At 47.0% G+C, this 57,671-nt stretch carries 51 protein-coding genes and 2 tRNA genes (1 of these 53 running past the window's edge); 11 read left to right on the forward strand and 42 right to left on the reverse strand.

Translation table 11 applies throughout. The features are described 5' to 3' along the window. Positions 1-177 precede the first annotated feature (177 nt). Positions 178-789 carry an FAD-binding domain-containing protein gene (locus tag Q7V32_RS20025; RefSeq protein ID WP_304898739.1) on the forward strand — a complete coding sequence of 204 codons (612 nt, stop codon included), beginning with the start codon at positions 178-180 and terminating at the stop codon, positions 787-789. Between the two features lie 306 nt (positions 790-1,095). Here the strand turns inward: Q7V32_RS20025 and Q7V32_RS20030 are convergent, their stop codons facing one another. The 17 genes from Q7V32_RS20030 to uvrB all read right to left on the reverse strand — a co-directional run bounded on the left by Q7V32_RS20030 (position 1,096) and on the right by uvrB (position 20,806). After that, on the reverse strand, positions 1,096-3,441 hold the full coding sequence (locus tag Q7V32_RS20030) for a xanthine dehydrogenase family protein molybdopterin-binding subunit (protein WP_304898740.1): 2,346 nt from the start codon (positions 3,439-3,441) through the stop codon (positions 1,096-1,098). Further along, positions 3,438-3,905, reverse strand: coding sequence for a (2Fe-2S)-binding protein (locus Q7V32_RS20035; protein WP_304898741.1), 468 nt, complete (start codon positions 3,903-3,905; stop codon positions 3,438-3,440). Before Q7V32_RS20035 ends, Q7V32_RS20030 begins: the two co-directional genes overlap by 4 nt. A 162-nt stretch (positions 3,906-4,067) precedes the next feature. Beyond that, the gene (locus tag Q7V32_RS20040; protein ID WP_304898742.1) at positions 4,068-4,868 is read right to left on the reverse strand and encodes an XdhC family protein; all 801 of its coding nucleotides are present in this window, start codon (positions 4,866-4,868) and stop codon (positions 4,068-4,070) included. Beyond that, entirely contained in the window at positions 4,865-5,458 is a 594-nt protein-coding gene (locus tag Q7V32_RS20045) for a nucleotidyltransferase family protein (protein WP_304898743.1), read from the reverse strand. The genes Q7V32_RS20040 and Q7V32_RS20045 overlap by 4 nt, the downstream gene beginning before the upstream one ends. 499 nt (positions 5,459-5,957) lie before the next feature. After that, positions 5,958-6,599, reverse strand: a complete 642-nt coding sequence (locus tag Q7V32_RS20050) for a response regulator transcription factor (protein WP_304898744.1) — start codon at positions 6,597-6,599, stop codon at positions 5,958-5,960. Beyond that, positions 6,596-10,462, reverse strand: coding sequence for a PAS domain S-box protein (locus Q7V32_RS20055; protein WP_304898745.1), 3,867 nt, complete (start codon positions 10,460-10,462; stop codon positions 6,596-6,598). Before Q7V32_RS20055 ends, Q7V32_RS20050 begins: the two co-directional genes overlap by 4 nt. A gap of 527 nt (positions 10,463-10,989) precedes the next feature. Then, positions 10,990-11,066: transfer RNA gene (locus Q7V32_RS20060), tRNA-Pro, on the reverse strand. Between the two features lie 106 nt (positions 11,067-11,172). After that, positions 11,173-11,526 (reverse strand): MerR family transcriptional regulator, encoded by a 354-nt coding sequence (locus tag Q7V32_RS20065; protein ID WP_159653741.1) that lies wholly within the window; start codon positions 11,524-11,526, stop codon positions 11,173-11,175. Then, positions 11,510-11,806, reverse strand: coding sequence for an integration host factor subunit alpha (ihfA, locus tag Q7V32_RS20070; protein ID WP_159653743.1), 297 nt, complete (start codon positions 11,804-11,806; stop codon positions 11,510-11,512). The genes Q7V32_RS20065 and ihfA overlap by 17 nt, the downstream gene beginning before the upstream one ends. A 4-nt stretch (positions 11,807-11,810) precedes the next feature. After that, on the reverse strand, positions 11,811-14,186 hold the full coding sequence (pheT, locus tag Q7V32_RS20075; protein ID WP_304898746.1) for a phenylalanine--tRNA ligase subunit beta: 2,376 nt from the start codon (positions 14,184-14,186) through the stop codon (positions 11,811-11,813). Positions 14,187-14,199: 13 nt separating this feature from the next. Beyond that, positions 14,200-15,219, reverse strand: a complete 1,020-nt coding sequence (gene pheS, locus Q7V32_RS20080) for a phenylalanine--tRNA ligase subunit alpha (protein ID WP_304898747.1) — start codon at positions 15,217-15,219, stop codon at positions 14,200-14,202. 133 nt (positions 15,220-15,352) lie between these two features. Further along, a complete protein-coding gene (gene rplT / locus Q7V32_RS20085) occupies positions 15,353-15,715 on the reverse strand; it encodes a 50S ribosomal protein L20 (protein ID WP_159653749.1) in 363 nt (120 codons plus the stop codon). Between the two features lie 18 nt (positions 15,716-15,733). Next, the gene (rpmI, locus tag Q7V32_RS20090; RefSeq protein ID WP_159653751.1) at positions 15,734-15,931 is read right to left on the reverse strand and encodes a 50S ribosomal protein L35; all 198 of its coding nucleotides are present in this window, start codon (positions 15,929-15,931) and stop codon (positions 15,734-15,736) included. A 170-nt stretch (positions 15,932-16,101) separates the two neighbouring features. After that, positions 16,102-16,626 (reverse strand): translation initiation factor IF-3, encoded by a 525-nt coding sequence (gene infC, locus Q7V32_RS20095; RefSeq protein WP_159653796.1) that lies wholly within the window; start codon positions 16,624-16,626, stop codon positions 16,102-16,104. 22 nt (positions 16,627-16,648) lie between these two features. Beyond that, positions 16,649-18,556 (reverse strand): threonine--tRNA ligase, encoded by a 1,908-nt coding sequence (thrS, locus tag Q7V32_RS20100; RefSeq protein WP_304898748.1) that lies wholly within the window; start codon positions 18,554-18,556, stop codon positions 16,649-16,651. Positions 18,557-18,617: 61 nt separating this feature from the next. Next, a tRNA-Val gene (locus Q7V32_RS20105) sits at positions 18,618-18,694 on the reverse strand. Between the two features lie 111 nt (positions 18,695-18,805). Then, complete coding sequence (gene uvrB / locus Q7V32_RS20110; protein WP_304898749.1) at positions 18,806-20,806, reverse strand: excinuclease ABC subunit UvrB; 2,001 nt, start codon at positions 20,804-20,806, stop codon at positions 18,806-18,808. Between the two features lie 255 nt (positions 20,807-21,061). Between uvrB and Q7V32_RS20115 the strand changes: the two genes are divergently transcribed. The 3 genes from Q7V32_RS20115 (at position 21,062) to zapE (ending at position 23,951) form a co-directional block, all read left to right on the forward strand. Further along, a complete protein-coding gene (locus tag Q7V32_RS20115) occupies positions 21,062-22,243 on the forward strand; it encodes a pyridoxal phosphate-dependent aminotransferase (protein ID WP_304898750.1) in 1,182 nt (393 codons plus the stop codon). Between the two features lie 152 nt (positions 22,244-22,395). Further along, positions 22,396-22,773, forward strand: coding sequence for a YajD family HNH nuclease (locus Q7V32_RS20120; RefSeq protein WP_159652880.1), 378 nt, complete (start codon positions 22,396-22,398; stop codon positions 22,771-22,773). A gap of 29 nt (positions 22,774-22,802) precedes the next feature. Continuing rightward, the gene (gene zapE, locus Q7V32_RS20125; RefSeq protein ID WP_304898751.1) at positions 22,803-23,951 is read left to right on the forward strand and encodes a cell division protein ZapE; all 1,149 of its coding nucleotides are present in this window, start codon (positions 22,803-22,805) and stop codon (positions 23,949-23,951) included. An 81-nt stretch (positions 23,952-24,032) separates the two neighbouring features. Here the strand turns inward: zapE and fbaA are convergent, their stop codons facing one another. The 7 genes from fbaA to hxlA all read right to left on the reverse strand — a co-directional run bounded on the left by fbaA (position 24,033) and on the right by hxlA (position 31,986). Continuing rightward, positions 24,033-25,112 carry a class II fructose-bisphosphate aldolase gene (gene fbaA / locus Q7V32_RS20130; protein WP_304898752.1) on the reverse strand — a complete coding sequence of 360 codons (1,080 nt, stop codon included), beginning with the start codon at positions 25,110-25,112 and terminating at the stop codon, positions 24,033-24,035. Positions 25,113-25,234: 122 nt separating this feature from the next. Then, positions 25,235-26,221, reverse strand: coding sequence for a transaldolase (locus Q7V32_RS20135; RefSeq protein ID WP_304898753.1), 987 nt, complete (start codon positions 26,219-26,221; stop codon positions 25,235-25,237). Between the two features lie 192 nt (positions 26,222-26,413). Further along, positions 26,414-27,856, reverse strand: a complete 1,443-nt coding sequence (locus Q7V32_RS20140) for a hypothetical protein (RefSeq protein WP_304898754.1) — start codon at positions 27,854-27,856, stop codon at positions 26,414-26,416. A 3-nt stretch (positions 27,857-27,859) separates the two neighbouring features. Continuing rightward, positions 27,860-28,549 carry a hypothetical protein gene (locus tag Q7V32_RS20145; RefSeq protein WP_304898755.1) on the reverse strand — a complete coding sequence of 230 codons (690 nt, stop codon included), beginning with the start codon at positions 28,547-28,549 and terminating at the stop codon, positions 27,860-27,862. 125 nt (positions 28,550-28,674) lie between these two features. Beyond that, positions 28,675-30,669, reverse strand: coding sequence for a transketolase (gene tkt / locus Q7V32_RS20150; RefSeq protein ID WP_304898756.1), 1,995 nt, complete (start codon positions 30,667-30,669; stop codon positions 28,675-28,677). A gap of 132 nt (positions 30,670-30,801) precedes the next feature. Next, positions 30,802-31,335 carry a 6-phospho-3-hexuloisomerase gene (gene hxlB, locus Q7V32_RS20155; protein WP_159652868.1) on the reverse strand — a complete coding sequence of 178 codons (534 nt, stop codon included), beginning with the start codon at positions 31,333-31,335 and terminating at the stop codon, positions 30,802-30,804. 9 nt (positions 31,336-31,344) lie between these two features. Continuing rightward, positions 31,345-31,986, reverse strand: coding sequence for a 3-hexulose-6-phosphate synthase (gene hxlA / locus Q7V32_RS20160; protein ID WP_159652866.1), 642 nt, complete (start codon positions 31,984-31,986; stop codon positions 31,345-31,347). Positions 31,987-32,418: 432 nt separating this feature from the next. Here hxlA and Q7V32_RS20165 point away from each other — a divergent pair, with 432 nt between their 5' ends. Both Q7V32_RS20165 and dhaK read left to right on the forward strand, forming a co-directional pair. Continuing rightward, positions 32,419-33,267, forward strand: a complete 849-nt coding sequence (locus tag Q7V32_RS20165) for an HAD-IIA family hydrolase (RefSeq protein WP_304898757.1) — start codon at positions 32,419-32,421, stop codon at positions 33,265-33,267. A gap of 73 nt (positions 33,268-33,340) precedes the next feature. Next, the gene (gene dhaK / locus Q7V32_RS20170; protein ID WP_304898758.1) at positions 33,341-34,330 is read left to right on the forward strand and encodes a dihydroxyacetone kinase subunit DhaK; all 990 of its coding nucleotides are present in this window, start codon (positions 33,341-33,343) and stop codon (positions 34,328-34,330) included. A 32-nt stretch (positions 34,331-34,362) separates the two neighbouring features. Here the strand turns inward: dhaK and dhaL are convergent, their stop codons facing one another. Then, complete coding sequence (gene dhaL, locus Q7V32_RS20175) at positions 34,363-34,995, reverse strand: dihydroxyacetone kinase subunit DhaL (protein WP_304898759.1); 633 nt, start codon at positions 34,993-34,995, stop codon at positions 34,363-34,365. A 353-nt stretch (positions 34,996-35,348) separates the two neighbouring features. Between dhaL and Q7V32_RS20180 the strand changes: the two genes are divergently transcribed. Then, a complete protein-coding gene (locus Q7V32_RS20180) occupies positions 35,349-36,248 on the forward strand; it encodes a carbohydrate kinase family protein (protein WP_304898760.1) in 900 nt (299 codons plus the stop codon). 7 nt (positions 36,249-36,255) lie between these two features. Here Q7V32_RS20180 and Q7V32_RS20185 read toward each other — a convergent pair whose 3' ends face one another. Continuing rightward, positions 36,256-36,819: a thioredoxin family protein gene (locus Q7V32_RS20185; RefSeq protein WP_304898761.1), complete on the reverse strand. Its 564-nt coding sequence runs from the start codon at positions 36,817-36,819 to the stop codon at positions 36,256-36,258. Positions 36,820-36,920: 101 nt separating this feature from the next. Beyond that, positions 36,921-38,390, reverse strand: coding sequence for a cobyric acid synthase (locus Q7V32_RS20190; RefSeq protein WP_304898762.1), 1,470 nt, complete (start codon positions 38,388-38,390; stop codon positions 36,921-36,923). A 249-nt stretch (positions 38,391-38,639) separates the two neighbouring features. Between Q7V32_RS20190 and cbiB the strand changes: the two genes are divergently transcribed. Continuing rightward, a complete protein-coding gene (cbiB, locus tag Q7V32_RS20195) occupies positions 38,640-39,554 on the forward strand; it encodes an adenosylcobinamide-phosphate synthase CbiB (protein ID WP_304898763.1) in 915 nt (304 codons plus the stop codon). After that, positions 39,535-40,542, forward strand: a complete 1,008-nt coding sequence (cobD, locus tag Q7V32_RS20200) for a threonine-phosphate decarboxylase CobD (RefSeq protein ID WP_304898764.1) — start codon at positions 39,535-39,537, stop codon at positions 40,540-40,542. Before cbiB ends, cobD begins: the two co-directional genes overlap by 20 nt. Here cobD and bluB read toward each other — a convergent pair. The 11 genes from bluB to Q7V32_RS20255 all read right to left on the reverse strand — a co-directional run bounded on the left by bluB (position 40,498) and on the right by Q7V32_RS20255 (position 49,920). Further along, positions 40,498-41,148: a 5,6-dimethylbenzimidazole synthase gene (gene bluB / locus Q7V32_RS20205; RefSeq protein ID WP_304898765.1), complete on the reverse strand. Its 651-nt coding sequence runs from the start codon at positions 41,146-41,148 to the stop codon at positions 40,498-40,500. The genes cobD and bluB overlap by 45 nt on opposite strands. Beyond that, positions 41,141-41,866 carry an adenosylcobinamide-GDP ribazoletransferase gene (locus tag Q7V32_RS20210; protein WP_304898766.1) on the reverse strand — a complete coding sequence of 242 codons (726 nt, stop codon included), beginning with the start codon at positions 41,864-41,866 and terminating at the stop codon, positions 41,141-41,143. Before Q7V32_RS20210 ends, bluB begins: the two co-directional genes overlap by 8 nt. A gap of 197 nt (positions 41,867-42,063) precedes the next feature. After that, positions 42,064-42,474, reverse strand: coding sequence for a TM2 domain-containing protein (locus Q7V32_RS20215; RefSeq protein WP_304898767.1), 411 nt, complete (start codon positions 42,472-42,474; stop codon positions 42,064-42,066). Between the two features lie 77 nt (positions 42,475-42,551). Then, entirely contained in the window at positions 42,552-43,592 is a 1,041-nt protein-coding gene (gene cobT / locus Q7V32_RS20220; protein ID WP_304898768.1) for a nicotinate-nucleotide--dimethylbenzimidazole phosphoribosyltransferase, read from the reverse strand. Beyond that, the gene (gene cobU, locus Q7V32_RS20225; RefSeq protein ID WP_304898769.1) at positions 43,580-44,110 is read right to left on the reverse strand and encodes a bifunctional adenosylcobinamide kinase/adenosylcobinamide-phosphate guanylyltransferase; all 531 of its coding nucleotides are present in this window, start codon (positions 44,108-44,110) and stop codon (positions 43,580-43,582) included. Before cobU ends, cobT begins: the two co-directional genes overlap by 13 nt. Before the next feature lie 2 nt (positions 44,111-44,112). Beyond that, on the reverse strand, positions 44,113-44,556 hold the full coding sequence (locus Q7V32_RS20230; RefSeq protein ID WP_304898770.1) for a universal stress protein: 444 nt from the start codon (positions 44,554-44,556) through the stop codon (positions 44,113-44,115). Positions 44,557-44,564: 8 nt separating this feature from the next. Further along, entirely contained in the window at positions 44,565-45,080 is a 516-nt protein-coding gene (locus Q7V32_RS20235) for a hypothetical protein (protein WP_304898771.1), read from the reverse strand. Further along, the gene (locus tag Q7V32_RS20240; RefSeq protein WP_304898772.1) at positions 45,065-46,969 is read right to left on the reverse strand and encodes an ATP-binding cassette domain-containing protein; all 1,905 of its coding nucleotides are present in this window, start codon (positions 46,967-46,969) and stop codon (positions 45,065-45,067) included. The genes Q7V32_RS20235 and Q7V32_RS20240 overlap by 16 nt, the downstream gene beginning before the upstream one ends. 46 nt (positions 46,970-47,015) lie before the next feature. Continuing rightward, positions 47,016-47,537, reverse strand: a complete 522-nt coding sequence (locus Q7V32_RS20245) for a YcxB family protein (protein ID WP_304898773.1) — start codon at positions 47,535-47,537, stop codon at positions 47,016-47,018. 171 nt (positions 47,538-47,708) lie between these two features. Further along, on the reverse strand, positions 47,709-49,016 hold the full coding sequence (locus tag Q7V32_RS20250) for an NAD(P)/FAD-dependent oxidoreductase (protein ID WP_304898774.1): 1,308 nt from the start codon (positions 49,014-49,016) through the stop codon (positions 47,709-47,711). A gap of 13 nt (positions 49,017-49,029) precedes the next feature. Then, positions 49,030-49,920: an SPFH domain-containing protein gene (locus Q7V32_RS20255; protein ID WP_304898775.1), complete on the reverse strand. Its 891-nt coding sequence runs from the start codon at positions 49,918-49,920 to the stop codon at positions 49,030-49,032. Between the two features lie 81 nt (positions 49,921-50,001). Here Q7V32_RS20255 and Q7V32_RS20260 point away from each other — a divergent pair, with 81 nt between their 5' ends. After that, entirely contained in the window at positions 50,002-50,343 is a 342-nt protein-coding gene (locus Q7V32_RS20260) for a DUF2782 domain-containing protein (RefSeq protein ID WP_159652820.1), read from the forward strand. 145 nt (positions 50,344-50,488) lie between these two features. Here Q7V32_RS20260 and Q7V32_RS20265 read toward each other — a convergent pair whose 3' ends face one another. The 4 genes from Q7V32_RS20265 to Q7V32_RS20280 form a co-directional block, all read right to left on the reverse strand. Then, positions 50,489-51,343, reverse strand: a complete 855-nt coding sequence (locus Q7V32_RS20265; protein ID WP_304898776.1) for an HDOD domain-containing protein — start codon at positions 51,341-51,343, stop codon at positions 50,489-50,491. Between the two features lie 242 nt (positions 51,344-51,585). Next, the gene (rapA, locus tag Q7V32_RS20270) at positions 51,586-54,354 is read right to left on the reverse strand and encodes an RNA polymerase-associated protein RapA (RefSeq protein WP_304898777.1); all 2,769 of its coding nucleotides are present in this window, start codon (positions 54,352-54,354) and stop codon (positions 51,586-51,588) included. A gap of 187 nt (positions 54,355-54,541) precedes the next feature. Further along, positions 54,542-55,423, reverse strand: coding sequence for a fructosamine kinase family protein (locus Q7V32_RS20275; protein ID WP_304898778.1), 882 nt, complete (start codon positions 55,421-55,423; stop codon positions 54,542-54,544). Positions 55,424-55,460: 37 nt separating this feature from the next. Beyond that, positions 55,461-56,546 carry a TRAP transporter substrate-binding protein gene (locus Q7V32_RS20280; protein WP_304898779.1) on the reverse strand — a complete coding sequence of 362 codons (1,086 nt, stop codon included), beginning with the start codon at positions 56,544-56,546 and terminating at the stop codon, positions 55,461-55,463. Between the two features lie 695 nt (positions 56,547-57,241). On the opposite strand from Q7V32_RS20280, the gene Q7V32_RS20285 reads away from it, so the two are divergent. Then, a protein-coding gene (locus Q7V32_RS20285) for an AMP-binding protein (RefSeq protein WP_304898780.1) crosses the window boundary here: on the forward strand, positions 57,242-57,671 show its beginning. 1,730 nt of this gene lie beyond the right edge of the window; 430 of the gene's 2,160 nt are visible here — the first part of the coding sequence; its start codon is at positions 57,242-57,244; the stop codon falls past the right edge of the window.

Below are 57,671 nucleotides of genomic sequence, written 5' to 3' on the forward strand. Positions count from 1 at the left end.
CTGGTTCGGCTAAGGGTATCAATGCTTTTGATTGGCCATCACCCAATGGGTGAGTCATGATCTCTTGCATAAGCGCCTCATTCTCAATTGATATCAATTACTTGAGATAGTTTAGCAAGTTTTAACTGCTCTTTTTAGGATAAAGCATTACAGATAGCGGACGACAAAAATATTCCCTTGAATTCGTTAGAAGGCTTCATCAGGCAAATTATGGGTTGGCGCGAGTTTATCCGTATTGTTTATGAACGGGAGGGCGTCAATCAACGGACCAAAAATTTCTGGGGCTTTGAAAGAAAGATACCAGAAAGTTTTTGGCTAGCTACGACGGGGATTTTCCCGGTCGACAATGTGATAAAAAAACTCCTGCAAACGGGCTACAGTCATCATATCGAGCGGTTGATGGTCATCGGCAACTTTATGCTGCTTTGTGAATTTCACCCTGATGACGTCTATCGCTGGTTTATGGAAATGTACGTGGATGCCTATGATTGGGTGATGGTACCTAATGTTTATGGCATGAGCCAATTTGCAGATGGCGGTCTGATGACCACCAAACCCTATATCAGCGGCAGTCATTACCTGCTGAAAATGAGCGATTATCAAAAAGGCGCATGGACTGAAATTTGGGATGGCTTATTCTGGCGCTTCATGCATATGCACAGGGATTTCTTTTTGAAAAACCCACGGCTGGGTATGCTGGTTAAAACGTTTGATAAAATGCCGGAAGAGAAAAGAAAGAAACATCTCGAGGTTGCTGAAAACTATCTAAACCAACTGGATGAACGATAAATGAATCCGCGAAAGTATAAACTGCTCTTTTTGGATAACGCGACACAACACCTCATTAATATTCAACACCTGCGAAAACCTCGTTGACATTTACCGGGAAGAACAGGATTTTGTCGGCACATCGTCAGTAATTCCCAGTTTGAGCTTTTTAGCGTTAATTAGGAGCAAGGTAAGTCTGGCGAGACAGGCCGTGAACCCATCCATGGGGGCTTGACGATAGCGATACTGCTATCGACATCCTAGCTAAACTCACCTTACCCACTTCTTTGGTGTCAAATTGGGAATTGCTGACACATTGTCGCCCGGTCAGTCTTTACGCAATTGATCGCGGATAGGCAACTGGCGAATGCGTTGACCGGTTGCGGCAAAAATGGCATTGCACAATGCCGGAGCAATTGGCGGCAAACCTGGCTCGCCTACTCCTCCTAACGGCGTGTCATACTCGGCAGCCGGAAGAAGATGTACCCGAATTTCGCGCGGCGCATCATCCATCCGGGTCAGCTGGTAGGCATGAAAATTATCCTGCAGCACCGCGCCTTCCCTGAAACTGATTTCGCCCAGCGTGGCCAAGCTGACGCCCATAATACAGGCCCCCTCAATTTGCGATCGGATACGTTCAGGATTAACCTGCGGTCCGCAATCCACGGCCACATCAATGCGGGGTATGCTCAATTTACCATCCTCGCTGACGGCAACCTCAACCACAACCGCAACATAGGTGACGAAACTATAATGAGCAGCAAGACCTAATCCCCGGCCTTTGGAAAGCTTGCCTCCCCAATTGGCTGCATCGGTAACAGTTTCTATCACGCGGCGCAGACGGCCGGTGTCGACCGGATACAACACCGGCGATTCGCCTTGATTCCAGGTGTCGCCAAGGGTACGCGGATCAATCCGCCGCGGCGGACCGATCAGGTCGAGCAGATAATCCTTGGGATCGCACCCTGCTGCCGCAGCCAGCTCGGCGACGAAAGACTGGATAGCAAAAGCATGGGGAATATTGGATACTGAGCGAAACCAGCCAATCCGGGTATGTGCTTCGGCTTCCGGATTTTCTATGCGCAGATTGGCAATGGCAAAAGGCACATTGATAACCCCCATGCTCAGCTCCATCGGCATTTGGTGCTTGCTGTCGGGACCGAAAGTCGATGAAATAGTCGGTGCTACCGTTCGATGCAACCAGGCTACCGTATTGCCCTGACGGTCCAGTCCTGCTTCCAGGTGTTCAACCGAAACCGTATGGAAATAAGAATGCTGCAGATCGTCCTCGCGGGTCCAAGTCAGCTTGACCGGTTTGCCATCCATTACCTGCGATAACAGTGCTGCCTCGATGACATAATCCGGTTTGGATTTGCGTCCGAAACCTCCGCCTAACAAAGTAACGTGTACAGTAACATCATCTTCCGATAGCTTAAGCCATTTGGCCACGCGCTCCCTGGACACCTGAGGAGCCTGTGTGCAGGCCCATATTTCGCATTTTCCATCAACGATTTGAGCGGTTGCCGCGGGAGGTTCCATCGGAGCCTGGGCGAGATGCGGGGCGTAATATTCGGCTTCCACACGCTTGACAGCACTTTGCAAAGCAGCATCGACATCGCCCTCGCTGCGAACCACTTTACCCGGTTTACGCGCAGCGGCTTCGAGTTCCGCCTTGTACACCAGAGAATCGTAGCTTCCATGAGGCCCCTTTTCCCATTCAATCTTCAGCGCATTGCGTCCCTGGATGGCCGCCCAGGTATTACCGGCAATTACCGCGATGCCGCCTAAGGGATTGTATTCAGCTGGCGGAGGACTGCTTTTAAGCTCGATCACCTTGACCACTCCCGGCACCTTAAGAGCTTCGTTGGCATCGTAACTTAAAAGCTTGCCGCCAAATACGGGAGGGCGTGCGATTACAGCATAAAACATGTCTTTGAGACGGGTATCGATGCCGTACTGCGCCCGGCCGGTAACCATATCCTGCCCGTCATAAATGCCGACCTGACCCTTGCCGATATAGCGAAAGTCCTCCTGTTTTTTCAGATGCAGGGTTTCCCGATCCGGTACCGGCAAGTTTGCCGCTGCTGCGGCCAGTTGCCCATAATCGAGGACTCTGCCGGAGGCTGGGTGAAAAATTTGATGCTGCTTGGCAATGACTTCCTGAACCGGCACTTGCCAATGAGCTGCCGCAGCCGCCTCCAGCATGGAACGGGCTGCCGCGCCGACCCGGCGCATGGGCATAAAGAAATGACGCATGCTGCGGGAGCCATCAGTATCCTGATTACCGTAAAGCACTTCGTCGCCGGGCGCTTGCTTGACATGAACACGCTGCCAGTCAGCTTCCATCTCGTCGGCAACCACCATTGGGAGACTGGTACGTATACCCTGTCCCATTTCCGACCGGTGGCAAATAATGGTAACCGTACCGTCGGTTGCTATTGCAACAAACACCAGCGGATTATCTACCCAGCCATGCGGCATGGCGTCCGCGCCGTATTTCTGCGGGTCCGGAGAGACGGCAGTTTCGTCTGCTCTTGTCAGCATAGGGAATCCGGCAGCTAAGACCAATCCGGTGAGAGCCAGATCCTTGAGAAAGGCACGTCGGCTGATATTGGCAATCAGCAGGCTGCCGTCGTCAGCGTTTAATTCAGCACTATCCAATGGCTTTTTCATACGGTGACCTCCGATATCCCTGCGGCCTGTTTGATCGCTGCGCGTATACGGCAATAAGTCCCGCATCTGCAAATATTGCCGCTCATTGCTTTATCGATATCCGCATCGGTGGGTTTAGGCGTTTGTTTGAGCAAGGCCGTAGCTGCCATTATCTGGCCGGACTGGCAATAACCGCATTGCGGAACACCCAGCGACATCCAGGCATCCTGCACCTTTTTTCCGATCTCATCCTGACCGATGGCCTCTATCGTCACAATCTTCTTGCCTACTGCGGCCGAGATAGGCGTCACGCACGAGAGCGTAGGCACGCCATCAAGATGCACTTTACACGCGCCGCATGAAGCGATGCCGCAGCCGAATTTGGTTCCGGTTAATCCCACGAAGTCGCGTAAGGCCCAAAGCAGGGGTGTGTCTGCAGGCAAATCGATCTTAATGGGTTTATCGTTGATAGTAAGCGTGGTCATCGGGTGTTTCTCCCTCCAATAGTTGGAGTAAAAGGCAGCTGCGCCTCATGGTTTAATTGTGGCACGAGTATCATTCGACATCTTACCCGGGCACTATATGACAGTAAAGGCATCCGGTTTATGGTTAGCGGGTTGAACCAAAATCAGCGCTCGCTGGGTGCATTATTCTGTAACGCCAGGCAACCCCTTGTTCAAAGGCTCGCCTTGGCCTCCCCGCCTGACCATGACTATTTCACTGACGATGGACAACGCGATTTCTTCCGGCAGCTTTGCTCCCAGGTCCAAACCGGCCGGCGCTCGCACTCTGGCAAGACTGGGCCCTGTGAAGCCTTCTTTCTCTAATCGCGTCAGTACCAGGCCCGCCCGTTTGCGACTGGAAACCAGCGCGATATAAAGGGCCTCTGATTCTAATGCGCGGGTTAGGGAATCATAATCTCCTTTGTGATGAGTGGCTATCACAACGAAATCCCCGGAATTTGGCTGCAATTGCTGGTAGCGGCTATCGTCGCTGATGACACGGAGAGCTGAAGGAAAGTTTTCCGTGGAAGCCTGCGAATCATTGACGATGACATCGAAACCCAACCGGCTGGCGAAGTCACAAAGATTTTCCACAATGCGTCCATGCCCCATTAGCCAAAGCACAGGATTTGGCAATACCGGCTCGACGTATACCCGCATACTCCCCCCGCACGGCATTCCCGCGCCGAAAATTTCGTCATTCAGATCGATATCAATCACGCAAGATTCTCCGGTTTCAAAACATTCAAGCGCAGCCTGGGAAACCATCGCCTGAGCACAACCACCGCCGACCCAGCCTGCGATAACCTTTCCCGAACGATCAATCAAGGCCTTGGCAGCGGGTTTTGCCGAGGATGAACCCAGTATTTCCACTACCGTCGCTAAAGCATAAGGACGGCGCTCTCTGCGAAGTTGGATCTGCAGATCAAGAATATCCGGGATCATAATCGATTTTTATAGTTGGTCATGAGATTCAAATCCTCCGGTTTATCAATATCCTGAAGCACTCCCGGATCATCACAGTCAACAATGCGGATTTGCTCATGATAAGCCTGAATGACTGATTTTGCCCCCGCATCGCCGCTCAAAGCCAGCAGAACCGGGTATAACACCTGTGAAAAGCCAACCGGGTGACCGCGTTTGCCTTGCCAGCCTGGCGCGGCGATTATCGCTCCCATTCTAAGCGTATCCGCTACCTTACGAATGGTTGACGGCGCTATCCAGGGCATGTCTGCCAAGGCAATCAACCAGCCAGCCGCATCCGGACTCGCCCGGATACCGAATACAAGACTTGCACTCATGCCTTGTCCGGCCTCTGCGCATATCCGGACCTCAGCACCTTCGGCCTGCAACTGAGCAGCCAGTGCCTCGCCTCCAGGACGCACAACGGCCAGGACACAATCAGTTCCAGCTAATAAATTGCGGCAGGCACGCACCGCAATCAGGTCGCCATCAGGCAAACGTTGGGTCAGTTTGTCTGAGCCAAAGCGCTGGCTGGCACCAGCGGCCAGCAAAATTCCGGTAATCGATCCCATTAGTCTAAATGCAAGGGAGAGCGCTTTGGCTCTCCCATTTATGGATTATTAGGGTCATATCTAGCGTCAGATGAATGGAAATGGATCAAGATAGGTGAATAGTACCTTGAAAGTAACTACTCGCCCGCTGTCAATTGAGGGTGTAGGCACTTGATTTCAAAGGACGTGTGAATACCTCCCTGTAGCTCTCTGCAACATCCCTGTTGCAGAAGCCTTTTCAATCAAGAGCCTACACCCAATAAAATGCAAGGGGTGAGCAGAGCCCTTTGAAATAATATACCGATCATTGAATATTCCAGCGGCGGCAAACTCATTCGCTCCTGAAAACGAATATCAACTGTTATTACCTGCCAAATCGCTTGGACCTTATCACCGGCTTTCTTGATTAGCAAGCCTCAAGCTTACCTGCAATCCCGATTTCGGCAAACCCTGTCTTTAAAACAGCTTTGACGGCTTACTGCGAACCGTGAAAAACAGCCTGCTGATCAGAAACCCTCCGCTATTTTGTCGCAGGCGGCAGATCAGAACTACGCGAAAGCTTGCAGGCTTCATACAAACGGGCTAATTCCAGGAGACTGGATGTACCGGTTTTTCTCATCATTCTCGACCTGTGCACCTCAACTGTCCGATGACTGATGCCCAACTGATAGGCAATTTCTTTATTGGAAAGGCCCGATACGACCAGTGACATGACCTCCAATTCTCGCGAAGTGAGCTTGTTCAACCGCTTAAAGAGCGTTTCCTCAACCATTGCCTGCGCGTGCCGCTGGGATTCCTGAAGCAGAACTTCATGAATCTTTTCGATCAGCAGCTTGCTGGCTACGGGCTTGGTCAGAAAATCTACCGCTCCGGCTTTGATGACCCGGACTGAGGTGGGGATGTCGCCATACCCGGTCAGAAATATAATAGGCAATGTACTATTTCGACGAATGAGTTCGGCCTGCAATTCGTCGCCGGTCATATCCGGCATATTGAGGTCCAGCACCAGACAACCCGGCTTTTCCGGACAAAAAGTTTGAAGAAAGTGTTCGGCACTCTCAAATGTCTGATACGAAAAACCAGCCGTTTCCATGACATGTCCGAGGCTGTCACGAACCGCATAATCGTCATCGACAATATAAACACAGGGGTGAATACTCATATTACGCAGGGCAAAGTAAAGTGGATACTGAGACCGTTACCGGCATTTTGTTCCGCCCACATTTTTCCACCGTGAGCTTCAATCAAAGATCGGCTTATCGCGAGCCCCACGCCTAAACCCGCAGGTTTTGTACTATGGAAAGGCTGGAAGATTTTTCTAAGCGCTGCAGCATCCGGAACACCTGTTCCGTTGTCACACACGGTTATCAGTATCATGGCCGGATCGGCATCGTAAACCTGCGTTGTTACATTGATTTCCCCGGTGTTTAGATCCTGTTCCTCTATGGATTCCAATGCATTACGCATCAGATTAATCAATACTTTTTGTATTTGGAGTGCATTGGCATTAACCAACGGCAAACCCTGGGCCAGATTCAGCTCAATGTTAAAATCACCCAACAGCCCGTCAGCTTTCATCAAATCGATTGCCTCATGAATCGAGGCATTGATATCCATCGGCGCACTAACGGTTTCGCCTTTTTGTAACAGGGCCAATAATTGCCTTATCACTTTACCGGCGCGCAGCGCTTGCTGCGAACAATTTTCCATTAACTGAGCCAGTTTTTGCGGGTTCGGTTCCCCGGTTAGTAGTATGTGTAGCGCCACATCAGCGTAAGACGAAATTGCGGTCAGAGGCTGGTTCAATTCGTGTGCAATCGCTGCGGCGGTTTGGACCGCAACATGCTGGCGAAACGCTTGCTCCATTTTATTACGCCGCTCGCTGAGTTCCCTTTGCTTTATGTAGTCGGTAATGTCCAAATTGATACCGAGCATACGATAAGGGTGATTGTTTTGATCGTACAACAATACGCCGCGCGAATGAATCCAACGATAGGAGTTATCCCTGTGCCGTAGGCGAAACTCCAGTTCATAGTTTGACTGAAGACCCGACATGCACTTATCTATTATCCCCAGGACAAAAGTCCGGTCTTCCAAATGCAAACGATGCACCCATTCCTCTCGCCGGTCGAGTAATTCGCTGCCCTCAAAACCGAGCTGCCGTTTTGATTCGGGCGATAAAAATAACTTGTGTGTCATCAAATCCCAGTCCCAATACCCCGCCTTTACCTGATCGACGACCAGCGCGAGTCGAGCTTCGGAATTGCGTAGTTCCTGTTCGGCTTGACGGCGTGCGGTGATATCCTCGAAAGAAATCATAATTCCCCCGATCTCACCGGCCGGATTGGTCCAAGGATAAACCGCCCATCGCAACCAATGCTGGCTGCCGTCAGCCTGTATCCATAAATCATCATCGTTTCGCAAACACTCACCGGCCAGTGCTCGCTGGTGAGCGTCTTTCCATTCAGGGGGTAAATCCAAGTTTACCGCGTAGTGGTTAAGCCCAGTCAACTCATCATAACCTCTGCCGAATTCCTCTATCCACCGATGACTGGTGACCAAATAGTTCATGTCACGATCCAACATGGCAATGCTGAGCGGCGCCTGCTCGACAAACAGCCTAAGCTGCAATTGGCTTTTTATTAAAGACTCTTCGGTCTTTTTAATTGCCGTAATATCCAGAAATGCACCCACGGCACCTCGCGGCTCGCCTTTTTCGTTAAACAGCGGCGATGCATTGCTGAGAACCTTCAGCCATTGGCCACCAGGAAGAATGACATCCATAACCATATTGGTGACTAATTCGCCATGGCCGGCTCGTTGCATGGGTAGCTCATCAATGGCCAGCTCGCGTCCATTTTGCATGACACAAACGCCCGCCATCGAAGCACTATGCTTAGACAGATCAGCGCCTTCCGGCAAGCCGAACATCTGTTCATTCGCCCGATTCCCCCTGATATGGTAACCCTTCACATCATTGGTGATAGCCAATCCGATTGGCGCAGTATTGAAAATAACCTGCATTTCCTCTATTCGATTCAACAACTTTTGGTTCAATGTGGCGATTTTATTCTCGGCCAGCTTTCTATCGGTAATGTCGACAATATGCACAACAATACCTTTAACTCTTCCGCTTGAATCTTTATTGGGAATATAGGTGGCATGCACCCAGCGCGGTTTGCCGATTCCATAAGGAATTTGCTGATCAAAATTCACCGTCTCCCCTGCTCGCGCCCGTTCCAGATAAGGTTGAACGATTTGCCAGGCCTCTTTGCCGATAATATCCTGAGCTTTTTTACCGGCGATTTGATCGGCAGAGATATTGAACCAGTGTTCATAGGTCGCATTGACGCGTAAATACCGGAAATCGGTATTGATATAGGATATGAGCGCCGGTGTTGCATCCATGATCAGACGTAATTCGTTTTCCCGTTCGAATAATGCAGCTTCAGCCAATTTACGTTCGCTAACGTCCTGAACATAACCATGCCAGAGAATACTGCCATCCAGCTCGCGTAACGGCAGCGAATAACCTTCAAGCCATACTGCACCCTTGGCGGGATGGTTGTATCGCCAGATATCTCGCCAGGGTTGCAGAGTACGAGCAGATTCAGCAATAGTGGCTTGGATATGCCCGATATCATCGGGATGAATACGCGCAAAAACCGGACTAAAATCTTCAGCTAACGCTTCAGGACTGAATCCGTAGAGGGATTGGCTAGAGGGATTGGCATAAGGCATGCAGGCCGAACCATCGGGACGTAAGCGGAATGAGCAAATCAGCCCGGGTACCGATGCGGCAACTTTGGTTAATTGATCCTGTAATCTTATCCGCTCTTTCAAAGCAAATTCGGCTCGCATGACCTCCGTCACATCACGCAGAATAGCGGTAAACGTCGGCTCTCCTTCTTCATCACACCGAGACACAGAGGCTTCGATAGAAAAAACCTCGCCATTGACGCGCAAACCGTTAATAGCTAAACGGCCTCCGCCATTAGAATACAGCGGCCCCATTGTACTAAAGCCGGATGAATGTGAACCATAAGAACGTGACCACTTTGGAATAAACTGATCGATAGAAAGGCCAATCGCGTCCTCGGCTTTACAGCCGAACATTTTTTCCGCTGCTGCATTAAATAGAGAAATGCGTTGATGGTTATCGATTGTGACAATCGCATCCATTGCCGATTCGAAAATGCCTGAATAACGCCGCTGACTTTCCAGCAATGCCCTTTCGTTTCGCTTAAGTTCAGTAATATCCTGCGTGGTGCCGAATCCACCCAGCAGGCTGCCCTTGTTATCAAACTCCAGCACGGCCTTTTCACGCACCCATTTCACTTGGCCGTCAACAACCAAGCGATGCTCAATATCGTAAGGCTCCCCCTTTAATCCTGCTTGCCACATTCTGTCGACGTATTCACGATCATCGGGATGCACGATAGCTAGAAAATTTTCATAGGTCATCGAAGTACCCTTGGGAATTCCAAAGATACGGTAATTTTCGTTGGACCAGATCAATTCATTACGCAACACATTTAAACGCCAGCTGCCAATCTGGCCGACAGTTTGAGCATGATCCAAATCTTGCTGACTTGTCCACAACGCTTTGGCTATCCTTCTATGACAGTAGGTTGTGGCAATCATAACCGCCGAGACAAAACCAAAGCCTGCGTTCAAAATCAAAATGTCGTAGGATTCGGTTCCCGCTGGCAACAAAATAAGCGCATTGACGGAAATTAAAGACAAAGCCGCCACGAGAATACCCGGATATAGACCGAGCCAGAAAGAGATCTGAATGATTCCAAAAAAAAATAACAGAAATGCGGCACGTTCGCCAATTACCGGAATATAAATTGTCGCCATCGTAGTGGCGGTAACAGCCAGCAAAGCCAAGCCGTATCGCACCCAAAAAGGTTGGGAGCTTAGATTGAATAAAATGGAATAGCTCTCGAATGGCATAAAGGCTTTACGATAAGGCATCAAAGTTTCAGTATTGAATAGTAAGGTATGGCTCGATACAGTCACTAATTACCTCTAACAAACAGGTTTTGGTCCGGGAAATACTGTACGGTTTAATCAGAGGCAGGAGATCAATTTATTGCACACGGTCTACGTTGGCAACAAAAATAGACCACTGCTTTTACTGAAGTTCAAACAAACGAGAGGGACGAATTGCCTGTTTAATGCCTGCCCAGTTTGTTTGCCTATAAATCGCGGAAAGTAATATTAAACTTCGTAAAGACTAAACCAAGACGATTACAAAATAAATACGTATGAGCACTTAGTGCCTTTTGTTGACAAGGGCAGTCAGTCTACGAAATGTATAAAATCATGACTGAGGTTGAGCTACGCTGTTGCTCGTTTGACGATTAAATTTGTCATTTTTCTTGTTGGCAGAGTTAGCCCAATAATCGAAGTGACAAACGTTAAATATCAACGGAAACGGCGATAGAGATGTGTCAGAAGTGATTCAGGATTAATCCGTTCAAAATGATTCTTAAACGGTTCTTGTGGCTTTTAGATGATTGGCTTTTTTAAGCCTTTGATTAAATTGGTCGGGACGAAAGGATTTGAACCTTCGACCCCTTGCACCCCATGCAAGTGCGCTACCAGGCTGCGCTACGCCCCGACTGTTTTAAAGGAGGTGAATCATACTGTATTTTGAACGGCTTGTGAACTGAAAACCGGCTTATTATTCGATTAATACATCAGTCCACAGCTTTGATGGGATCGCTTTATTTAAGCAATTCCAATATATCTTCTAATTCGCCAATCATTTGGTGAATCAGTTGTTTGGAACGGGTTGTATCTTCTTTGACATTGTCACTGGACAAATGCGCACGGGCTCCGCCTATGGTGTAGCCCTGTTCATAGAGTAAACCCCGAATCTGGCGAATCATCAACACATCGTGCCGCTGGTAATAGCGCCGGTTGCCTCTTCTTTTAACCGGTGCCAGCTCGGTAAATTCTTGTTCCCAATAACGCAGTACATGAGGCTTTACCCCACATAGTTCACTCACTTCACCGATAGTGAAGTACCGTTTTGCCGGTATCGGCGGCAATTCGTTATTATTACTCGGTTCCAGCATACGCTTCTACCCGTGCCTTGAGTTTCTGTCCTGATCTGAACGTCACAACACGACGGGCAGTAATGGGAATTTCTTCTCCCGTTTTGGGATTTCTTCCCGGCCGACTACTTTTATCTCTTAATTCGAATTTACCGAATCCGGAAATTTTGACTTGTTCTCCGTTTTCAAGAGAGCCTTTGATTTCTTCAAAAAAAAGTTCAACTATTTCTTTTGCTTCACGTTTGTTTAAACCCAACTCTTCAAACAATCTTTCTGCAAAATCAGCTTTCGTTAATGCCATAGAATCAATCCCTCAACCTTGCACTTATCTCAGTAGTCAGTTTTTTTAACACCCGGCTAACTATAGCATCAATTTCCGGTTCTGTTAGCGTTTGTGAAAAATCCTGCAAAATCAAACCTAAAGCGACACTTTTATAACCTGGCTCTATCCCCTGACCCTGATAAATATCAAACACAAAAATGTCCTGTATTGCCGCTTCCGAGCAATCTTTAATATGCGTGACAATGTCGGCAACTGCACAGCTTTCATTAACCAGTAAAGCCAGGTCTCTCCGTACCGATGGAAACTTGGATAAAGGGCTAAAGGCCGGAATCTTTTTCTTCAAGAGCAATGTTTGATCGAGCTCAAACAGAAAGACTTGTGCGCCTATCCCCCACTCTTCTTCCAACTTGGGATGCAACATACCCAACCAGCCGATATGTTCCCCATCGGCAGACTGAATTTCAGCGGTCTGACCTGGATGTAAAGCCGGGTGATTACTTTTTACAAAGCTCACTTCGTTTCCGGTTAACGCGAACAAAGCTTCAACATCGGCTTTCACGTCAAAAAAATCAACTTTACGGCGTTTCTCACTCCATTGTTCAGAATAAGCCTCGCCCAGAACCAGACCTGCCAGCATTTTCTGCTGAATCAGTTCGTCTTGTTTTTGTAAAAAACGTAAACCGCTTTCAAAAATTCTGATCCGGCCTTGTTGACGATTGATATTATACAAAGCCGCCTGTATGAGTCCACACCATAACGAACTGCGCATGACTGCCAGCTCTGACGACAAGGGGTTTTGCAATCTGACGACAGTTTCACCGGGGGTAATCGCCTGTTGCAGCTGTTCATCAACAAAGCTATAGGTGATGACTTCTTGATAATCTCTTGCGACCAAAGCGTCCTTGACAGTGTCAAGCTCAACCACTGTTTCAGGTGCTTTGCTTAATTCCGATCGCATCAGCAGGCTGGTCTGTGGCAAGCGATTGTAGCCATAGACTCGCGCCAACTCTTCTATCAAGTCGGCTTCTATCGTAATATCAAACCGAAAACCGGGCGGTGTAACCTGCCAGCCATCAGAGACCGATTCGACCATCATGCCCAGACCGGTAAAGATCTTGATTATTTCGGCATCATCCAGCGCTACCGCTAGAATGCTATCCAGCTTTTGTCTGCGTAACTTGACCGGTTGACGTTCCGGTAAATGCGCTGTTGAAACCCGCTCTGTAATAGGGCCTGCCGAACCACCCGCTATTTCCAGAATCAATTGGGTTGCTCTTTCAATTGCACGTTCTTGCAGAAAGGGGTCGACACCTCGTTCAAAACGGTGGGACGAATCGGTATGCAAACCGTATTTACGCGCCTTACCCATCATCTTGTCAGGCGTAAAAAAGGCACATTCCAGAAACACATCTTGAGTTTCATCGTTAACTGCCGAACTGCTGCCGCCCATGATGCCGGCCAGCGCCAAAGCGCACTGCTCGTCGGCAATGACCAAAGCATCTGTGTCCAATTGAACAGACTGGTTGTTCAGCAATTCCAGCGTTTCATCTTTATGGGCCCAACGAACTTGAATGCCGCCGGATAATTTAGCCAGATCGAAGGCATGCAAGGGTTGACCCATTTCCAATAACACATAATTTGTGACATCGACTAAAGGCCCCAGGCTGCGCAAGCCTGAACGACGCAAACGTTCCTGCATCCATAAGGGCGTGTCGGCTTTTGCGTCAACCGCTTTGATTAAGCGTCCCAAATAACGCGGGCAGGCTTCTTCTACATCAACAGATACAGGCAATTCATCCGAATGAGTGATTGGCGCTTTAACAACCGGCAACGCTGACAAATCCATCTGATTCAGTACCGAAACCTCCCTGGCGATACCTTCTACACTCAGGCAATCGGCTCTATTAGGCGTCAAGTCGACTTCTATCAAGTTGTCGTTGAGCGTCAGATAATCTCTTATATCAACACCGACCGGGGCTCCGGCTGCCAGCTCCATTAAGCCGCTGGCCTCTTCAGCAAGTCCGAGCTCTTTCTCGGAACATAACATGCCAAACGATTCAACACCGCGCAGCTTTGATTTTTTTATTTTAAAGTCGCCCGGCAAGACAGCGCCCACCAATGCGGCAGGAATTTTTAACCCAACCCGAACGTTGGCAGCACCGCATACGATTTGCAGCGGTTCTTGTTCACCGGTTTTAACTGTGCACACTCTTAAACGGTCTGCGTCGGGGTGCTGTTCCATAGCAACGACTTCTCCGACCACTACACCGCTAAAGACAGCGGCCGCCGGTTCAACCGAATCCACTTCAAGACCGGCCATTGTTAACTGTGCAACTAATTCATCCGTGCTTATCGCCGGATTTACCCGCTCTCTCAACCACGCTTCGCTTAATTTCATGTCTGATCACTCCCTATTTGAATTGCTGCAAAAATTTAAGATCGTTTTCAAAAAACAGCCTTAAATCATTGATTCCATAACGCAGCATTGTCAGTCTCTCAACACCCATTCCGAAAGCAAAACCGGAAAAAACCTCGGCATCAATACCGACTGACTTAAATACTTCAGGGTGAATCATGCCGCAACCCATGACTTCCAGCCAACCCGTATGCCCGCAGACCCGGCAACCTTTTCCGTCGCACATGACACACTCGATATCGACTTCCGCAGAGGGTTCGGTAAAGGGAAAATAGGAGGGCCTGAAACGGACTTGAATATCCTTCTCAAAGAATGCGCGTAAAAATTCATAGACCACACCTTTCAGATCGGCAAAACTCACTTGAGTATCGACCAGAAAGCCTTCAACCTGATGAAACATGGGAGTGTGGGTAATATCGGAATCGCAACGATAAACACGGCCTGGCGCAATCACTTTTAACGGCGGCTTTTCGGCTTCCATGGCGCGGATTTGTACGGGAGACGTATGCGTTCTGAGTACGGTGTGCGCATCAAAATAAAAAGTATCGTGCATCGCACGCGCAGGATGATGATCCGGAATATTCAACGCGCCGAAATTATGATAATCGTCCTCAATTTCCGGTCCTTCGACAACTTTGAATCCCACGCTGGAAAAGATCCTGGATATCCGCCTGAGTGTCACGGTTACTGGATGCAAGCCTCCCACATGATGACCCCTGCCCGGCAATGTCACATCAATGCTTTCACTCGCCAATCGCTGCTCTAAAGCGGCATTTTGAAGCTCAAATTTCCTTGACTCCAGACTGTCCTGGAATTTATTTTTAGCATCATTAATCACTTGACCGGCTTCTCGACGCTGGACAGGATCAAGCCTGCCGAGTTCTTTCATCTGTGCAGTAAAAAGTCCCTTTTTACCCAGATAATGAACACGGACCTGATCTAAGGAATTTAAGTCTTGGGCATTTGCAAGCTCGTTTAGTGCTTGCGCCAGAATATCTTGGAGAGTAGCCGACACTGCTCAGCTCGCTTTAGTAAGGGTTGGGATGGGATTTATAAAATCGATTAAAGGCTACAGAAGCAGCCTGGGCTTTGCCCTCTCCAATTCGGAAAGGGCAAATATATCGTAAGGCGACTGCCTTTACGATACCTTAAGGCTTACTGCAATTGGCTTGCGCAATTTTTGCCAATTCAGCAAATGCATCCATGTCACGCACGGCAATATCAGCCAGAACTTTACGGTCAACAGCGACGTTCGCTTTGTTCAGGCCATTGATAAAGCGGCTGTATGACATTCCGCACAAGCGGGCAGCAGCATTGATACGCACAATCCATAAAGCTCTGAACTGACGTTTTTTCTGTTTGCGGTCACGATACGCATATTGACCGGCTTTAATCACCGCTTGTTTGGCAACCCGATATACACGGCTTCTTGCACCGTAATAGCCTTTCGCCAGCTTTAATATTTTTTTATGTCTTGCTCTGGCGGTTACGCCACGTTTAACTCTTGCCACAACGCTTCTCCAATTCTATTAACTATACGGCATCATACGTGCTGCCATGCGCACGTCAGACGGATGCAGAGAAGCTGCCTTGCGCAACTGTCTTTTTCTTTTAGTGGATTTTTTGGTCAAAATATGACGGCGATGTGACTGCTTACACTTAAAACCGCCGCCGCCTGTACGTTTAAAACGCTTGGCTGCTCCACGGTTAGTTTTTATTTTTGGCATTTGTTTTCTCCAATTATCAAAAAAAACGTCCCTGACATACTCAATTCAGCAAGGCAAAATGCATGGCCCTGAAGAATAACATTGCATCCGAAGATGCATTTTATTACCCCATCCCGGGTAACAAAAAAGGGTTATCCCATCTAAAAGCAATCGCTTTCAAGGAAACCCTGTTATTTTTTCTTTTTTGGTCCCATGACCATAACCATCTGGCGGCCTTCCAATTTAGGAAATTGCTCGACCAGTGCGATTTCTTCCAAATCCTTTTCAATTCGTTTCAGCAAATCCATACCGATTTCTTTATGTGCCATTTCACGACCACGAAATCTCAGGGTAATTTTTGTTTTGTTACCCTCTTCGAGAAACTTGACCAAGCTTCGCATTTTAACTTGGTAGTCGCCTTCTTCAGTACCTGGTCTGAATTTTATTTCTTTAACCTGGATCTGTTTTTGCTTTTTCTTGGCAGCTTGTTGTTTTTTATTGAGTTCAAACTGGAATTTGCCGTAATCCATGACTTTACAGACAGGAGGATCGGCATTGGGCGATATTTCAACGAGATCAAGATCTTTACTGTAAGCGAGCTGCTTGGCTTCCTCAATATTGATTATTCCAAGGGCCTCCCCTTCTGGACCTATGACTCTCACTCTTCTAGTAGTGATCGCATCATTCAGCCGTGTTTCATCTTTTTTAGCAGAAATACCCTAACCCTCCAAAACAATATTATTTTTTGTCTTCAACCGTTTGATTCAGCCGCATGATGAATTGATCGATTGTATGACTACCCAAATCCTCACCTTTTTGCGTCCGCACAGTGATTGAACTGTTTTCAAGCTCTTTGTCGCCGATAATCAGCAAAAAAGGAACTCGCTGCATTGAATGCTCGCGAATTTTAAATCCAATTTTTTCATTTCTCAAGTCAATTCTGATTCTAACACCGTGTTTTTCAAGGGTTCTCATCAGTTGAGTTGCATATTCAGTATGTCTGTCGGCAATCGTTAACACCACTACCTGCACTGGCGCCAGCCAAACCGGAAACGTACCCGCGTGCTGTTCGATCAAAATACCAATGAAGCGTTCCAATGATCCCAGTATAGCCCGATGAAGCATCACAGGGGTTTGCTTAGAACCATCTTCGGCGATATAACTGGCCCCTAATCGTCCGGGCATCGAGAAGTCGACCTGAATAGTACCACACTGCCAGACACGACCTATGCAATCTTTTAGCGAAAATTCAATTTTAGGACCATAAAAGGCACCTTCTCCAGGCTGCAATTCCCAATTCAACCCTTTATTGTTTAGCGCTATTTCAAGTGCAAGTTCCGCTTTGTCCCATACAGCATCATCGCCGACCCGATTTTCCGGCCGGGTTGACAGTTTGATCAGCACATCCTCAAAGCCGAAATCCTTATAAACCTCAAAAAGCAGATCGATAAAAGTGGATACTTCCTGCTGTATCTGGTCTTCCGTACAAAATATATGCGCGTCATCCTGCACAAAACTTCTGACTCGCATCAGTCCGTGCAATGTACCGGATGGCTCATTACGATGACAAGAGCCGAATTCCGCCATTCTAATCGGCAGATCACGGTAGCTTTTCATGCCCTGATTAAAAATCTGCACATGGCAGGGACAATTCATCGGCTTGATAGCGTAATCGCGACGCTCGGAATGGGTGGTAAAAATCATGTCACCAAACTTATCCCAGTGCCCAGACTTTTCCCATAACGACCGGTCGACAACCTGGGGTGTTTTGACTTCCCCATAGCCATTGACGTTTAATTTGTTGCGAATGTATTGTTCAACCTGCTGATAAATAGCCCAGCCTTTTTCATGCCAAAACACCATTCCCGGCGCTTCTTCCTGTGAATGAAAAAGGTCTAACGTTTTGGCAAGTTTACGGTGATCCCGCTTCTCTGCCTCTTCCAGGCGATGCAAATAATCTTTCAATGATTTGGCATCACCCCATGCAGTGCCGTAAATCCTCTGCAACATTTCATTATCAGAATTGCCGCGCCAGTAGGCTCCGGCAATCTTCATCAGCTTGAACGCTTTTATCTTGCCTGTACTGGGAACATGAGGTCCGCGGCATAAATCGGTGAATTCACCTTGTGCATACAACGACAAATCTTCATTTGCAGGTATGGAGGCAATAATCTCGGCTTTATAAGCTTCGCCCAAATTTTTAAAAAAATGGACGGCTTCGTCTCTGGAAACGAGAGTTCTATTCACCGGCAAGTCTGCAGCCGCTATTTGCTGCATTCTTTCTTCTATCGCGGTGAGATCGTCAGGGGTGAAGGGCCGATGATAGGCAAAATCATAATAAAAGCCGTTTTCTATGACAGGCCCTATAGTCACTTGCGCGTCAGGATAGAGCTGTTTAACCGCCTGAGCCATTAAATGAGCGGTCGAATGCCTTATGACTTCGATGCCTTCTGCGTCTTTTGAGGTAATAATCTGTAAAGCTGCGTCTGTTTCCAACAGCGTCGAAGCATCAACCAAGTTACCGTTTACTTTTGCCGCAAGCGTTGCATTAGCCAAGCCCGATCCAATCGATTGAGCTACTTCGAGCACAGTCACTGGCTGTTCGAAAATTCGCTGAGATCCATCTGGGAGACTAATGACCGGCATGATAAATCAACTGTTCTGGAATCAATAACAAAAAAGCACCGATAAACGGTGCTTTGGAATTTGGTAGGCGCGATTGGACTCGAACCAACGACCCCCACCATGTCAAGGTGGTGCTCTAACCAACTGAGCTACGCGCCTGAAGTCTGTTTGTTCAGTCCGCACATTATAGTCAGCTGTTTTTTTTTTGCAACGAATAAATTGCTCTGTAAATCTCAGCCCTATATTCGTTTGTCTAAAATACCTCCAAAGCTATAACACTTCTTCCTGCAGCAACCGGATTTTATCCCTGATTTTGGCCGCTTCTTCAAACTCAAGGTTACGGGCATGCAGATACATTTGTTCCTCAAGCTGCTTTAACTTTTTGGCCTTTTGCTTGGTTGTCAGGGCTTTATACTCGCCAACCACCTCGGCAACCTTTGTTTTAGGTATCGCTTGAAAGCCTGCACCAGGAATTGAAACTTCAAGGATATCCGTGATGGACTTGAATATGGTTGCCGGCTTGATGCCCCGTTCTAAATTGAACAAGCGTTGTTTTTCTCTCCTGCGTTCGGTTTCCTCTATGGCTTGCTGCATGGAGCGCGTGATCTTGTCGCCGTATAATATTGCCTTACCATTGACATTTCTTGCGGCCCGGCCGATTGTCTGAACAAGCGAAACCACTGATCGCAAAAAACCCTCTTTATCGGCATCCAGAATGGCAACTAGAGAAACCTCCGGAATATCAAGTCCTTCTCTCAATAAATTGATACCTACCAGCACATCAAATTCACCGAGCCTTAAATCACGGATAATCTCGACCCGCTCTACCGTATCAATATCCGAGTGCAAGTAACGCACCTTAATATCATGATCTGCCAGATAATCGGTTAAATCTTCCGACATCCGCTTGGTCAGCGTAGTTACCAGCACACGCTCATGGACCTTGATACGCTTATTAATTTCCGATAATAAATCATCGACCTGCGTGGATGCCGGCCTGACTTCGATTTCCGGATCCAGTAAGCCGGTTGGCCGCACGACTTGCTCAACAAAAACGCCGGAAAACTTCTTTTCATAGGGCCCGGGGGTGGCTGATACATAGATTCGCTGCCTGGCTCTTGCTTCAAACTCTTCAAAAGTCAACGGCCGATTATCCAAAGCGGAAGGCAATCTAAAACCATACTCGACCAGCGTTTCCTTGCGCGACCGGTCACCCTTATACATCGCGCCGATTTGCGGAATGGTGACATGGCTTTCATCCACTATAACCAGCGCATCTTTCGGTAAATAATCAAACATCGTCGGCGGCGCCTCCCCCGGCCCGCGTCCGGACAAATAACGGGAGTAATTTTCTATGCCTGAACAGTATCCCACCTCCAAAATCATTTCTATGTCAAAAAGGGTTCGCTGCTCAAGACGCTGCGCTTCAACCAGCTTGTTGCCAGAATTCAAGTGGGCCAAACGCTCTTTTAGCTCAATTTTGATAGCCTCGACTGCCGCCAAAAGCTGATCTCTGGGAGAAACATAGTGGCTTTTGGGGTAAACGGTATAGCGGGCTATACGCTGCAACACCTCTCCGGTCAAAGGATCAAACAGGGATAATCGCTCAATTTCATCATCGAACAATTCAATCCGCAAGGCCTCCTGTTCCGATTCCGCAGGATAGATATCGATCACTTCACCACGCACACGGTAGGTTGCTCGGCGCAGCTCGACATCATTACGCGTATATTGCATCTCCGCCAAGCGGCGAAGAATGGTGCGCTGATCGATCAAATCACCTTTAACCAAATGCAGCACCATTTTGAAATAGGACTCCGGCTCCCCCAGGCCGTAAATGGCAGAAACGGTCGCAACGACTATCGTATCTCGCCTTTCGATCAGTGCCTTGGTTGCTGACAATCGCATCTGTTCGATATGCTCATTGAGTGAAGCGTCTTTATCAATGAACGTATCTGAAGCGGGCACATAGGCCTCAGGTTGATAATAGTCATAATAGGAAACGAAATATTCAACACTATTTTCCGGAAAAAATTCCTTCATCTCGCCATAAAGCTGCGCCGCCAACGTTTTATTCGGCGCCAGGATCATCGCTGGTCTTTGCACCCGATCTATGACATTTGCAATCGTGAACGTTTTACCGGAGCCTGTAACACCCAATAAAGTCTGATGCACTTCGCCATCAGCAAGCCCCTCGATCAAGCGCTCGATTGCTGCAGGCTGATCCCCTGCCGGACTGTACCGGCTTTGTATTTGAAATGCTTTACTCACTGGACTTTAAATCTCTTGCGCAATTTAATGGATAATGTGTTAGCAAGCTATTATACATGGGTTATAATCGCTGCTTAATGAAGGGTAAGTTGAGTCAAGGATTTACTGTTTACTTATAACCTTTGATCCCGCTGACTGAATTGTCATACTCAATTTTATCAACTCAAGGCAAAATGGCTGCGCAAGCGGTTTTAAAGCCCCAACAATCAAACAATACGTTACCAGCAGTTTTAAACCATCAATTAACGGAAAACTATGAGCATTAAACTTTCAAACAGAGTCCAATCAGTCAAGCCGTCTCCGACTCTGTTAATCACAGCCAGGGCGGCTGCGATGCGCGCTGCCGGAAAAGATATCATCGGCTTAGGCGCGGGCGAACCCGACTTTGACACGCCAGATCATATCAAAGCTGCAGCGGTTACCGCGCTGGATAACGGCTTTACAAAATATACCGCCGTTGATGGTACTCCCGGCCTAAAAAAAGCCATCATCAATAAATTCAAAAAAGATAATAATCTGACCTATGAACCGAAACAGATCTTGGTTTCGTGTGGCGGCAAACAAAGCTCTTTCAATTTGACACAAGCCCTGCTCAATCCAGGCGATGAAGTCATCATTCCTGCTCCATATTGGGTTTCTTATCCGGATATGGTGTTATTAGCGGAAGGCGTGCCGGTCATTATTGAAACCACTCAGGCCCAGCATTTCAAAATGACTCCGGAACAATTACGGAACGCGATCACTGATAAAACCCGGCTGATATTTATTAACAGCCCATCCAATCCGACCGGTGTCGCTTATACGCTTGACGAGCTCAAAGCGCTGGGCAGTGTACTGAAAGAGTTTCCCAACATCATTATTGCAACTGACGATATGTACGAACATATCATCTGGGAAAAAGGCAGTTTTGTTAATATTTTGAATGCCTATCCTGAATTCTATGATCGTACAGTCGTGATGAACGGCGTATCAAAAGCTTATTCAATGACAGGCTGGCGTATCGGCTATGCGGGAGGCCCTGCCGACCTGATTGAAGCCATGTGCACGATCCAGTCCCAGAGCACTTCCAATCCGACGTCTATATCGCAAGTAGCCGCTGAAGCCGCTTTAAATGGCGATCAAAGCTGTATTGACACCATGATGGCAGAGTTTAAAAAACGCCATGACTATGTCGTTGCCGAATTAAACACGATTGAAGGTATTGACTGTATTCCAACGAATGGAACGTTTTACGTGTTCCCTAACGTAGAAAAACTGATTGCACGCATGGACGGCATCAATGATGATTTGGAATTTTCCGAATACCTGATCGAAAAAGCCGGGGTCGCCCTGGTTCCCGGCTCTGCTTTCGGATGCCAAGGTCATATCCGTATATCGATTGCAACCAGCATGAAAAATCTGGAAAACGCCCTGGATAGAATAAGAAAAGCGATTTAACTCCGCAATCAATGCTCAAGGACGAGCAGACAGGTGAACCCGGCAAATTAATTCCATAACCAGAAGACTTTGATACCTTTGCATCAACCAATGATGCACTCGCATAATTCAAACATCATTCCTTCCCTGGCCTTTTCTTTGGAGGTACCAAAATGTTAAAGGCAAAAAGCTTAGATAAAGACAAGCTCGATAAAATAGTCGCAGATGCTCGCCGACAGAAAGAAGATCGTGAAAAAGGTTACAGAGAACAAGCGTTAAAACTGTATCCATGGATTTGCGGGCGATGCGCCAGAGAATTTACTCATACGAACTTGCGCGAACTCACCGTTCATCACCGCGATCATAATCATGACAATAACCCCGGCGATGGAAGCAACTGGGAATTGTTATGTCTTTACTGCCATGACAATGAACATGCCCGTTATGAACACGCGCATTTTAATACTAACAACAGCTCAGCGAAGGACAATGATACTAAAGCAACACATAATCCGTTTGCTAATCTTGCTGACTTATTAAAATCCAAATAAATAACATCAATTCCGCCGGGTATCAGGCCATGTTTAAACGATTTATGCCGTTATCCCCCGTCACGGAAAAAAAACCCTCCGATAACCTGGAAGGACTGCTCTTAAAAAAATACGACGAATTGGTTGCAGGCAAACGGATTGACTATGATCCTGCTCAAATAGTAGTTTTGCAGCATTTGCAAGAATTACTAAAGCATGTTGTAAATGACGCCCATGAGGCTTCGACATCCAGTTTCTATAGAAAGTCTTCTAGAGACTTGAAATCGACAAAAAGTGTTTATATATATGGGGATGTAGGACGCGGCAAGTCCATGCTAATGGATTTGTTTTTTGATAACTGCCCTATTCATCAAAAGCGAAGAGTTCACTTTCATACCTTTATGCATGAAGTGCATGACTATTCCCACCGCTGGCGTATTGATAAAAAAACGGATGTACTAACAGCGCTGGCACATGAGATCAACAAAAATACGCGCCTGCTTTGTTTTGATGAGTTTCATGTCATTGATGTCGTTAATGCCGTAATTCTGGACAGGCTTTTTAGCCAACTCTATAAATTAGGGACCGTTATCGTATCTACATCTAACCGTCATCCTGATGATTTATATCAAGGCGGAATCACTCCTGAACTTTTTTCAGCTTTTATAAAACTACTTAAAGAAAAATCGAACATTCTTAAATTATCAGCTGAATATGATTATCGCCTAAATCATCCTCTAACTGATGACACATTCTATATAACGCCTAATAATGAAGCCGCAAGAGCCCAGCTGGAATCTCATTTTCATCGTCTAACCAACAACGCGCCGATTACACCACAATCTATGGTTGTCTTCGGTCATGCTATTCCGCTGTTGGCCGCTCATCATTCTGTTGCTCTTTGTTCATTTCAGGACTTATGTAGCCAGCCTCTGGGGCCTAGTGACTATTTAAAAATCTCGACTACTTATAAAACGCTAATTCTTTCAGATATTCCTAAATTGGTTCCGGAAAAGCATGATGATGCCAAACGATTTTCCACTCTGATAGATGCTTTATACTTTCACAAAGTAAAGCTTATCTGTAGCGCGGAAGTCGCGATCAACGAATTATACAATCAGGATCTTAATGCCTTTTTTCTTAATAGGACCGTGTCCAGATTAATTGAAATGCAGAGTAATCAATATTGGCAGGAATAAGCATCAACTCATTTGATTGTAAATTTTGGTCAAAAAAAAGGCCGTCTATTGACGGCCTTTTTCGCAGGTGTTACTTCAATATTACAAAGTATCTACTGCGTTAAGATCTCTAAATGCTTGCTCTAAACGCGTTACCATTCCTACTTCACCGGCTCTTTGCCATACACGAGGATCGTAATATTTTTTATTCGGTTTGTCGTCACCATCCGGATTGCCGATCTGACCTTGCAAATAACCTTCATTTTGAATGTAGAATTCACGGATTCCATTCCAGGTCGCCCATTGTGTGTCAGTATCAATGTTCATTTTGACAACACCGTAGCTGATTGATTCTTCAATCTCTTTAGGAGTAGATCCTGATCCACCGTGAAAAACAAAATTAAGCGTATTTGCAGGTACACCGTATTTCTCTGAAACATACTTCTGAGAATTATCAAGAATCTTTGGTGTTAATTTAACATTGCCAGGTTTATAAACGCCATGAACATTGCCAAATGATGCTGCAATTGTAAACCGGTGGCTGACCTTACTTAATCTTTCGTAAGCATAAGCAACATCTTCAGGTTGCGTGTAAAGTGAAGAGTGGTCAACGTCGGTATTATCAACTCCGTCTTCTTCACCACCTGTTACGCCTAATTCAATTTCAAGCGTCATATCCATTTTGCTCATGCGCTCAAGATACTTGGCGCAGATTTCAATATTTTCTTCAAGGCTTTCTTCAGACAAATCCAGCATATGTGAACTGAAAAGCGGCTTGCCAATTTCAGCAAATTGCTTTTCGCCCGCATCAAGTAAGCCATCAATCCAGGGCAATAACTTTTTAGCCGCATGATCTGTATGAAGAATTACAGGCACGCCGTAGTACTCAGCCACCGTATGAACATGTTTTGCACCAGCAATTGCACCAAGAATGGCATTCATTTGCCCTTCTAATTTCAAGCCTTTTCCAGCTACAAATTGCGCTCCACCGTTAGAAAATTGAACGATAACGGGAGATCTAACTTTGGCTGCAGCCTCTAAAGTTGCATTGATAGAGTCAGTATTAATGGCATTAACAGCTGGAAGAGCAAATTTATTGGCTTTGCAGATAGCGAATATTTTCTGAACATCTTCACCGGTAACTACGCCCGGCTTTACCACGTCTAAAATCTTTTGTGACATATCGTCTATTATCTCTTTAAATAACGTACCCGCTTTTCCTCAAACAGGTACGAATTGTTATTTAGCCAGCATTCGTCTTCGCAATCATTACAAAGACTTAAATTATGGATTGAATTTAAGACTTAAGCTTCCAGAGCCGCTAATCTTTCTGCCAAGAGCGCTTCTAAGCTCTCTAATGCTTTTTCAAAACCAAGGATACCTTCAGCCAGCTTGTCATTTGCCATTCTGTTTTCTTGATGCATGCTGTCAAATGTTGCCTTATCCATTGTAATCTTCTCAATAGTCAGGCTTGCAGCATGCTTTGGATCGAGCTTTCTAGGCAATTCACCTTCTGTCTCATGTAATTCAGCCAGCAAAGAAGGTGCTATCGTCAATAAATCGCAGCCCGCCAATTCAGTGATTTCACCTACGTTACGGAAACTTGCACCCATAACTTCAGTTTTATAACCGAATTTTTTGTAGTAATTATAAATACTGGTAACAGACACAACACCTGGATCTTCAGCCGGCTCATAAGAATCGCGACCTGAGTCTTTCTTATACCAATCAAGAATACGACCCACAAATGGAGATATCAGAGTAATTCCGTTTTCAGCACAAGCAATAGCCTGATGAATGCCAAACAATAAGGTCAGGTTACAAGCGATGTTTTCTTTTTCCAATACTGCAGCAGCTTGAATACCTTCCCAAGTTGAAGCAATCTTGATAAGTACGCGTTCACGAGATACACCTTGAGCTTCATATTGCGCAATCAACTCGCGGCCTTTTGCGATCGTTGCTTCGGTGTCATATGAAAGTCTTGCATCAACTTCAGTTGATACGCGACCGGGAATGATTTCTAGAATCTTTAAACCAAAAGACACAGCTAAACGATCAAAAGCAAGCGAAGCCACTTCAGAAGCTGAAGCGCCAGCGCCTAAAGTTGCTCTTGCGCCTTTCAAGGTATCATCAACGATACCTTGATATTGAGGCATTTGTGCAGCAGCTGTAATCAATGAAGGATTAGTTGTCGCATCTCGTGGCTTGAATTTTTCGATAGCTTGAATATCGCCTGTATCTGCCACAACGACAGTCATCTCCCTTAATTGTTCTAATAAATTTCTTGCCATGATGATGGTACCTTCAGATTGTTAAATTAAAAATTCTAGAGCTGCAATACAACCTGTTTTTAATAAAAGAACGCCAGATAAACTGGACCTTTGTTCAACAGGATTATATTTGGTAATTGAAAAATGAACTGATATCCGCTTATTAAAATTTGTAGGCCCTGCTCTACTCAGAGCCCTATTATTTAATTTGGATTATGCTTTTTCAAGTAGATATTTTTCAACACCGGTTAAATTTAGTTTTTTAGTATTTGCAATTTGCTGTTCCAAATATCTTTCGACACCTGTTAATTTCAAATGCACGACTTCTTTCAAATCAGGAACTTGCTTATCAAGGTATTTTGATACACCCGTTCTTTGATGAACGGTACTTTCCGGCTCAGCAACAGCGGTTGCGACGGATTCTTCATCGACAACTTCCGATGCTGGGATAAATTCCCCTTCAAGACAACGCTCAGCAAGGTGTTCTAATGCAATTTTTGCATTTTTTGCCTGTTGTTCCAGATACTTTTCTACACCCGTTATGGTTTCTGTAATTGTTTCTTTTGCATTGGCTAACCGTTGTTCCAAATATTTTTCGACACCGGTTTTTTCACTCGCAATTGTAATCAGTTCGGCTTTTTTTATTTTTTTACCCAAATCAGGGTTCTGCCTTTCTAATTGAGCTTGATTGCTTAGATATTTTGTAACACCACTGACTGGCGGCTTATCTTTTGTCAAAATAGCCTGTTGAGCCAAATATTTTGACACGCCGGTCGTTTCTTTTTTCACTTCGGAAAAATCGGCTTTTGATTGCAAATACTTTTCTACTGTAGATAATCTTATTTCTGGTTTAACAACTACTTTTTGTTTTGCCAAATATTTGGATACACTAGATAGCGAGGGTTTTTGACGCTCACGAATGATCTGGCCAGCAATGTATTTTGCAACGCCTGATGCGGCAGGCTTACTTTTTTTTAACTGCAGGTATCGACCCACACCGGTAGCCGCTGATGGCTCTTCAATCGCTTGCTCGACCAACTCTTGTTCGCCTATCAATGCTTTTAGTTCCGCAGCTTGGGCTGCGTCTCTTGCAACCTTGGCTTCTTTTTCCTTATACATATCAATCAGAATCTGTGCAGCATTTTTCTTTTCCAGCTTTTCTTTTTCAAGCTCATATTTTGCTACACCTGTCAGTTGCTCCGACGCTTTCAATTGCCGCTCTTGTATAAGCAGGTATTTTTGAACTCCACTTAAAGTGACTTTTTGTGTCAGTGCCTGTTTTGCAAGATACTTCGATACGCTGCTGGAGGGTGCATTTGTTTTTTCTTTTTTTTCAACGTATTTAGATACACCACTCACTAAGGGTTTATCTTTATCAGAGATTGCTTTCTTGACAAGATATTTGTTGACACCCGTTGCTGGTAACCGATCATTATGTTTAAGGTATTTCTCTACCCCTGTCGGTTCCGGAAACTGTTGTAAATATTTTGTTACGCCAGTTACCTTCGGCATTGCACTCAAGTATCTGGATACGCCGGTCATTCCTGTCGATATCGAGGAATGAACCGGACGCTCAATATGAATGTCCTGAACCTTAGACCGTTTGCCGAATGGAAATATTTCAGCGAAGAAATCGATCAAGTAATTCTGGTCCATTCATCACCCCCGGTCACGCAAGTACTTTTCAACTCCAGTTGCCTTAGAGACTGGCTCTGACTTATCGGCGACTACTTTTTTTGCGAGGTATTTATCAACACTTGATTTTGGAGTGCTTTCCAGTTTTTCAATATACTTGGCTACACTTGATGATCTTGGATTCTTTTTATCAAGATATCGTGCAACACCGGTTAAACCGCTTGGATCTCTTGTATAAACTTTTGTTTCAACTGAACCAGTTGAAGCTGTTCCACGGCTTTTAAAGAACAAAAAACCGCCTACAGCTAATGCGACCAAAGCAATTAAAGGCGTAGAAGAACTTTCTTTTTTTGCTTGAGATGATTCTTTAGCAATTTCTTTTATTTCTTCTTTCCAAACTTCAGTTGTGCCGGCATTATTTTTTGATACAGGCGCTTCTACAATTTTAGAGGGCTTGTAATTTTCGTCTTTATAAAGGACTTCCGGCTTGAAGTTAGCGGCAGGAAACTTTGAATCATCCTCTGATTCTGCAGCTGCTGCGCTTGACTTAGACTCGGACTTTACTTCCTCAACTGCGGCTGATTTATATTCGCTGTCTTGGTATAAAACTTTTGGCTTGAAATCTGCGGCAGGGTAGTCTGATTCAGCATTAACCAACGGCGATGCGATTAAGATTCCTATAAAAACACTTTGCGTCAAATTATTTATTTTCACGTTTTTCACCTATGAGTCTTAACAAGCTTAAGGAGCCTTTCAAAAACGATTTATTTTCGTCCCTGAAAGCGCTCCTTTTCGCATTTTGAAAACAATATGTAAAGCTGTTAAATCTTCTTTGAAAATTAAAGAACAGCTTCTACGTTCTTAACTACATTTTCAACGGTGAACCCAAACTCTTTGAAAAGTTGGCCTGCTGGAGCCGATTCGCCGAAACGGTTAAGTCCTACAACCCTTCCGTTACTTCCAACATATTTCCACCATCCATCGGTAACGCCAGCTTCTACTGCAACACGCTTAGTTACGCTGGAAGGCAGAACCGATTCTCTATAGGCTTCGTCTTGTGCATCAAAAACATTCGTTGAAGGCATTGAAACAACTCTGACTTTTTTTCCTTTTGCAGTTAACTCTTCGCACGCTTTAACAGCTAACTCAACTTCTGAGCCCGTTGCAATGAGAATAACTTCCGGCTGACCTTCGCTATCCTTTAGCACATAGCCACCTTTTTCAATTGCACTGATTTGTGCAGATGAACGCGGCATGTGAGCCAAGTTTTGACGGGAGAAAATCAACACAGATGGGCCATTATTTCTTTCTATGGCGGCTTTCCAGCAAACTGCGGTTTCAACTGCATCACAAGGACGCCAAACCTGCATGTTGGGAATTAGACGCAACGTCGCTATTTGTTCTACCGGTTGATGGGTAGGACCATCTTCACCCAAGCCAATTGAATCGTGCGTATAGACAAATAATGTTCTGATTTGCATCAGAGCAGACATTCTTAATGCATTTCTTGCATACTCTGAGAACATCAGAAAGGTCGCACCAAATGGAATCAACCCGCCGTGAAGCGCTACACCATTCATGATCGCTGACATACCGAATTCGCGAACACCGTAATTGATGTAATTCGCATCAGGCTTGTCGGCGCGCATGGGCTTGTAAGTTGACCATTCAGTCATGTTTGAACAGCCTAAATCCGCTGATCCACCAAAGATCTCAGGCAACAATTTTGCATAGCCTTCAATAGCGGCTAGTGAAGAATGTCTTGTAGCTGTAGTTTTAGCTTGTTCATTGACTGAATCTACAAACTTTTGAGCATCTGCCGCCCAATTTGCCGGCAACTCGCCTGACATTCTTCTTTCAAATTCTGCAGCCAGTTCAGGATGAGCCGCTTTGTAAGCTGCAAATTTCGCATCCCATTCCGCTTCCAGTCGAGCGCCTTTTGATTTTGCATCCCAACCGGCATAAACGTTATCAGGTATTTCAAAAGGACCATGATCCCAGCCTAAAGCCGCTTTGGTCAGATTAACCTCTGCGTCCCCAAGTGCAGCACCATGACACTCATGAGTTCCCGCTTTATTAGGAGAACCAAAACCAATCGTTGTTTTGCAGCAAATCAAGGTTGGCTTATCAGTCATTGCTTTAGCCATTTCTATGGCTTTTGCAATCGCATTTGCATCGTGACCGTCTACATCGGCAATGACATGCCAACCGTAGGCTTCGAATCGCATCGGCGTGTTATCTGTGAACCAGCCTTCAACATGGCCGTCAATTGAAATTCCATTATCGTCCCAGAAAGCAACCAGATTGCCTAACCCCAGAGTTCCTGCTAAAGAACAGGCTTCATGAGAAATGCCTTCCATCAAACAACCGTCGCCCATGAACACATAAGTCATGTGGTCGACAATTTTGTGGCCATCTTTGTTAAACTGGGCCGCTAAGGCTTTTTCAGCTATTGCCATACCAACAGCATTGGTGATGCCCTGACCTAAAGGTCCGGTTGTTGTTTCTACACCAGGTGCATAACCGTATTCCGGATGCCCAGGTGTTTTAGAATGCAGCTGTCGAAAATTCTTCAACTCTTCTATAGGTAACGCGTAACCCGTCAAATGCAACAGGGAATAGATCAGCATTGAACCGTGACCATTTGACAATACAAAGCGATCGCGATTTGACCATTTCGGGTTGTTCGGGTTGTGCCGCATGAAGTCATTCCATAATACTTCAGCAATATCAGCCATACCCATAGGGGCGCCTGGATGACCAGAGTTTGCTTTCTGTACGGCATCCATGCTTAAAGCGCGTATGGCGTTCGCTAGTTCTCGACGCGAAGTCATATTCTTCTCCTTCGTTTCTAAATTATTATATTGTTAAGTTTAACGGCTTGATCAAGTGCTAATTATTGCCATTCGTTAGTTGAAACATTCGACAAAGCACGAACGAGTGGATTAACCACTCGTCCTCTTGTTTTACTCAAGGTTCGCGTGTCTTTCTCTCATGATTTCTTCTGGAATACCTTTCTCATGGATGAGATGAGAAATCGTCGACTCAAGAAAGAGCAAGGTTGACAACTCAAATACGGTACCCATAGGCATTCCGACAACTTTTCCGTAAAGCTCAGGAGTACCTATCTGGAATACGCCATCTGCCAAATCGCCAATTGTCGAACTGCTTTTTGCAGATATCAGCATTATGTCAGAGCCAATTTCTTTGGCTTTTTTTGTAAACGCTATGAGCTGTTCAGTTTCCCCGGAACCAGAGATGATGATCAACAGGTCACCCTTTTTTATACTGGGAGTGACTATTTCACCAACAACACTGACATCATAACCACTGTGAACCAGCCTCATGGCAAAAAACTTACCAATCAAACCTGACCGGCCTGCGCCAGCGATAAAGATTCGCTTTGCCTGGTCAAGCATTTTCGTTAATTTTTCATCGTAGGAATCGTCAGTAGCCTCAAGGATACCGGTCACTTTGTCTAGAATTAGCTGCTGATGCATGGTTTTACCTTAAACAGCGTCAACAAGTTCGCGAATTTCACGCGCTGCTTCTGCAGGAGATGGCGCACCGTAAATAGCTGCACCTACAACAATAATGTTTGCACCGGCGCGAACTACGTCTTGAACGGTTGTTTGCTTGATACCGCCAGCAACAGAAATTCTGATGTTCAAACCTAAACCAGCGATGTCGCTTAAGTCACCGAAAGGAGTGTGGCCCGCTGCTTGTGCGTCCAGACCTGTATGAACACCCATGATGTGAGCGCCTGCTTCTGCTGTAGCGCGAGCAACAGCAATTTTGTCGTCTACGTTGATCAAGTCGATTTGAGCTTCTGCACCGTGTGCATTAGCTGCTTTGATAACACCTACGCAAGTAGCAAGACCGGAAACACCCAGTACTGTACAAATGTCAGCGCCTGCAGCATAAAATGGAGTGGCTTCGTATTCGCCGGCATCCATAGTTTTTAAATCAACTAAAATTAATTTATCTGGGAATCTTGCTCTTAAGTCCTTTACCAAATTAACGCCATTGTGCTTAATGCAAGGTGTTCCGATTTCAAAAATATCGATATGTGGCGCAACTGTTTCTGCCAGAGCGATAGTTTGGTTGTAATCTAATGAATCTAACGCCATTTGAATTAATGGTTTTGCCATGATATGTGCTCCGAATTGGTTATTTTAATTGTTGGTTACATACTCGTTTTTGCGAACGATACTGTAAATTAGAACGGGCTCCTGTGTCAATGCCAATTACGGTGCAAAACCTATAGCGTTCGCGTTTGTTATAACCACTTTTTATGAGTTTCGTTACTTTTTACAAGTACGCAATGACGAATCTCTCTTATTACCTATTCCATTGCCAAAAATCCGAAAAATCACTGCATGTCTGACTGCTTGCCCCCTCTCTCATGCATGCATTACTGTTGAACAGTCTTCGCTATAAAATTCGTTTCTTCAATGTATAATTTCCGCTAACGCTGGAACCTCGAACGACTTGAAAAGATGATTTTCTATAAGCATTGGATCAGCTTGATCAACCCGGCACATCAGCTCCACTCTCATCCATACATAACAAAATTAACCTAAATGACTTACGCACCCGCCGACTTTTCTAAAATCCGCTCACTTATCATCGATATGGATGGTGTTTTATGGCAAGGTGACGCTCCATTTCCAGGTCTCATCGACTTTTTCAGCACACTGCGTAACAAAGGTATTTCTTTCGTTCTAGCCACAAATAATGCCAGCCATACGCCTGAACAATACGTTATTAAACTTGAGCGCATGGGTGTGAAAGTGACAATCAATGAAATTTTAACTTCAGCCATGGCCACTGCTTCTTATTTGGCCGAGCGGTACACACCTACCGAAACGCGTGTTTTTGTCATTGGTGAGGACGGCGCTGTAAAGTCCCTGGCTGATCAAGGCTTTATTTTGACTGACGTTTGTCAATTTACCGATACAGAAGAGGCTAAATCTCAACTCAACGTGGACATTGTGGTCAGCGGCAAAGACCGATCACTTACCTGGGACAAACTGGCTACAGCCACGATCAATATCCGCGCAGGAGCAGCGTTTTACGGAACCAATGGTGACACCACCTTACCCACCGAATTTGGTTTAATTCATGGTAACGGCGCCATTCTTGCGGCTCTTGAAACGGCAACCGGAAAGGCACCTATCATCATCGGCAAACCGGAACCAACCATTTACCAGCAAGCCATGGCTATTTTAGGAGCCCTCCCCGGCGAAACCATTGCCATAGGCGATAGACTTGAAACTGATATTCTTGGAGCTGTTCGAACCGGAATACAGAGCATAATGGTTTTAAGCGGCGTCTCGACACTGGAAGACCTTAAAAGCAGCGACTATCAACCGTCCTGGGTAATGAATGATATCCGGGCTATTACTGATGCATTGAATGCAAGCTTATAACTGAACCACCTGCATACCAACATTTACCCCCTTTTTTGCTGCCATATTGCAAACACAAACAGGAGCAGTTCACATGAAAAAATTTATCGATACCGCAGACAGTCTTCTCGATCAAAGCCTGAGCGGTTTTGCCAAAGCCCATGCCGACATAGTTCAGCTCTCATCCCAACCCCGTTATATAAAGCGATTGACGCCTGCTTTCCCTGGCAAAGTCGCTCTCATTTCAGGCGGGGGATCTGGACATGAGCCGTTGCACAGCGGATTTGTCGGCAAAGGTATGCTGGATGCGGCTTGCCCAGGTCAGATTTTCACTTCCCCCACACCGGACCAGATGATGGCAGCCGCTGAAGCTGTCGAAAGTGGTGGCGGCGTATTATTTATTGTTAAAAATTATGCCGGTGATGTCATGAATTTTGAAATCGCATCAGAAATGGTCACGTGTGAAAACGAGACCGTTCTTGTCAGTGATGATGTTTCATTGCCTAAATCACACAGTACAGGACGAAGAGGCGTCGCGGGCACATTGATTGTTGAAAAAATGCTGGGGGCTGCTGCAGAGCAAGGCGCCGATCTTGCTGCATGCAAAATCCTGGGTGACCGTATCTGTCAAAATACGGCTTCGATAGGCGTCGCATTAACCTGTTGTACCACGCCTGCTCTAGGCAAACCTACTTTCGAATTAGGTGAAAACGAAATGGAAATGGGTGTAGGCATCCACGGTGAACGGGGTCATGACACTCAACCATTAGCCAGCGCAGGGGAAATAGTCGAGCAGCTCGCAGACGCCATTAATAAAGAACTCAATCCCAAACCAGGACAAAAAGCCTTGCTGCATGTCAACGGCTTCGGCGCCACACCCTTGATCGAATTGCATCTGATTTATGATTTGGCTGCCTGCTATTGGGAACAACGAGGCATAGAAATAACCCGTTCATTAGTTGGCAACTACACCACTTCGCTGGATATGGCCGGTTGCTCTTTAACGCTGACTCTGCTCGACGATGAACTGACCGGGCTTTGGGATGCACCAGTCCATACAGCCGCGTTACGCTGGGGATGTTAGCGATTGCTTAGCTGCCGAATTTACGACCAAAATCACGCCACCTTCAACAATTGATCAATCACTGCGCTGATCATCAATTGACTGGTTTTCGCACCGGCATCGATATGACCTCGACTGCGTTCTTCCAAAAACGAAGCGCGGCCTTTGGTTGCAATCATATCGCGCGTTGATTCGACCCCCGTTTCGGCGGCTTCCACCAATTTTTTAAGCACTTCGCTCAAATCGGTCACTGCTGATGCCGCAGTCAATGCCTCAGCGACAGGCACTAACACATCAAGCATGGTTTTTTCGCCCGCCTCGGCGCGCCCTCTTTTTTTAACGGCATTAACCGCCTCATTAACTATTTCAGCAAAACCCTGCCTATCCAAAGCATGCTGATGACTGGCTTTACTCATTGCGATAAACAATGTTCCAAACAAGGAACCCGACGCACCGCCCATAGTCGACATCAGCGTCATGCCAATTTTCTGCCAGGCTCCCGGCCAATCCAGCAAAGATAATTCCTCGGCCTGACTCAACAAAGCAGTGATGCCCCGCTGCAAATTGATAACATGATCGCCGTCACCGATAGCTTGATCCAATGCTGTCACTTCATCAGCATTGGCTTCGATGGTATCGGCGACGGCTTTGATTAAATCAGGTAAAAGCGATGCACTGTAGGTCATGCAATTGTCTCCTTATCGAAGCAGCAATTCTCAGTTTGATCTTTTCGGCGTCATTTTTGGCTGGAAAAAGCCTTTTGAGGAACGCCGTAAACCCTTCCATGGGGGCTTGGCAGCAGCATCCCTGCTGCCGACATCCTCAAAAAGCTTCCCCCAGCCCTTTTTTCACTTCAAATTGAGAATTGCTGTTATCGAAGAATAAATAGTGGTGATCTATAATAGACGTTCACGCTACCGGCCATCCATAAATTAATCGAATCATCTTCCTGCCTCAATCATCATTATGAAAGCGCATTATTTTAAAAAGAGTGCGCTTGCTCGTCAGGCTGAAAGTTTGATCCAAAAACAATCTTACTATGTTTAAAACTGCGATAGAAATTGATGTTCTTTGCGTCGGACATGCCTGTTACGATCTGGTTTTTTCCGTTCCCCACCATCCCAAGGCGGATGAAAAACTGGTTGCGGACAGCTTGATCAGTTGCGGAGGAGGCCCCGCTGCCAATGCGGCAATTACCGTTTCATTACTCGGCTTAAAAGCCGGATTTGCCGGCTATTTGGGTCATGATATTTACGGCGAAAAGCATGTGCAGGAATTGATAGAGAATCACGTCAATACCGACCTCATCGTCAGAGGCAGCGATCCCACGCCCTTATCGACAGTCATCGTAAAACCGGACGGTGCAAGAGCATTGATCAACTACAAAGGCGATACGCAGGCACTCAAAGCCGGAAGTATTGATTTTTCAACGATCCGTCCGCGCGTCATTCTTTTTGATGGCCACGAACCTCACGTGTCCATGCCCCTGGCCCATCAAGCGCGTAAAGCCGGCATAGCCACTGTTTTGGATGCCGGCTCCATTCACGAAGGAACCTTAGGCTTGATGCCGTTAGTCGATCATTTGGTCTGTTCCGAAAAATTCGCACGACAATATGCCGGCGACACCGCCCTGGCCTTAAATCGCCTGGCCGAATTCGCCCCCTCTGTTGTGATTACCCTGGGAGAACAAGGCCTGATCTGGAGACAGGGGCAGCAACAAGGAAGCTTACCGGCATTTCAAGTCGAGGCTATCGATACGACCGGTGCCGGAGATGCTTTCCATGGCGCATTTGCCGCAGGCTTATGCCAACCCATGCCCTGGCATGAACTGTTGCATTATGCCAGTGCGACTGGCGCCTTGTGCACAACAAAAACCGGAGCCAGAACAGGCTTGCCTGATCAAAAGGCCGTATCGGCCTTGCTTGCCATCACTGGATAAGCGGCCATCAAGCCTCTTTCCATTTTATATTGCACCCGATACTGGGCAACTGATTGGCATCTACCGGCTTTCCGGCCAATAAATTATCCAGTGCATGACGCAGATCTTCGCCGGTAAGCGGCACGTCGTTTTTAGGTGTTGCACCGTCCAAACGCCCCCGATACACACACGCCAAATCCGCATCGAACAAATAAATATCGGGCGTACAAGCGGCTTGATAGGCTTTGGCAATCGACTGGCTTTCATCATAAAGATAGGCAGCGAAAGGATTGCCCCATTCCGCCATCAGTGCGTGCATTTTATCCGGCGCATCGTCCGGATAATTTTGAATGTCGTTAGAGCTAATCGCTATCGTAGCGATGCCGTTTGACGCATACGATTGAGCAATAGCGATTAATTGAGGCTTGATGTGCAATACATAAGGGCAATGGTTGCACATAAACACAACCAGTGTCCCGATGGCTCCTTTCAGATCGCCAAGCGACTTGATTTCGCCGCTTATCGTGTCCAGCAGCTTAAAATCCGGGGCTCTTGTTCCTAAAGGCATCATATTCGAGGGTGTTGCGGCCATGGTTATCTCCTGTAGATTATTAAATTTTAGGTACTTGTTTGATCAAAATCCGAAGATTCAAATTCAATCAGCTACGCGGCTTTTCCAGCCAAAAAATAAAATTATGACTTTACATAGCCATCCCAAAGCCGGTCAAGCAATGAAAAATTGATATGTGTTGCCAATGTATCGGTTATCATTTCAATCCCCTGTTCGCGGCGCTGACCCTGATCAATTGAACGCGACTTCTGCTCATTTAAACCGGCCCACACCAGCAGCGCATCACAAGCGGCGGTCTGATCGAACAAACCATGCAAATAGGTTCCGGTAATTTGATCATCAACGGAACAGGCACCATCAACGCCTTGATCGCTGATAACCAAAGGCCTTGTTAGCGCCGGACCTTGGGTTAGGCCGGCATGGATCTCATAGCCTTGCACGGGAACGTTACCCAGACTTAACACACCGACCACCTGGCAAAGCCGCTTGTCCTTGTTTAAGGTCGTTTCCATATCAAAATACCCCAAGCCGTTGCTGGATCCCGGCATTCCCTCAAGTCCCAAAGGATCATGGATCTGTTGGCCCAGCATCTGAAAGCCGCCGCAGATTCCTATCAGCTTGCCCCCATATCGCAGATGCCGCTCAATGGCCTTATCCCAATTCTGCAGCCTCATCCACGCCAAATCGTCTCTTACCGATTTACTGCCCGGCACAATAAGCAAATCGGCACCTTTCATTTGCCGGGGATCATGCAAAAACTCCAGGGTTACGCCGGGATGGTGTAACAGCGGATCAAAATCGGTATGGTTGCTGATTCTGGGCAAACACGGCACGACGATCCTGAAATCAGCATTGCGATTCGCCGGATTGGCCGATATGGCATCCTCGGCATCCAGATAAAGCGAGGTTAGATAAGGCAAAACGCCCAAGACCGGTTTGCCGGTTTCTTGTTCCAGCCAAGTCAATCCCGGGGTTAACAAATTAATGTCGCCCCGGAAACGATTGATCACAAAGCCCAGAATACGACGGCGCTCACTCTCGGACAGGCAAGCCAGGGTTCCGATGATATGAGCAAACACGCCGCCCCTATCAATGTCGGCGATCAATAAGACGGGGCAGTCGACCTGCTCGGCAAAGCCCATATTGGCGATATCGCCTTGACGCAGATTTATTTCTGCAGGACTGCCCGCGCCTTCAACAATCATCATCCGATACTGATTCGAAAGCCGTCCGTATGAATCAAGCACAGCGTTTAAAGCGGTCGCTTTATAATCATGATAGGTTTTGGCGTCCTGATTTTCCAATGCCTTGCCGTGAATGATGACCTGTGCCGTCCGGTCGGTCGTAGGTTTCAATAAAACGGGATTCATGTCGCTATGCGAAGCAAGGCCGCATGCTGCCGCCTGAACCGCTTGAGCCCTGCCAATTTCTCCGCCATCGATCGTTACCGCACTGTTCAGCGCCATATTCTGCGGTTTGAATGGCACCACGCTCATGCCTTTGCGATAATAGTAACGGCATAAGCCGGTCACCAGCGTGCTTTTACCGGCATCCGAGGTGGTGCCTTGAATCATAAGGGTTTTGAATGTCATCAGGCATCATTGGGTTGAATACTTTCATTACTCCCTTTTGACCGAAAAAACGTCTAGGAATGGGAAGGTGTGGGGTATGCCTAGCGAGGATGTCGGCAGCAGGGAGCTGCCGCAAGCCCCCATGGACGGGTTCACGGCGTTCCTCGATAGGCATACTCCACACCAAACATACTTGAACGATTATTGAGTAAGAAGAGAGTATTAAAACATGCCGATCGCAATACGATACATAAAAACAGATTTTCTTAAATGAGTTTAACGCTCTATATCCTGTCGGCAGTTCTTATCGACCGGTGTTTGGGGGAGCCAAAACGCTTCCACCCTCTTGTTGGCTTCGGCACTTGGGCGAACTTTCTCGAACAACGTTTATGGCACGCAAATACGAGCCGGTTTGAGGGTTTGATCGCCTTAATATTAGCCGTCTTCCCTATCACACTGCTTGTTTACGGACTGGATCGCATCATTCATGCTGACGCCCTGATTCACCCGGTCATATTGTACTTTTGCATAGGAGCAAAAAGCCTCAAGCAACATTCGGAGCGTGTTTTTGCCGCGCTTGACAGATACGACATAGTTCAGGCTAGGCAGCAGGTTGCCATGATCGTCAGTCGCGAAACTGTTAACATGGGCGCTTTGGCGGTTCGTAGGGCAGCAATAGAATCAGTTCTTGAAAACGGTGCGGATGCCATTTTTGCCCCGTTGTTCTGGTTTATTGTTGCAGGCCCTGCCGGTGCTGTTTTTTACCGGCTAGTGAATACGCTGGACGCAGTATGGGGCTATAAAAATGAACGCTACAACCGCTTTGGCTGGGCCGCTGCAAGACTGGATGACGGCTTGAATTACTTACCGGCCCGATTGACCGCCTGCAGTTATGCTTTACTGGGCCAAACCCGAAAAGCGTTGCGCAGTTGGCACAGATACTCAGCTTTACTGGAAAGTCCTAACGCAGGACCGGTAATGAGCTCCGGCGCCGGAACGCTCAATATCAAATTAGGCGGCCCTGCCATCTACCATGGCCAGCTCAAAAACAAGCCGTATTTCGGCGGAACCAACGAACCCGCCGATCAGGACATCATCAAAGCAAACCGGCTGATTGATAAAACCCTGTGGTTATGGATCGTGTTAATTACATCAGGAGAAGCACTTGCTGGAACATGGGGGTAAACTGCGCAATGCCGCAACGCGTTATCAGATTCCGCTGGATCAATGGATAGATTTGTCGACCGGCATCAATCCCAATGGCTGGCCGATTCCAGCTATACCGGGCGAATGCTGGGTAAGACTGCCCGAAGCAGACGATGGTCTTGTTGAGGCTGCCAGACGCTATTATCAATCGCCTCATATTTTACCGGTAGCCGGCTCCCAGGCAGCCATTCAGGCCTTGCCATTATTACGGCCTGCGTCTGTCGCCGGCATGTTGAGCCCCGCCTATGCAGAACACGCCGCCAACTGGCAAAAAGCAGGCCATACCCTGATAAATTTGAATCCGGATACCCTAGACGAAACTATCGGCACGCTGGATGTATTAGTATTGATTAATCCGAATAACCCCACCGGCAGGCGCTTCAGTCAAGCACAGCTGCTCGCCTGGCACGAAAACTTGCAGGCACGCGGCGGTTGGCTGATTGTCGATGAAGCGTTTATCGATACGACCCCGGAATGCAGCCTCGGATCCTATTTACCCAGACCCGGCCTGATTATTTTGCGCTCACTGGGAAAGTTTTTTGGCTTGGCAGGGGCCCGATGCGGATTTGTTCTGGCGGATGAGGTTTTACTCAATCAGTTGAATGAACAATTAGGCCCGTGGACACTCAGCCATCCCTGCCGTTATGTGGCCACGCAAGCCCTATGTGACGGGGCTTGGCAAGAACGCACCAGTCTGACACTAAAACAGCAATCACAACGATTGCAGCACTTGCTGGAATCGCACGGACTGATTCCGGACGGTCATACAGACTTGTTCGTCTGGAGCAAAATCCCGCAGGCGCCGGCACTGCATGAACTTCTTGCCCGTCAGGGTATTCTGACCCGGTTATTCGATACCCCTGCCAGCTTGCGCTTCGGTCTTCCCAAAGATGAGACGCAATGGGGGCGGTTAGACATTGCTTTAAAAACCATCCCGCCAGCAGTTTTCGGAGACAAAATCGGCTAAGGGCCTGGCTTTGGCCCAGGCTTCCAATTCCAGCATGGGTTTTTCGTAAAAGGCCTCGACATGCCCAAGACACAAGACCGCAATGGGGCGCCCTCCTTTAGGAATTGCGAGAAGTTCTGCCAGAGCCATGGGATCGAACAAAGAAACCCAGCCAAGCCCCAATCCCTCAGCTCTTGCGGCCAGCCACAAATTTTGTATGGCACAGGCGGCCGAAGCCAAATCCATTTCCGGCAAGGTGCGCCTGCCGAAGATATGTTTTTCGCGTTGATCCGGTAAGGCCACGACCAGCAATTCCCCGCATTCCAGAATGCCTTCGACTTTGAGCTTCATGAACTCGTCATTGCGCTCACCCAATGCCAACGCTGTCTGCAACCGTTCCTGCTCAACCAGTGCATGAATTTTCCGGCGCAATGCAACATCGGTAATCCTGATAAATCGCCACGGCTGCATCAAGCCGACGCTCCCAGCTTGATGAGCCGCCTGCAACAGTTTTGTCAGTAGCGCTTCATCAACCGGCCCCGGCAAAAAATGGCGCATGTCGCGCCGCGCTGAAATCGTCCGGTATACCGCTGCTATTTCAGCGTCACTGAAACGGTGCTCAGACATGCAATGCCACCGAAGCCAAAACAGCCGCCTCCGTCAATTCGACAGCAGCCCCATAAACATCGCCGGTTACGCCACCTAAACGACGAAGCGCGATATAGCGTATTGCCAACCCAACCAATATGGCTACCAGCACCGGCATCCAGCCTATAAACCATAATGTACAGATCAGCCAGGCGGCAAGACTTAATCGAGCGGGGATGAGGGGTAAATTGACGATCATTTTTTCACCCAACCCGCCCGGACGGACATAGGGCGTAGTCAACATCATCGCCATGATAGCCAACCGGCCCAGCATCGGCACAATCAATAATACTGCAGTGTCAGATTGTTTGACTATTTCGACCAAGGCCGCCCATTTCAGCATCAACACCAGAATGAGCCAAATCACAGCGATTGGGCCTGCTGCCGGGTCTTTCATAATCGCCAGACTGCGTTCACGGCTGCCCATCCCGCCTGCCCAGGCATCGGCGCAATCGGCGAGTCCATCCAGATGGAGTCCGCCGCTAATCCCGACCCACAGGATCAAAAGCATGGCCGCTTTAAGTTCCGGCTGACCTGTTCCTAATAAAACCAGTACAAAAACCAGCATCAAACCGATCAATAAACCAACCAAAGGATAAAACAACACCGATTGCCCCCATTGGCGCTCGCTGGATTCAAAACGGACAGGCAGAGGAATTCGCGTTAAAAATTGTAGGGCTAATATCAATGAGTGCATGGCATATTAAATAAAAAAGGCGATTCAGTGATCGCCTTTATGATTTGTTATCGAGATTGATCTGCGTTTATTCGCGTCTTTCCCGCAAGACATCGTTTTTACGTATCGGCTCACCCCTGCCATTTTATTAGATGTAGGTGATTGATTGAAATCAAGTACCTACACCCTCAATTGACAGCGAGTGATTAGTTACGTTTTTACTTCAACGGTCGTCCTTTAGCATCCTTATCCATGTGCTTGCTGAGCAGCAGCGCAAACTCGAGAAACCCCCACAATACGCCATACCCGCCGGTCAAAAAAGTCACCACAATCTGACATAGACCGATCAGGTAAAAACCTAAATAAAACCGGTGAGCCCCAAATAATCCCAAAAAGAACGCGAGCAAAACCGCAATCATACGGGATTTTACCGCTTTATTTTCCAGATAAACGCCTACCAGCCCAATCGTGGTAACTGTTCCATCTTTTTGCTCAAACATCACGTCGTCACCGGTTTCCGGCTCACCCGGTGAAGTCCACTGATCCAGATGAAATTCGTAAAATGAATCACCGCTTTTGATAACGCCTGTTTGCCTGCCTAAATCAAAACTTTCTATGTGTCCAATCATGGTTCGTCTTACCTTCTTTTTATAATTATTAACGTTATCTATAAATACTCTGCTTCAGTATCCGCGCAGAAGTCGGTTTAAGCTGCACTGATACCTGCCTGCTCAAAAGTCGCCATTTCATTATGCAGCTTGCAAGCCATTTGTAAAACAGGCACCGCAACCAAAGCGCCGCTGCCCTCGCCCAAACGCATATCCAAATTCAGCAAAGGTCGTGCCTTCAAAAAGGCCAATACCCATTGATGGCCGCGCTCCTGCGAAACATGTCCGTAAAAAAACCATTCTGCACAATCCGGCGCCATTTCAACGGCGATCAAAGCGGCTACGGTACTGATAAACCCATCAACTAACACAGGCATGCGCTGTTGAGCTGCGCTTATGTAGGCACCGGTCAATGCAGCAATCTCAAAACCACCCAGACATTTCAGCATATCGATAGGAGAATTCAACGCCGGTAGATGCAGTGCCAATGCTGCTTCTATCAGCGCTGCTTTTCGCTGGATACCCGCAGCATCCAGACCGGTTCCCGCCCCGGTCAATTCATGCGGACTGATCTTTAACACCGCTGCAGCCAGGGCGCTGGCGCTAGTGGTGTTACCTATGCCCATTTCGCCACCTATGAACAAATGCACTTGCCGGAGAACCGCTCTGTCCACAGCACTTTTTCCGGCGTTTAATGCCACTTCCAACTGCGCCTGCGTCATAGCCGGTTGCACCGCAAAATTTGCCGTTCCCGGACCCGCTCTGTCCACGATTAATCCGGTCAGTTCAAGTGGCGAGCGCAGCCCTGTATCGACAACTTCAAAACAAGCCCCCAAATGACGCGCCAAAACGTTGGCTGTAGCGCCGCCGTTCACAAAATTGGTCACCATTTGCCCGGTCACTTCCTGGGGAAACGCCGACACACCGGCTTCAGCAATGCCATGATCGGCCGCAAAAACCGTGACCTGAACCGATTCGATCGTAGGCTGTCCGGTTTGCTGTAATGAGGCCAGACGAACAGCTATGTCTTCCAAAAAACCTAAAGAACCCGGAGGTTTGGTTAATGTTGCCTGTCTGACTCTGGCTTGCTCGGCAAATGCTTCGCCTGCAGGCTGAATGGAGGCCTTTATCCAGTCCATTTTAATACCTGCGGCAAACCCGCCGTAACCAGGACAACCTTATCGCAAACTTGCGCGAGTTGCTGGTGCAGACGCCCTGCTTCATCGACAAACCGGCGCGTGCCTTCCCCGAGAGGAATAATGCCCGACCCGACCTCGTTACTGACCAGAATCAAATCACCCGGCAGCTTATCAACACACTCGATCAAAGCACTGACTTGCTGTTCAAAAAAGGGCAACTGCACAGTGCCTTGATCATCGAACAAAATATTGCTTAACCATAAAGTCAGACAATCGACCAAAATACAATGTTCGCCAGCTGACTGCTCTTTTAATACATCGGCCAATCTGATCGGCTCTTCAACCGTTTTCCAGTGTTGCGGGCGATCAGCACGATGCCTTGCAATTCGCGCCTGCATTTCATGATCACCTGCCGTAGCCGTCGCACAATAAACAACCTGCTTACCTGAATCCCCGGCACATTGCTCGGCATAGCGGCTTTTACCGGACCGCGCGCCCCCTAAAATAAGAGTCAACACGGTTAATCGTCTTTAAGCCGGACAGCCAGCACATCGCATTTTGCGTAATGCAGCACACCGTTGGCTGTAGAGCCCAGCAGCAAAGCCAGGCCATGCCGTCCGTGCGAACCCACCACGATCAAGTCCACCTCATTTTCTTCAGCCACACGCACTATTTCGAGTTTCGGACTGCCAAATTCCAGCCATTGACTGGAAGCAGGCACGCCCAGCTGACCAGCCAATTTTGTCAACCTGATTTTGGCCGATTTCATTAATTCTTCCGTCAAATCGATATCAAACGGAATATCCGGTCCATAGGCGGTATCCATTATCGGCAGATTATCTACAACATGCAGCAGACTCAGTTTGGCTTTAAAACTGTCGGCCAGCGCTTTCGCTCTATCGGCAATCAACGTGCTGTTGTCCGAAAAATCAGTGGCTAACATTATATGAGCGTAGTTTTGCATCATGCCTCCTAAAAAGCGGCAGGGGGTGCTTCAGGAAAAAGTAACCCCACCAGCTGGTAAGAAGCCAGCAGATAAAGAAAAGAAACACCTAATCCTAATAACAATGATTGAGAGAGTGCATGGCGGAAAATGTGGCCACTGGCCAACCAATGCCACACGATGAATAACACCAAAGTAAACAGCGACAGGATAGTAATATGTCCTGAAGCCATGGTCGCAATGCTGGGTAAGGCAAGAAAACTGATGACGGCGTCGACGCCAAATAGCGCACACGCCGTTTGTTCAAAGCGTTCGGGTTTACCCCAAAAAAACAACAGCACTTTACTGAAGGCCAGTATTAAAAAAACACCTAACAGTATTTGCAACAATGAATCACTGAACGTCTCATTGATTCTCAGAACAAGAAAGCTGACAACCGAGTAAAGCAGGATCAAACGGAATAACAATCCTCGGGTATAAGGAATGTCCTGAGGTCCCTTTTTAAGCAGGGCAATATTGAAAAACAGCTTTAACCACTCGTACATGCCTCTTGTGCCTCTTCAAGTTTACTTTCCGCCGTCAACCAGGCTTCCTCCGCACGCGACAAATCTCTGTCGACCTGCGCCTTTTGTTCCAACAACTGCTTTAAACGATTCTTTTCAGTCTCCTGGTAAATGACCGGATCGGCCAATTGCTGTTCAATTGTAAATTGCTGTTGATGCAATTTTTCTACTGTTTGTTCCGCCCGCTTTATGGCGTCGACTAATGGCTTGAGCTTGTGCCTGCGCTCGGCGTCCTGTTTTCTTTGATCTTTTCTGGATACGTTAACCGCATTGTTTGCAGTTGAAGGATCTTCCTCGCCTTTTTTCTGATCTGTCAACCATTGACGATAGTCGTCCAGATCACCATCGAATGCCTGCACAGAGCCATTGGCCACCAACAGCAGTGAATCAGTGACCGAGCGCAGCAAATGACGGTCATGCGAAACGATGACCATAGCTCCCTGATAATCCTGCAAGGCCACACTCAGGGCATGGCGCATTTCCAGATCCAAATGGTTAGTAGGCTCATCCAGCAGCAGCAGATTTGGATTTTGATAAACCAAAAGAGCTAGCACCAAACGCGCCTTTTCCCCTCCGGAAAACGGCTCTACCGCTTCCATGACTTTATCGCCCTGAAAATCGAAGCCACCCAGATAATTGCGCAATTCTTTCTCTGTCGCCCGTTTATCCAGAGCTTGTAAATGCCATAGCGGACTCTGATCCACACGCAATTGCTCGAGTTGATGCTGTGCAAAATAGCCTATTTTGAGCATGTCCGAAATCAGCAATTGCCCTGCAACCGGCTGCATTTGGCCAGCCAGTACTTTAATCAAACTTGATTTACCGGCTCCGTTAGGTCCCAACAAACCGATGCGGTCGCCAGGAGAGAGGGTTAAATCAACATTATCGATAATGATTTTATCGCCGTAACCAATATCCGCCTGCTTCAGATTGATCAGCGGATTGGGCATTTTATCGGGTTTGGCAAACGTAAAATGAAACGGCGAATCGACATGCGCCTGAGCAATCAGTTCCATCCGTTCCAGCGATTTGATCCGGCTTTGCGCCTGCTTGGCCTTGGTCGCCTGGGCTCTGAAACGATCAACAAAACTCTGGATATGGGCAATTTCCCGCTGCTGTTTTTCAAAAGCCGATTGTTGCTGGGATAATTTTTCCGCCCGCATGCGTTCAAAATCAGAATAATTGCCGGTATAAATTTCAGCTTTATTGCTTTCGATATGAATAATGTGATCGGTGATGCTGTCCAGAAAATCTCGGTCATGGGAAATCAGCACCAGAGTGCCCGGGTATTTACACAGCCAATCCTGCAGCCAGATCACGGCATCCAGATCAAGATGGTTGGTGGGTTCATCCAATAACAATAAGTCCGACCGGCACATCAGCGCCTGAGCCAGATTCAGCCTCATACGCCAGCCGCCTGAAAACGAACTGACCGGATTATTAAGCTGCCCGGGTAAAAAGCCCAGGCCGTTCATCAATCGGGAGGCACGTACCTGAGCGGTATAACCGCCGATATGATCCAGCGCGCCGTGCAGTTCGGCCAATTTGATGCCGTCGTTAACCTGCTCGGCTTCCGCCAGCCGCTTTTCTAACCTGCGTAATTCTTTATCACCGTCGATGACATAATCGATCGCAGAGGAACTCACGCCCGGCGTTTCCTGAGCCACGTGCGCTATTTCCAGATTTGGCGGCATCGAAAAATCGCCCTCATCAGGGTGAAGCTCATCTCTAAGCAAGGCAAATAAACTGGATTTACCCACCCCGTTGGCGCCGGTCAAGCCGATCTTCTGACCTCGATGCAACGTAAAAGAGGCGCCGGAAAACAAGACTCGCGCGCCCCGTCTTAGAGCTACATTTCTAAAATTCAGCATATCTTTACCGTTTCAGGCACAGCAAAACAATCATCCATAATTCCCCTTATCCTAAGCGATCGAGCATTTTTTCAGCTTGTTCGGCGAATTCATCCAGATTGCCTTTTTTTACCGTTTCTCTGGGAATGACCAATGCGGTATTCAATCCAATATAAATGAACACATACCGGTCGCTCTTTTCCACCCTCACCACCTCATCCCAAGGCATGGTGTTTTTTCCGCTTGGCGACTTTTCAAGCAGTCCTTTAGGGTCCAGCGTCAATGTATAAGCGCCAAACATCCTCGCTTTCTCTTTATAGGTGTAATTGGTGAGAATCTGGCGGCGAAAATCGAGCAACAAAATCTTCGGTGACAACCAGGCCCACAAAATGGCCAAAATCACAACATAGGAAGCAGCTCGGATATCACCGTAATAGAAGTAATAAAATGCGCCTATGATGAACATCACGCCAGGCACTATCAGCCGGTTTTTTTTCAGGTTTTGTTGAATTTCATCGGAGTTCAAATATTGCATTTCATTGAAGTGGATTAAATCTTCCTCCCGGAATTCGTATTCGATTTCAAACATGACTGTGTTTATATAAAGTTAAAAGTTTAATTAATAAAAGAGGAAAATCACATCCAGGCTTTAGCCTATCAGCGTTGATCCAAATAAAAAGCGGTTTTTCACGATAGGTTAACTGATTTGCCTGCAGTTCATTACTGGGAACAGAAGAACCACCGTTCAATCAATGACGCCTTAATGCATTTTGATTTTGGCATGCGCACCGCGGCGAAACAGATTCGATAAAGTCAGCATCGCAGTTCTGAAATAACCGTGAATCGCGACTTGATGCATTTTATACAAGGACAAATAAACCAATCTGGCTATAAAACCGCCTATGGTTACCGAGCCGATGAGATTGCCCATCAGGTTGCCTACCGTAGAGTATTTTCCCAGAGAAACCAGTGAGCCGTAATCCAGATAGACATATTTGACCGGCGGCTTGCCTTGCAAACGGTTCATGATGGTTTTAGCCAGCGTGGTTGCCTGCTGATGAGCCGCCTGAGCGCGTGGCGGAACATTATGATCATGGCCGGTCCAAGGACAGGCCGCACAATCGCCCAGGGCAAAGATATCAGCATCGGACGACTGTAAATACTCATCGACAATCAGCTGATTGATCCGGTTTGTTTCCAGGCCATCCAGTTGGTTCATCCAGTCAGGCGCCTTGATACCGGCCGCCCAGACTTTCATATCTGCAGCGATAAACTCACCGTCGTGCGTCTCAATACCGTCCTTGGTAACCTCTACAACACGCCGACCCAGTTTCAGATCAATATTCAATTTGACCAGTTGCTGCTGCGTTGAAATGGCGAGTTTGGGAGGTAATGCGGGCAGCAATTGTGTCGCTGCTTCAATAATCGTAATTTTAACGGCGCCGGCCTGGTCCATGCCATACACAGCCAGCAAGTGAGTCACTTCGTGCAATTCCGCCGAGAGTTCCACGCCGGTGGCGCCGGCACCTACGATGGCTATGGACAACGGTTTATCAATTGAGGCGCTGCGGCTGACATGACGGCGAATGTAGAGTTCGACCAATTGCTTCTGGAATCTGAACGCTTGCGAGGTCGAATCCAGAAACATGCAATGCTCATCCACACCTTTGATATTAAAGGTATTGCTGACACTGCCGACTGCCATGACCAGCGTATCGTAGGTGAATGTACGACTGGGTATCAGTTCTTCGCCACTCTGACTGAAAGTTGGGCTGACATACACTTCCTTTTTTTCGCGGTTCAGGCTTTCCATTCGGCCCAAGCGAAAACGAAAGCCGTTACGATGCGCTTGCGCCAAATATTCGACTTGTTCTGTTTCATCCAGGGTTCCGGCCGCGACTTCATGCAACAACGGTTTCCAGATGTGCGTCGACGAAGCATCGATCAGATAAATTTCAGCCAGACCTTTTTTGCCTAATTTTTGACCCAAACGGGTTGCCAACTCAAGGCCGCCCGCGCCGCCGCCCACAATTACGATTTTATGCCTGCCTTCATTTGTGTCAGTCATCGCTCCCCCTAAATCATTTACCTGCATTGGGTAAATTTAGAATCAGTCCGTCCGTTTTATCCCCCATAAACGTTCGAGGATAAGCGCCGTCCCATTTTTGAACTGCATTATAACGAATCAATTCCGTCGTGACCGATTTTGCTAACAATTGGTTGGCCTCAGCTTGCGCATGAGCTTCCTTGATAATTCGATATGCTTCTGCATCGGCTTCAGTCCGTTTGGCATTCGCATCAGAGATGGCAGCCATCTCTCTGGCCTCCGCTTTTTTAACCTCTTGCTGAGCCTGTTGCTCAACAATTTTTAACTGGGCTTTTTCCCGTTCCAGCTGTTCCTGACGCTCCTTAGTTTGAATGACGGCTGTGGTCACAACATCCGGCAGCGTAATATCCCGAAACAAAACCGCTTTAATCACCAGACCTTTGGGTTCAAGGTACTCTTTTAACCCTTCTTCCATATAGCTCTGTAAAGCCTGCTGAACATTATCCTGATAAAAATCCTGTGATTGCGTAACCGTTTTACCCGCCTCTCGCAATAATGAGCGAACTTTGGGCGAAATATGCTTATCAACGACATCATTCAATTGCCCTGTTTCCTGCAAGATTTCAGGCGTTTTTTGAGCCTGCAACTGGAAAGTTATTGAAATATCCATGGAGGTTTTCAACTTATCCTGAGAGGGCACCTGAACTTTTTCCCAGGTGTACGTTAATTGCCGCAAATCGAAACTGACAAAATTTAATAACGGATTAACGATATGCAGGCCTTCACCGTAAGGTTCCGGCTGAACCCGACCAAACAACGTCGCCACTTTATTATGTCCGGGCTCTACTGTCGTATAAGAATTCAAGACCACCAGCAGCCCCAATAACAAACCGGCCCCATAGCCCAGGTAACTCAGTTTTATCATCTCAATTTCCTGATTTTTATTAAGCACAAGAGAACAAACTGTAATAATATGTATACAAACTCACCATGACGATTGAATGCTATGCGCCCCTTGATCTTGTTAAGTCTGCTTGTCTATCCGGCTTTTCTGCTGGCGGAGCCTCCACCCATTCTGGATTCTGTCCCGGAACCCCCCGAACCGCCGATGCCGGTTGAAAGCGGCGAAGTCATGGAGCCGGATATTACAATTATTCGTAAGGGAAAAAAAACCATACAAGAATACCGCATAAACGGTCAGCTTTACATGGTTAAAGTAATACCTGATATTGGACCGGCTTATTATCTGATCGATACCGATCGCGATGGCAATATGGATGTGCGAGGAACTGATTTGGACCGTGAAGGCATCAATATCAATCAGTGGAAAATTCTGGAATGGAATTGATTATCCACATTTATCCGGTGTAAATATTTCGCCTTGGGTTTGGCGATAGCCGTAACCCAAGAGATAGACTTTTAGGTACGTGGATACTTCGATTGTTGAGTTTAGTTCTAAGAGCTAACCCAAACTTCCGGTCACATGAATTGCCTCAGAATAAGTCATTGGCCATAGACTGGAATTTGTTGAGTTTTGCGCCCAGCTTTTCGTAGACCTCACCATAGTATTGAGGATCGACAGCCAATTCAGTGAGACGAGGTTCATCGGGCAACATTTCAAGGCCATCAAACAAATGCTGCACCGCGTGAACAACACAACCTACCAGCGTTGAAACCTGCCAAAATTCCTCGTGATAAGCGGCTTCGTGATGATGCCCCATAGCAACCACAAATACTTTCGGCAATCCCCAAGCATTGCCGACCAGTGAACCAATTTCACAGTAGTCTGTTTTTGCTTTAAGCCGCAACGCATCGATAATGGTCAGATGATCATGACTCACTGCCTGAAAAGCCTCATGCGTTTCTTTGGGCATCACGTCGGCCAAACACAGTAAGCCCAAGTTGTGGAGAAGGCCCGCCGTTTGGGCCGTTTGATGAAACATCGAGTTTTTTTCGTAGCCCGACACACCGGCGGCTAATAATCCTGAGCCTTCCGCTACCAGCATGCTACTGGCCCAAAATTGCTTTAAGTCGAAAGCGGGGCAATTGGCTGTATTAAACGGCGCAATAACGGCTAAGCCCAGACTGACGCTGCGCACGACATTTAAGCCTAAACGTGCGCACGCATTTTCCACCGTCAGAACCGGCACTAACGGCGCAGCCCAGGCTGAATTGGCTAAAGCCAACAAACGCGCGGCAATACTGGGGTGTTGGTTGACGACATTGGATAATTCCCGGAAACCGATATCTTCGCTGGTAAGCGCTTTTATCAGTTGCAAAGCAGAGTTGGGTAACACCGGAATTCTCAGATGATGCGCAATGTGTTCTGCTACAGGATTATTTTCCATATATGGCCTTATTTCCCGCTAACCATTTTATTAATAAAGGCAGCAAGACTGATTTTTTCGAGGAATCGTTTTGGAACTTTATCATTCAGCAAGCCAATAATCGTCATCTAAACACACTGTTCCAGTAAAAAAAGAAAGGTCATAAACCCGATCGTATCAAGAGAAACCGGCTGCCATCCTGAGACAAGTTCAGAATGGCCGGAGATACTTTTACCAGTCAAAATAGAATTGAAGGCATAAGCTTAGCTTGTAATTACAAAACGAACTGCATCCAGCTTAATTTTCGCTTCTTGAATATGTTCATGTAACAGTTCGGTAAAGTCTTTTAACTGCTCAATCTCTTCTTCGCGAATCGAGGGATTCACTTTCCTTAGCCTGACCAGCCTTTTAATCTCAGACGTCAAGGTAGTCAACATCAGAAGAGTCGCTCTCTCAATCATTGCGTTCATTTCAAGAGTTGCTTTTTGTTCCGCCAGATTCAGCAAATGCGTAATGGGCAAACGTTGATTATTGAGAAATGCCACGATTTGCCTTTTATCAAATTTAACCCCCGAATCGACGATCTGTTCGTGCAGAATGCTGTTCGTGACATCATTTTTATTTTGATCGATTAACACGCGAATAGGCGCAGAAGGCAAAAACCGCCTCACCTGCAGCGATTCGGGCGCGCTACATTCAACGACAAACAGGCATTCCAGAAAAAACCGTCCCGCCTTGACTTGATCGAGCTTGACCACACTGACTGCGGCATTACCCGTTTCACTGGATAACACCATGTCCATAGATGCAGTCACCATGGGATGCTCCCAGGTCACAAACTGCAAATCTTCACGCGCCAGACCAATGACCCGGCTGGTCGTCAGGGTTATGCCATCATCAGGAAGCCCCGGAAAATGGGCCAGGCGTAAATGTTCACTAGGCCGCAGGATATGGCAATCATTGGAATGAAATTCTATATCCACACCATAACAATCAAAAATATCTTCCAGGTACGGCCAAAGCGTTCCTTCATTGTCTATGGCTTGCAACTGGTCGATAAGTTGATGAGCCGATTCTTTCCGGCAGGAGTTCAACTCCAGCAACAAATCCCTGCCATTATGAAGTTCAATGTCTATTTCCGTGGCCAATGTCTGGGTCTTGGTGATCAACCGATCCAGCTCTGCCTCATTCAACGCCTGTAAGACCGCAGTCAATTCCTTGGTAAGGATATCCGCAACTTGTTGCGCCGCGTGACAATTGACTCGAAATGCATTCAAACCCTCGTCATACCATCGATACAAAAAATGATCTTGCGTCTCTTTGATATAAGGAATGTGAATTTGAATCACGTGTTGTTGGCCAATCCTGTCCAAACGCCCAATACGCTGTTGCAATAAGTCGGGATTAGTCGGCAAATCAAAAAGGATCAGATGATGCAAAAACTGAAAATTGCGCCCTTCACTGCCTATTTCCGAACAAATCAACAACCTCGCCGCACTTTCTTCATCCGCAAAATAGGCCGCTGCCCGGTCGCGTTCGATAATACTCATGCCTTCATGAAACACAGCAGCGGCAATGCCGGCGCGGGTTTTTAAACTGTGCTCAAGCTCAATGGCCGTCTGAGCTTTTTTACAGATTAGTAGCGCTTTTTTGCCGCGCAGCGATTTGAGGGTATCGACCAGCCATAAATAGCGAGGGTCATTTTCCATTTTTTCGGTAACTTGACCTTCCAACGGATAACCCTGGCACTGGCGCTCGGGAAAGCCCTTGACCGTTTGCCTGGAGTTTCTGAATAAAATCCGCCCGGTGCCGTGATGATCCAACAGGATTTTTAACAGTTCGGACCGAGCTGCATCTGCAAGATCGGGATCATCTAACTGTTTAAGCAGATTGCCGGCATTGTCGTTCTGAAGTAAATGGCTTAAATTTTTCCTGGCCTGTTCTGATAAAGGCTGAGCCTCAATCAATAACTTTGCAGCTTCTGCAACCGGCTCAAACTGCTTCTCTTCTTCCAAAAACGCGGTAAAGTTATAAAAACGATCGGGATCCAGTAAGCGTAACCGAGCAAAATGGCTCTGCTTGCCCAATTGTTCGGGCGTTGCCGTCAATAAAATCAGCGAGGGTGAAATGCGCCCTAATTGTTCGACAAACAGGTAATCCTGGCTTGGCGCGTCTTCGCTCCATTCCAGATGATGCGCTTCATCAACAATCACCATATCCCATTCGACTGCCAGCGCTTGTTGCTGGCGTTTTGGATACGCTGAAAAAAAGCCCTGACTACACAAAATAAGCTGTTCCGTCATAAACGGATTGTCTTCATGTGTTTCCAGGCAACGCTCTTCATCGAACAAACTGAAGCGCAAATTAAACCGCCGCACCATTTCCACCAGCCATTGATGCAGCAGACTGTCCGGCACGATAATCAGCACGCGCCGGCTCAAACCATTAACCAGACGATGATGTAAAATCAGGCCGGCTTCAATCGTTTTACCCAAGCCCACTTCATCAGCCAGCATAATTCTGGGTGAAGCACGTCCTGCAGCCTCATGCGCAATATAAAGCTGATGCGCAATCAACGAAGCTCTGGCTCCTTGCAAGCCTTTAACCGGAGATTGTTGATGCTGCTGTAAATGCCGCCAAGTTTCGTAACGAAGTTGAAACCAGTTGCTGGGATCAAATTGTCCGGTAAACAATCGATCCTGGGGTTTATTGAACTGGATATGATGGCTTAATTCTATTTCTTCCAGCTCCATTTCCTGATGACCGTCATCACGACCAAAGTAAGTGATCAATCCGCCTTTTTCAGCCAGACCGGTGATGGTCATTTTTTGACCTTCTGCGGACTCTACGACATCGCCCACGCTGAATTTAACGCGCGTCAATGGCGCATTATCCTGCGCATAGAGTCGCTTTTCGCCGGTGGCGAGAAACAATAAACTGACGCGATTGTATGCAGCCTCTTCGACGATACCTAAACCTAATTCTGACTCGGTGTTGCTAATCCAGCGCTGGCCGGGAATAAATTCATTCATGGTTGATTAAAACAGTAATCTTGTAATAAAAATGAGTGTGGGGAATTTGTCTGTGAATCACTTGCTTTAACTAACTTTGGATTATTTAAATGTCAGTGAACACAAGATTATTAATAGCTATTCAAGTTGATAGCTACGATTATTTTTAGCAAGCAATGGTAGATCCATCATAAGCGGCAAAATTCCTTTATTTAAGTTCAGCAAGCAGCTGCGACATCATTGATTCGGCCTGACTCAAATAACCGGCACCAAATAAATTGAGATGATTGAGAATGTGGTAGAGATTATAGAGAATCTTTCGCTGAGCGTAACCTGCATCCACTGGAAATAGTTCACGATACGCCGCGTAAAAACCGGCGCTGAAACCGCCGAACAACTCGGTCATGGCCAAATCGGCTTCATGATCCCCAAAATAACAGGCCGGATCATACAAAACAGGTTGCCCCAGGTTGTCAGCCGACGCATTACCAGCCCACAAATCACCATGTAACAAAGAGGGTTTGGGCTGGTAGGTGTCGAAGAAAACCGGCAATGACGCAGTTAATTGCTCGCCTTTTCTTTGCAGACTGCCTGAATATCCGTTTTCAGCCGCCAATCGCAATTGAAACCCTAAACGGCGCTCTCGCCAAAAAGTAATCCAGTCATCGTATTGCCCGTTTAATTGCGGCGTACTGCCAATCGTATTATCCAGATGCCAACCGAAATAAGCTTGCCGCTGCAAATGCAGGGTAGCAAGTTGCTGCCCCAGGCGTTCATCGGCTTGGTTCGACTTATGATTGAGCTCCAGATATTCCAGCACAATGAATGCAGATTCCTTTGTCTGACCATAAGTAATCGGCACAGGCACTCTGACACTTCGGGTCGCAGCCATCGCCTCAAGCCCGGCAAATTCAGCAGCAAACATGGCCTCGCGCTCAGGGCGATTCAATTTGACAAAATAGGCTGCATCTTGAGCCTGCAGCCGGTAAGCCGCGTTAATGTCGCCTCCGGCAATGGCTTGCACACGACTGATCCTGACCGGCTGGCCAATGACGGCTTCAAGGTGTTGAGTTATAGGATCCCAATTCATAAGCTCAGGATTTTCTGTCCTCTATTAAATTTTTGTTTTAAAGCGCCCTGGCCTTTAAATAAGCCAGTTCAGAAATATCGCCCCAGCGTATGACTTGTTTTTTAAACGCCATGACTGATTCGAATACTTTTTTAGACGCCGCATCCTTATCGGATAACTCAGCAACGACTTCTTCTGAAATACGCTTCAATGTCTTCAGCACGTCATCCGGTAATGGCAGCACTTTGACGCTGTGCTTGTTAATCAGCGTATCCAGCGCCTGATTATTACGCGCGGTAAATTCAGCAATCATATCCATATTGGCCGCCTTGCACGCTGTTAAAACAATCTGCTGTAAATCTTTGGGCAAAGCATTAAACGCTTTTTCATTGATCAAGGCTTCAATCGTCGAACCCGGCTCATGCCAACCCGGGTAGTAGTAAAACTTGGCGACTTTGTATAATCCAAACGCCAAATCGTTATAAGGCCCCACCCATTCAGTAGCATCCAACGTACCCGACTGCATCGCTGTAAAAAGTTCTGCGCCCGGCATATTGACGGTAGTGCCTCCGGCACGGCTCAGCACTTCACCACCCAAGCCGGGAATCCGCATTTTCAAACCCTTCAGGTCATCCACCGTTTTTATTTCGCGGTTGAACCAGCCGGCCATTTGCACACCCGAATTACCGGTTGGCGCAGGAATTATACCGAAGGGTTTATACAAATCCCGCCATAATTCCAAACCCCCGCCGTAATAAAGCCAGGCGTTCATTTCCTGCGCAGTCAAACCAAAGGGCACGGCGGAAAAAAATTGCGCCGCTTCCGATTTGCCTTTCCAATAATAGGCGCCGGAATGACCCAATTCTGCGGTACCTTTGGAAACCGCATCGAAGACTTCAAACGCGGGAACCATTTCTGCAGCACCATACACTTTTACCTGTATCCTGCCGCCGCTCATTTCACCAATTAAACCGGCCAACAAATTGGCATTTGTCCCCAGTACTGGAAAATTTTTCGGCCACGTTGTCACCATTTTCCAATTGAACTCGGCCTGCGCCATCGCGGCACGGGGAGCGGAAATCGATACTGCACCTGCTGCCAAGGAGGCTATGCCGGCCGATTTAATAAAGTTGCGCCTCTTCATAATGCTACCGTTACTCGTTGATGCGATTGAATTAAAGCCAAAAAACGTGAGTTTTATAACGTACAACCAAAGAGAACCCTATCTATTAGGCGCCTTTTGCTTCAGTTATATCATCCCGGTCACTTACTGTTCCTTTCCTGCTCTTACCATTAAAGTAATAATGCAAAAGCAAAATTTTGCTTACTTTATCACAAGCCGCTAGCTACGCGCGCGATAAGCCTTTAGGTCCAGCAATTCTCAGTTTGAACTTTTATGTAGATTCGAGGGGAGGCGTAAGCCTTGCGAGGATCGCCGTAAACCCATCCATGGGGGCTTGACGGCAGCATCCCTGCTGCCGACATCCCCGCAAAGCTTACGCCGCCCCTTTTTTATCATCAAGCTGGGAATTGCTGCTTTAGGTCGGCTTAAAAAGGAGAATCTAAACTATCGATATACAACAGCCTTTTTTTGAATTTGAAAGCGGCTTTCAATTGAAACAACTCATGGTAATGAACACCCGCTAGCGCCTCGTCATTTTCAAACATCGTGACTATCCTTGTTCATCGATGGACAGATTACCGGACAAAAAACGGGACACTCTAAAAAGCTATAATACGCTGGGTTATATTATTAATTGAACATCGTTCAATTATTGGTTATAGTTTTCCGGCAATGCGTCTGGCAATGTTTGTTAAGATGCCTACAGGAGGAATTTCATGTTAAAAAAAATCTTGCGCAAGTTATTGACCTTTATCTACAAAGTCGAAGTCAAGGGTCTTGATAACTACCAAAAAGCGGGCAATCGAGTCCTTATCATATCCAATCACACCTCGTTCCTGGATCCTTTGCTGCTGGGGGCATTTCTTCCAGACGACATTACGTTCGCAATCAACACCCAAATATCGGAACGGTGGTGGTTGAAACCGTTTTTGAAATTATCCCAAGTGTTTCCGATGGACCCGACACATCCGTTGTCGCTGAAAGAGTTGATCAACCATTTAAAGAAAGACACAAAAACCGTTATTTTCCCTGAAGGCAGAATTACCGTTACCGGCTCGTTGATGAAAATTTATGACGGTCCGGGCATGGTTGCGGACAAATCCGAAGCGATGATTTTACCGATACGCATCGACGGCGCTGAGTATA

The sequence above is a fragment of the Methylicorpusculum sp. genome (genome assembly GCF_030651835.1).
GTDB lineage: Bacteria > Pseudomonadota > Gammaproteobacteria > Methylococcales > Methylomonadaceae > Methylicorpusculum.

Excerpts from the sequence above, each read along its gene's own strand:
- Q7V32_RS20030 (WP_304898740.1), bottom strand. The coding sequence starts at position 3,441 with ATGAAAAAGCCATTGGATAGTGCTGAATTAAACGCTGACGACGGCAGC.
- Q7V32_RS20035 (WP_304898741.1), bottom strand. The coding sequence starts at position 3,905 with ATGACCACGCTTACTATCAACGATAAACCCATTAAGATCGATTTGCCT.
- Q7V32_RS20040 (WP_304898742.1), bottom strand. The coding sequence starts at position 4,868 with ATGATCCCGGATATTCTTGATCTGCAGATCCAACTTCGCAGAGAGCGC.
- Q7V32_RS20045 (WP_304898743.1), bottom strand. The coding sequence starts at position 5,458 with ATGGGATCGATTACCGGAATTTTGCTGGCCGCTGGTGCCAGCCAGCGC.
- Q7V32_RS20050 (WP_304898744.1), bottom strand. The coding sequence starts at position 6,599 with ATGAGTATTCACCCCTGTGTTTATATTGTCGATGACGATTATGCGGTT.
- Q7V32_RS20065 (WP_159653741.1), bottom strand. The coding sequence starts at position 11,526 with ATGCTGGAACCGAGTAATAATAACGAATTGCCGCCGATACCGGCAAAA.
- ihfA (WP_159653743.1), bottom strand. The coding sequence starts at position 11,806 with ATGGCATTAACGAAAGCTGATTTTGCAGAAAGATTGTTTGAAGAGTTG.
- pheT (WP_304898746.1), bottom strand. The coding sequence starts at position 14,186 with ATGAAATTAAGCGAAGCGTGGTTGAGAGAGCGGGTAAATCCGGCGATA.
- rpmI (WP_159653751.1), bottom strand. The coding sequence starts at position 15,931 with ATGCCAAAAATAAAAACTAACCGTGGAGCAGCCAAGCGTTTTAAACGT.
- thrS (WP_304898748.1), bottom strand. The coding sequence starts at position 18,556 with ATGCCGGTCATTAGTCTCCCAGATGGATCTCAGCGAATTTTCGAACAG.
- Q7V32_RS20115 (WP_304898750.1), top strand. The coding sequence starts at position 21,062 with ATGAGCATTAAACTTTCAAACAGAGTCCAATCAGTCAAGCCGTCTCCG.
- Q7V32_RS20120 (WP_159652880.1), top strand. The coding sequence starts at position 22,396 with ATGTTAAAGGCAAAAAGCTTAGATAAAGACAAGCTCGATAAAATAGTC.
- zapE (WP_304898751.1), top strand. The coding sequence starts at position 22,803 with ATGTTTAAACGATTTATGCCGTTATCCCCCGTCACGGAAAAAAAACCC.
- fbaA (WP_304898752.1), bottom strand. The coding sequence starts at position 25,112 with ATGTCACAAAAGATTTTAGACGTGGTAAAGCCGGGCGTAGTTACCGGT.
- Q7V32_RS20135 (WP_304898753.1), bottom strand. The coding sequence starts at position 26,221 with ATGGCAAGAAATTTATTAGAACAATTAAGGGAGATGACTGTCGTTGTG.
- Q7V32_RS20140 (WP_304898754.1), bottom strand. The coding sequence starts at position 27,856 with ATGGACCAGAATTACTTGATCGATTTCTTCGCTGAAATATTTCCATTC.
- tkt (WP_304898756.1), bottom strand. The coding sequence starts at position 30,669 with ATGACTTCGCGTCGAGAACTAGCGAACGCCATACGCGCTTTAAGCATG.
- hxlB (WP_159652868.1), bottom strand. The coding sequence starts at position 31,335 with ATGCATCAGCAGCTAATTCTAGACAAAGTGACCGGTATCCTTGAGGCT.
- hxlA (WP_159652866.1), bottom strand. The coding sequence starts at position 31,986 with ATGGCAAAACCATTAATTCAAATGGCGTTAGATTCATTAGATTACAAC.
- Q7V32_RS20165 (WP_304898757.1), top strand. The coding sequence starts at position 32,419 with ATGACTTACGCACCCGCCGACTTTTCTAAAATCCGCTCACTTATCATC.
- dhaK (WP_304898758.1), top strand. The coding sequence starts at position 33,341 with ATGAAAAAATTTATCGATACCGCAGACAGTCTTCTCGATCAAAGCCTG.
- dhaL (WP_304898759.1), bottom strand. The coding sequence starts at position 34,995 with ATGACCTACAGTGCATCGCTTTTACCTGATTTAATCAAAGCCGTCGCC.
- Q7V32_RS20180 (WP_304898760.1), top strand. The coding sequence starts at position 35,349 with ATGTTTAAAACTGCGATAGAAATTGATGTTCTTTGCGTCGGACATGCC.
- Q7V32_RS20185 (WP_304898761.1), bottom strand. The coding sequence starts at position 36,819 with ATGGCCGCAACACCCTCGAATATGATGCCTTTAGGAACAAGAGCCCCG.
- Q7V32_RS20190 (WP_304898762.1), bottom strand. The coding sequence starts at position 38,390 with ATGACATTCAAAACCCTTATGATTCAAGGCACCACCTCGGATGCCGGT.
- cbiB (WP_304898763.1), top strand. The coding sequence starts at position 38,640 with ATGAGTTTAACGCTCTATATCCTGTCGGCAGTTCTTATCGACCGGTGT.
- bluB (WP_304898765.1), bottom strand. The coding sequence starts at position 41,148 with ATGTCTGAGCACCGTTTCAGTGACGCTGAAATAGCAGCGGTATACCGG.
- Q7V32_RS20210 (WP_304898766.1), bottom strand. The coding sequence starts at position 41,866 with ATGCACTCATTGATATTAGCCCTACAATTTTTAACGCGAATTCCTCTG.
- Q7V32_RS20215 (WP_304898767.1), bottom strand. The coding sequence starts at position 42,474 with ATGATTGGACACATAGAAAGTTTTGATTTAGGCAGGCAAACAGGCGTT.
- cobT (WP_304898768.1), bottom strand. The coding sequence starts at position 43,592 with ATGGACTGGATAAAGGCCTCCATTCAGCCTGCAGGCGAAGCATTTGCC.
- Q7V32_RS20230 (WP_304898770.1), bottom strand. The coding sequence starts at position 44,556 with ATGCAAAACTACGCTCATATAATGTTAGCCACTGATTTTTCGGACAAC.
- Q7V32_RS20235 (WP_304898771.1), bottom strand. The coding sequence starts at position 45,080 with ATGTACGAGTGGTTAAAGCTGTTTTTCAATATTGCCCTGCTTAAAAAG.
- Q7V32_RS20240 (WP_304898772.1), bottom strand. The coding sequence starts at position 46,969 with ATGCTGAATTTTAGAAATGTAGCTCTAAGACGGGGCGCGCGAGTCTTG.
- Q7V32_RS20245 (WP_304898773.1), bottom strand. The coding sequence starts at position 47,537 with ATGTTTGAAATCGAATACGAATTCCGGGAGGAAGATTTAATCCACTTC.
- Q7V32_RS20250 (WP_304898774.1), bottom strand. The coding sequence starts at position 49,016 with ATGACTGACACAAATGAAGGCAGGCATAAAATCGTAATTGTGGGCGGC.
- Q7V32_RS20255 (WP_304898775.1), bottom strand. The coding sequence starts at position 49,920 with ATGATAAAACTGAGTTACCTGGGCTATGGGGCCGGTTTGTTATTGGGG.
- Q7V32_RS20260 (WP_159652820.1), top strand. The coding sequence starts at position 50,002 with ATGCGCCCCTTGATCTTGTTAAGTCTGCTTGTCTATCCGGCTTTTCTG.
- Q7V32_RS20265 (WP_304898776.1), bottom strand. The coding sequence starts at position 51,343 with ATGGAAAATAATCCTGTAGCAGAACACATTGCGCATCATCTGAGAATT.
- rapA (WP_304898777.1), bottom strand. The coding sequence starts at position 54,354 with ATGAATGAATTTATTCCCGGCCAGCGCTGGATTAGCAACACCGAGTCA.
- Q7V32_RS20275 (WP_304898778.1), bottom strand. The coding sequence starts at position 55,423 with ATGAATTGGGATCCTATAACTCAACACCTTGAAGCCGTCATTGGCCAG.
- Q7V32_RS20280 (WP_304898779.1), bottom strand. The coding sequence starts at position 56,546 with ATGAAGAGGCGCAACTTTATTAAATCGGCCGGCATAGCCTCCTTGGCA.